The organism is Natronosalvus amylolyticus (genome assembly GCF_024298845.1).
Lineage (GTDB): Archaea > Halobacteriota > Halobacteria > Halobacteriales > Natrialbaceae > Natronosalvus > Natronosalvus amylolyticus.
This window is the reverse complement of the sequence record NZ_CP101156.1, coordinates 856901-912517: the sequence shown is the minus strand read 5'-3', so window position 1 is coordinate 912517 and position 55617 is coordinate 856901. Positions and strand designations below refer to the sequence as shown.

Sequence of the window (55617 nt, the reverse complement as noted above, 5' to 3'; positions counted from 1 at the left end):
GACGATGACGAAGCCAAAGACCTGGCAGACGCGACTGATTTCTTCATCGCTGAAGAGGCGATGATGCAAGATATCGCTCGATACCTGGGTACCATCCTGGGCCCTCGAGGGAAAATGCCGGACCCGCTCTCGCCCGACGACGACGTCGTCGAGACGGTCAATCGACTCAAAAACACCGTGCAGATTCGTTCTCGAGACCGACGTACGTTCCACACGCGCGTTGGTGCCGAGGACATGAGTGCCGAGGATATCGCGTCCAACATCGACGTCATTATCCGCCGACTGCACGCTGACCTCGAGAAAGGTCCACAGAACATCGACTCCGTCTTCGTGAAAACGACGATGGGACCATCTGTGGAGGTGGCCTGAAATGAGCGCTGAAGCCCAGAGCGAGCGTAAAACGGAGAACCTTCCCGAGTGGAAGCGAGAGGAAGTCGCCGAACTCGAGGCCCTGATTGACGACTACGAAAGTATCGGTGTCGTCGGTATTACGGGCATTCCTTCGAAGCAGCTCCAGGACATGCGTCGCGGACTCCACGGTACGGCAGTCGTCCGCGTCAGCCGAAATACGCTACAGACTCGAGCGCTCGAAGCCGCTGGCCTCGACAATCTCGTCGAACACATCGACGGGCAGGTCGGCCTGGTGGCGACGAACGACAACCCGTTCGCGCTCTACAAGGAACTCGAGGCATCGAAGACGCCCGCTCCGATCAACGCTGGGGAGGTCGCGCCGAACGATATCGTCATCCCGGAGGGTGACACGGGAGTCGACCCCGGTCCGTTCGTCGGGGAACTCCAGCAGGTCGGTGCCAACGCCCGAATCGAAGACGGTTCGATTCAGGTGATGGAGGACTCGACTGTACTCGAGACTGGTGAAGAAGTCTCGGCTGATCTGGCAAACGTCCTCAACGAACTCGGTATCGAGCCGAAGGAAGTTGGTCTCGACTTGCGCGCCGTCTACTCCGAAGGCGTCCTGTTCGACCCAGAGGACCTGGACATCGATGTCGAGGCCTACGAGAGCGACGTGCAGACGGCAGCCGCCTTCGCACGAAACCTCTCGATCAACGCTGGCTATCCGACAGCCCAGACTGTCCCCTCGATCATCGCCAAGGCAACCGGCGAGGCAAAGAGCCTCGGCCTGCACGCCGCAATCGAGAACGACGAACTCATGCCCGACCTCGTCCGTAAGGCCGACGCGCAACTGCGCGCCATAGCGGCTCAGATCGACGACGAGGAAGCCCTTCCCGAGGAGCTACAGGGCGTCGAGGCACCTGCTGCGCCTGCAGCGGACACTGAAGAATCGACCGACGACCAAGACGAGACGGACGAGGCCGAATCCGAATCCGAAGCCGAAGACGACGATGACGAAGACGATGGCGACGGTGCGGAAGGACTCGGCGCAATGTTCGGCTAATACACTACGAGGATTACAACAATGGAATACGTCTACGCAGCACTCATCCTGAACGAGACCGACGAAGAGATCAACGAAGACAACCTGACCGGCGTGCTCGAGGCCGCCGGCGTCGACGTCGAAGAATCTCGCGTGAAGGCGCTTGTCGCCGCACTCGAGGACGTCGACATCGACGAGGCTGTCGCCGAGGCAGCCGCCGTCCCCGCAGCTGGAGCCGCCGCCGGTGGCGCTGCAGCCGCAGCCGACGATGGTGACGACGACGATGTCGAAGAGACTAGCGACGTCCCGGACACGACGGACGACGACGATGACGAAGAAGAGGAGGCCAGCGGCGAAGGTCTCGGCGAACTCTTCGGCTAAGTCGCACGACGACGAGCCGTTTTACCTACATTTTTTGCACACGAGTTCCGTAGTCGCATCTGTGGGGAGAAAACAGCCTCCAATGAGCACGGCAGTCTACTTCGACCTCGACGGGACACTCTGTACATACACGAAATCGTTCGACGAGCAGTTTGCAACGACCGTCGAACCCTACGGTGAGCCGACCGACAGCGCGTACGAACTATACGTCGAGCGGCTGTTTCGGGCGCTCGAGACGTGTGAACCGAACCCGTACAGACGGGCGTTCGAAGCAGTGGTCGAACAAACGCCTCTGGAGGCCGCTCCGAAAACGCTGGCCCGAGAACACTGCCAGACCGAACTGAAGGCAACGGCGGTCTCGAGGGAGGCGAGGCAAGTTGTCGAACGGGTCGGAAACAGCCGACAGACCGGCATTCTGACGAACGGCGATGGACGACAACAGCGGGCGAAAATTGACCGCCATGGGCTCGGCGAACTGGTCGACACGGTGGTCGTCTCCAACGAACTCGGGGTGCGGAAACCCGATCGAGAAATTTTCGAGACGGCTCGAGAGCGCCTTCCGGCCGACGAGCACGTCTACGTCGGCGATACGTTCGACGAGGACATCGTTGGCGCTCACGAAGCCGGGTTTCAGACTGTCTACGTTGCGGGTACCGATACCACGACCAGTACTCGAGATACTGACACAGCGGGCGAGGTTGCCGATGCGATCGTCTCGGACGTTTCGGGACTCTTGTACCCGGAATCGCTACCTCAGTCCCTTTCTAGGGCGTTCGAAGTAGCCTAATCGCCACACAATGGGCATGGAGTGAACGACGATTGCCGGACGTGCGACGATTGCCGGACGTGCGACGATTGCCGGACGTGCGACGATTGCCGGACGTAAGTACACCTACTCGAGTGCCGAAACCGGTCCTCGAATTTAAATCACAAGCGGCATCCAGTGGGGCCCGATGGTCCTGCCCGAGTTCGAACTCGTCGTCGACCCGGCGTTTTCGATCCCGTTTCTGTGCTGGGTTGCCGGCGGAATCGTTCTCGGATCCATCAGCGGGCTGATTCCGGGCTTGCACGCGAATAATTTCGCGCTCGTGCTGGCTGGAGTGGCCGCCAGCGTCCCCGGACCGCCACTGTTCGTCGGGGCAGCCATGCTCGCTGCTGGTGTCGTCCATACATTCCTGAACGCGATTCCGGCGATGGCGCTCGGTGTGCCGGATGCTGAAATGGCCGTCACAGCATTACCGGGTCACCGGATGGTCCTCGACGGGCGCGGCTTCGAGGCGATACGACTATCCGCCGTTGGGAGCTTGCTCGCCGTCCTTGTGGCCATTCCGCTTGCCATCCCAGTGACGATCGGTGTCACGGCCGTCTATCCGTATGTGCGAGCCCATCTCTCGTTTCTCTTGCTCGCTATCGTACTCGCGCTCGTGGTGACGGAATACACCTGGCAACGACGGGCGGTTGGTGCTTGCTCGTTCTTGTTGGCGGCCGTTCTCGGTTGGGCGACGCTCGACCTTTCGCCCGAAGCTCCACTCGAGGCGGGCGGGATGCTCGCTCCACTGTTTGCTGGACTGTTCGGTGCACCGGTCTTGATCGATGCAATCAACGGTGGTGGGGTACCACCGCAGGAGGACGGTGGGCTTCGTCTCTCACGACCACTCCTCGGCTGGACTGCCGTCTCAGGGGCTATCGCTGGCGCTGTGGTTGGCTATCTACCTGGCGTTTCGGCAGCCATCGCGGCGATCGCCGTGCTGTTTCTGGTCCCTGGGGGGATCACAGACCGAGGATACATCGTCGCGACCAGCGGTGTCGATACGGCCAATACGATTTTCGCCCTGTTTGCGCTCGTCGCTATCGGGCAACCAAGGTCCGGGGTGATGGTAGCGTTCGAAAACGTTGGCGCTCCGCTCAATCTCCCCGTGCTCCTCGTGGGAGTGGTCCTCTCCGGCGTGTTTGGCTTCGTGCTCGTCGTTTCCGTCGGTGATCTCTACCTCCAGTTGATCGGCCGTCTCGAGTACTGGAAGATATCGGTCGTAATCTTGACGCTGCTTTGCTGTCTCTCGTTTTTGTTCACCGGTCTCGTGGGCATTCTCGTATTCTGTCTGGCAGCGATCATCGGGCTCGTACCGGTACGACTCGGTGCGCGTCGAGTACATCTGATGGGCGTGTTGATCGGCCCGTTAATTCTCGCTGGCTGGTCGGGATGGTAAGCGATTTTCCCCTCGTCTGGACAATCCCGGATGTCAGGCCGCCTTTCTTGGCTCATATACGGAGAATCTCTTGAACCTGATCAGCCGCGATAGCACGAGTGCTGGCTTACGGGGACGGCAACGGGCCGACACCTGCAGTCGAAAGACAACCGTTAAAAGCGACGGGCGGGAAAGAGCGGGTATGAGTTCCACGGACCGACGGGAGACTCGTTCCTGCGTCTCCTGTGGGATCAACATCGCGGGTACGAACGCTGCGGCGTTCAAATGCCCAGACTGTGGCGCACAGATCTACCGCTGTGCCAAGTGTCGCAAACAGAGCAACCTCTATGAGTGCCCCGACTGTGGGTTCACCGGACCATAATCATGGGAAAAGTAGCCGCCAAAATCAAAGTCATGCCGCAAAGCCCCGAGGTCGACCTCGACGCGCTTCAGGAGCGCCTCGAGAACGCCCTTGCGGAAGGTGCCAAGATCAACGGCGTCGAGCGCGAGGAAGTCGCGTTCGGCCTCGTTGCGCTCTACCCGACCGTGATCGTTCCTGACGGTGCCGGTGGCACTGAGGGTGTCGAGGAAGCCTTCGCCGAAGTCGAAGGCGTCGAGAGCGTTACCGTCGAGAACGTCGGCCGTATCTAACGGCTTCACCTCGCTTCTTTCGAAGGTCTCTGCTCGAGCAGCGGTCGCTTCGCCTACACCGTGTGGGGTCGTCCGACACGTACCGATTTTTGCCGCGGGATTCTTCCTGGGTTCGAGCGACACGCGTTCGGTACCGGGCTTTCAGCCAGGCAAAACAGAGAATCAAGAAAGAGATTACCACAAGGCCCAATCCGAGATTGTATCCGTCAGGAAACTGCATGAGTGTGACAGCGAGAACCGCCAGTACCAGTGCAGACAGGACGAGCCGACTCGCCTCGAGTTCGATGACTTGCTGGTCGGCAGCAGGGACATTGACCATCGTTTCGACACAGAGAGTGATTTGATATCGGTTTTGGTACCTGGGTATAAACTGAACTCAGGTTAGTCGTCCGTCCCGAGCGCCACGTCTATCGCCTGCTCCAGATCACCGATCAGATCGTCGACGTGCTCGATGCCCACCGAGACGCGAATGAGGCTGTCGGTCAATCCAGCCTCGAGTCGCTCTTCGCGAGGAATCGCGGCGTGGGTCATCGGTGCAGGCTGTTCGATCAGGCTTTCGACGCCGCCGAGGCTTTCGGCGAGCGTGAACACTTCGGTCTCCTCGACGACGGTTGACGCCTGCTCGAGCGTGCCGTCGAGTTCGAAGCTCAGCATGCCGCCGAAGTCGTCCATCTGCCGGGCGGCGATGTCGTGACCAGGATGGTCCTCGAGGCCGGGATAGTAGACCTGATCGACGTCGGGGTGGCCGTCGAGCCATTCGGCAATAGCACGAGCGTTGTCGCAGTGGCGGTCCATCCGGACAGGAAGTGTCTTCGTGCCCCGAAGGACGAGGAAACAGTCGAAGGGGCCGGGCGTTGCCCCAACCGCGTTCTGATAGAATCCAAAGCGTTCGTCCAGTTCGGGATCGTTCGTCAGGAGTGCCCCACCGACCACGTCCGAGTGGCCGCCGAGGTATTTTGTCAGCGAGTGGCTCACAACGTCGGCACCCAGTTCCAGCGGTCGCTGGAGGTACGGAGTGGCGAAGGTGTTGTCGATGACCGAAATTGCGTCGTGTTCGTCGGCGATTGCCGCCGCCCCTTCGATATCGACGACGGACATGAGGGGGTTGGTCGGTGTCTCGAGCCAGAGCAACTCGGTGTTGTCCTGGAAGGCGGCTTCGATGGCTTCGAGATCGGTCATATCGACGAACGTGAACTCGATCTCGTACTGGTCGTAGACCTGCGTAAAAATGCGGTGGGTGCCGCCGTAGACGTCGTTGCCGGTGACGACGTGGTCTCCGGATTCGAGCAGATTACAGACCGTGTTGATTGCGCCCATCCCGCTGGCGAAACAGCGACCGTAGTCGGCCCCCTCGAGGCTCGCGAGGTTTTCCTCGAGATCCGTTCGTGTGGGATTCCCCGTCCTCGAGTACTCATAGCCCCGGTGATCGCCGGGGGCGTCCTGTTCGTACGTCGAGTTGGCAAAAATCGGGGTCATGAGCGCCCCGGTTTCCTCGTCAGGTTTCTGCCCGGCGTGGATCGAACGCGTTTCGATCTGGAACTGATCGTCGTCCATACTCGAGACTCATGGGGAGGCCGATTATAGCTGCCGACTCGTGGACACAAGTTCTGGCTCGCTCGAGCACTGTTCAACGGGCGTCGATAGACGAGCGCATAACGTGCGTTTTATAACCGTCACCGATCAAGAGCGTCGTACGACTATGCCGAACTCGAATGGACCTCGTCAGGGAACCCGACGAAAGCTCGCAAACAAACCTCGAGAGCGTGGCACATCCCCACCACAGCGTGCAATTCAGGAGTACGACGTGGGGCAGAAAGTCCACCTCAAAATCGACCCAAGCGTCCCCAAAGGCCGCTTCCACCCACGGTTTAACGGCCACACCGGCGAAGTCGTCGGCAAACAGGGGAAGGCGTTCAAAGTCCAGATCACGGACGGCGGCGTCGACAAAACGCTGATCGCCTCGGCGGCCCACATGCGCGCCCAGGAATGACGATCTTCAAAGAGATCGTCGAGGAGGAGTATCTGACGGTCTCCGAGACGAAGGACCTGCTTGCCGATATCGAGGCCGAACGCGCGCTCGATGAAGATCGTGAGCTTCGGTACGAACTCGCGCGAGCCATCGACCACGTCAATCGCTTCGCCCTCCTCGAGACCGAGGACGCCAAAGCGCTGGTCGAAGAGCTCAAGGAACTCGAGAAAGTCGACGAGCCAACGGCGTACAAGATCGCGAATCTCCTGCCCCGGGATCGTCAGGAACTTCGGACGGTGTTCGCTCAGCAGCGATACTCCGTTTCCGGCGAGGAACTCGACGAGATCCTCAACGTCATCGCCAAGTACGCGTAAACGGATTCGTTCTCCGCTCATCCGTTGGGTTTCGATACCTTCGTCGTTTAACCCGGTGTTGGCCACGGCTTTCGTCGAGTTCGTTTCGTCGCCGAGCCAACTCTTTAAGTGACCTGTTGCCGTATCTTGTCCTAATGAGCGAAGCCGACAGCGATGAGATGGACGTGCGCCGAGCGGTTGTGCTTGATTACCTCGCCCATGGTCTTTCCGAAGGTCGCCGGCGTTTTCAGCAATCGCCTGCTGGATACGCCCTCAACACCGCAGATTTTACCCTTTATCAGGTCGCCTTCGACGAGGACGCTCGGATTACGATCGGGACCAACGTCGTGGTCGAACCGCCGGAAGAACGGGATGTAATCGAAGACTGTCGACCTGTCGGGTACGACGACCTCTCCTCGGGTGCGCAGTCGGAACTCGAGTACGTCGTGCACGACCTCGTCGAAGAGAACGAGGAGCGATTCGTCGACTTCTACAACGATGCCCAGCCGATTACGCTGCGACTGCACCAGCTAAATCTCCTTCCTGGTATCGGCAAGAAACTTCGAAACACGATCCTCGATGAACGAAAACGAAAGCCGTTCGAGAGCTTCGAGGAACTCGAGGATCGCGTCTCCGGACTGCACGACCCTGGTGACGTGCTGGCCAATCGAATCCTCGAGGAACTTCGCGACGAGGATCTGAAATATCGGACGTTCGTGGGTCAGGAACCATAATATCGGCATTTTGAACGGCTCCTGTTCGAACGAGTGTCACCAACCATCTCGGTCTGCCGCTGACCGGTAATCAGTTACGACAGTCCCCCGTCAGGACTTCCGGTGTGCTCGCATCGTTCTGGTGTAGGGAGATGGGAGTCATCATCGGCGCAATTGACCGGCAACCCAAGACGGTGCGTTTACAGACCCCCCTCGCGTAAACTCGTCAAATGAAAGATCCAGATGCGTTGATTGCCCGGGCAGGGATTCGCGGTGACCCGGACCAGGATCAACACTTCCTCGTCGACGATCGGGTACTCGATCGGCTCCCGACGTATCTCGAGGGGATCGACGAAATGCTGGACCTGACTCCACAACCGACGCCGATATTCGAGCACCTTCTCGAGGTCGGTGGCGGCACTGGGGCACTCACTGACCGACTACTCGATGTCGGGGAGAGAGTGACAGTTATCGAACGTGATCGGCGGCTGGCCGAGTTTTTGCGTCGAGAGTTCGCTGACGCCATCGAAATGGACCGCCTGACAGTAATCGAAGGTGATGCACTCGAGGTCGATTTGCCTGCGTTCAGTGCGTCTGTCTCAAATCTCCCCTACGGTGTCTCGAGTGAGATCACGTTCCGGCTGCTGCCGGAAAAACGGCCGCTGGTCTTGATGTTTCAAAAGGAGTTTGCAGAACGAATGGTCGCCGAACCGGGGACGTCGGAGTACGGGCGGTTGTCGGTTTCGACGCAGCACTTTGCGGAGGTCGAGATGGTCGAAACGATCCCCAGAGAGGCGTTTTCACCGCCGCCACAGGTCGAAAGCGCGGTGGTCCGGGCGGTTCCACGAGCACCTGACTACGAGGTTCCCGACGAGGAGTTCTTCCTCCGGTTCGTCAAAGCGGTGTTCACCCAGCGACGGAAGACGATGCGAAACGCGATTCGAAACACCGCACATATTTCGGGTCTCGAGACACCGGACGCCGTCGTTGAGGCGGCTGACGAGGATCTCCTCTCCCAGCGTGCGGGGACGGTGACGCCCGCGGAGTTTGCGGAGCTGACCGTTCTGGCAATGGATGTTGGGCAACCGACAGAGGAATGAACGGATGTACGAACTACTGACGGGGTTCGACTGGTTGGCAGAGGAGTTTTCGACCCAGACTCAGCGAATCGCGATTACCGCTATCGCTATCGGTCTACTCGTCCTCGTCCTGGCGACGTACCGGCACTTACAGTCCTGGCTGACCAGACGTCTTCGACCACTGTATGCCGATATTATCACGACTGTTTTGTTGCTCAGTGTGAGCGTCCTCACGTTGTCGATCACGATCGGTGTGTGGGACGTCACTGACGATATTGCCGACTTGCTGGCGCAGTTCGACATCGGGACGGCAATGATCGCCAGAATGGCCGTTTCGTTCGTCATTCTTGTTATGACGATGATCGTCTGGCGATTCGTCGCGAGATTGCTCCACGACGTCGTCGCGAACTCGAGTGCGGTGACCGACCATCAAGAGGAGGTGTCGGTCCGCATCATGCAAGTCATCATCTGGTCGGTGGCAATCGTCGTCGTGTTGAGTATCTGGATCGATGACCTGAGCGGACTTCTCGTCGGGGCTGGGTTTCTGGGTATCGTGCTCGGTATGGCGGCGAGACAGACCCTCGGTTCGATTCTGGCCGGATTCGTCCTGATGTTTGCACGGTCGTTCGAAGTCGGTCACTGGGTCGAACTCGACGGTCGTGAAGGAATCGTCACGGATATTTCGATCTTTAACACGCAGATCCGGGCCTTCGACGGGGAATACATAATCGTACCGAACGATATCGTTACCTCGAGTGTCGTCCTGAACCGATCGAAAACCTCACAGCTCCGTATCGAAGTCGAGGTTGGCGTCGACTACGAGGTAGATGTCGAGCAGGCGGCAACGCTCGCGCGTGATGCCATCGAAGACGTAGCGGAAGCGGCGACATCCCCGGAACCATCGGTTATCACGAAGGAGTTTGGGCCCTCTTCGGTCGTTCTCGGCGTGCGGTTCTGGATCGATAACCCGAACGCGCGCAAGCGGGCAACTGCTCGGACCCAGGCTGTGAACGCGATCAAGGCGCAGTTCGAGGGAGCCGACGTCAAGATTCCGTATCCACAGCGGGAGGTCAGTCAGCGTCACGGGCCCGCCGAGGAGGATACTGGTGATTCTCAGACCGGTTCACGCTCGTCGATTGCGGGTCACGAGCAGCCACCATCGGGAACTGACGGGAACGGAGGTGACCGGTAATGGACCTCGCTGACCGTCGTGGGCTCGAGACCGACGTCTACCAGCCCGCGGAGGATTCACAGCTGTTGGCAAGCATCGCGTGTGGTCGGCTCGAAACGCTCGAGACACGGCTGGACTCGCTCGAAGAATCCCGATCGACTCCATCGAATGGGCTTCGAGTGCTCGAGGTGGGAACCGGTTCCGGGTACGTGGCCGACCAGATCGCGACGGAGACGGAAGGACGGGTGGTCGCCGCGGATCTGAATCCGCACGCCGTCAAACAGGCCAGAGAACGCGGTCTCGAGGCGGTGCGTGCCGACCTCGTCTCACCCTTTTCCGACGGGAGTTTCGACGCTGTCGTGTTCAATCCACCGTATCTTCCCACCGAGCCGGACCACGAGTGGGACGACTGGATGGAACGTGCCCTCTCCGGGGGTGAAGACGGGCGGGCGGTCATCGATCCGTTCCTCGAGCGGGTCGCCCGTGTGCTCGCGCCCGGTGGTATTGTATTGTTGCTCGTGAGCAGTCTCACCGGCGTCGACGCCGTCGTCGAAACGGCGGGCGAAGCGGGGTTCAGTGTTGCAGCGGTCGCCGACGAATCGTTCCCATTCGAGACGCTGACGATCCTCGAGTTGTACCAGTGACACTGTTCGAGTATGTTGTGAACCAGCTCGAGTATTCGATCTGACACCCCCTCTCGAGCCGTTTATTGGCCAGTTTCTTCCTCGCAGGTTTGATCTTGGATTAGACCGAATTTTCCCTTGTGACTAGTGATGCCGCTTTTTGTTTGCCCCGGTCAAGTACACTCTCCATTTTAATACAATTACCATATCAATATAGTATTGTCACCCTACCAATTTGATAGTAATATCATATTATGGGCTGCAAATCAGGCGCAGGCGGTTCCAACTACCTGGTTAACAGTCTCGAGTGCAGTGGTGTTCAGTTATTCGATAGTCATCGTCTCCACTCCGAGTGAATTACTCGCAAGCATTAGACGGTATGGAAAATATTAAGCGTCGGTATAGCCTAGCGCCCCATACGCATGACTGAGTACGTATCCACCACACCGGGACTGTTCCCGCTCCCGGACTGGGCAAAGGACGACCTCTCGGATCTCAAAGGCCATCAGAAACACGACCTAATCAGTGGCGACGAGTCCGAGGATATCACTGCGGTCTACGACGAGGCTCGAGAAACCGTTCTCGACGCCCAACTCGAGGCCGGTCTCGACCTGATTTCGGAAGGCCAACTTCGCTGGGACGACATGCTGGCACACCCGCTGGCAGTCAACGACGCCGTCGACACGGAGGGAATCGTTCGCTACTACGACAACAACAACTTCTATCGTGATCCGGTCGTCACGGATGAACTCGGCTTTTCGGGCGACGTCGCCGCCGAACTCGAGAAAACCGTCGCCTACACTGACCAACCCGTTCAGGCAGTCCTCCCGGGTCCATACACGCTTGCGGACCTCGCGACGGACGAACACTATGGCGACGAGGAGGCGTTTCTCGGGGCACTCGGTGAGTATCTCGCAGCCGAGGTCGACGCTTTCCCCGCCCACGAGACGCTGTTCCTGCTCGAGCCATCGCTCGTCGAGAACGCTCCCGAGGACGGCATCGATGAACTCGCCAGCGAGGCACTCGACGTGGTGGCAACCGCGACCGAGGCCGACGTCATCGTCCAGCCGTTTTACGGTGCACTCGAGGAGAAAGTCTACGCACACTTGCTCGACGCGGATATCGATGCCGTAGGCTTCGACTTCGTGACCGAACAGGACGGCAGCCTCTACAACATCCAGGAGTACGGCGCGACGGACGATATCGCCCTCGGACTCCTCAACGGCCAGAACACCCTCCTCGAGGAACCGGAAGCGATTCGCGACCGGGCCGAGTGGGTGTTCGACAAACTGCCGGTTTCCGACTTCGACACCGCGTATCTGACGACCAACACCGAAACGTTCTATCTCCCGTATTCGACTTTCGAGGCCAAACTCGAGGCCCTCGCTGATGCCGCCTCGCTGGCGGAGGTGACTCACGCATGAGCCCAGACCGAAACGAAAACCGAGACCAGTTCAGACCGGAACAACACGAAAACGACCACTTCCTGTTGACGACCGTCGTTGGCAGCTATCCAAAACCGAAGTGGCTGAACCGCGCAAAAGAGCTGTATCAGGACCCCGACCACGGCTTCGACGAGGGGGACTATCAGGAAGCACTGGACGACGCAGCCCGGCTGATCACGAACGAGCACGAACGTGCCGGCCTAGACGTCGTCGTTGACGGCGAGATGCGGCGCAACGAGATGGTCGAGTTCTTCGCCCACCGGATCGACGGCTACGAGTTCAACGGCCCGGTCAAAGTCTGGGGGCACAACTACTTCGACAAACCGTCTGTCGTCAGCGAAGTCGAGTACACCGACAGCTGGCTCGTCGACGAGTACGAGTTCACCGCCGACGCGACGAACCGACCGGTCAAAGTTCCCATCACCGGCCCGTACACGCTCGCTAACTGGTCGTTCAACGAGGCCTACGAGGACGAAGAAGCCCTGGCCTACGACCTCGCTGACCTCGTCAACGAAGAGATCGAGAAACTGGTTGACGCCGGTGCTCGCTACATTCAGATCGACGAACCCGCACTCGCCACGACGCCGGACGACCACGCTATCGTTGGCGAGTGTCTCGAGCGCATCGTCGACGACATTCCCGAGGAGGTACGCATCGGCTTGCACGTCTGTTACGGCGATTACTCGCGTATCTACCCCGAAATCCTCGAGTTCCCCGTCGACGAGTTCGACCTCGAACTCGCCAATGGCGACTACGAACAACTGGACGTGTTCAAAGACCCCGAGTTTACCAAAGACCTCGCGCTGGGCGTTACCGACGTGCACGTCGCGGAGGTCGAATCAGTCGAACAGATCGAGCGCAACATCGAGAAAGGCCTCGAGATCGTGCCGCCCGAACAACTCGTTGTCTCGCCCGACTGTGGCGTGAAACTGTTGCCACGTGAGGTCGCTTACGGCAAGATGGCGAACATGGTCGAAGCAGCCCGAAACGTCGAAAAACGGCTCGACGATGGCGAGATTGAGGTTCGCTCCGCCCAGGCCCCAGCGGACGACTAGTAGCGATTCGTGGAAGTCCTGAGACACTCGACTGGAGACGGTACCGCTCGAGTGTCTCGATACCATCAGCATCTTCTGTTGGTTCAAGTTGTCCGACTCGAGGCATTCGTCTATCGCAGCCAGTGACCGTCAGTGCCACCCGCTCACAAGAAGGCCTCGCGCTAGTACTCCGTCACGGGTTCAGGATTGACGAACCACCAGGTTATCAATCGTTTCACGGGCTACGATAGCGGTCATTCACCCTCGATCGTCCGTGCACCCATCGTGTATTACCACGCCGCCACCGGACTGCAGTCGAAGCGTCCATTGGACCACTGGTTTGTCTTCGTCGCACGCAGCCGTTAGGTGCCGACTTCCCTCTGCTTCGGTATCGACGTGATAGCGTAACTGGTATGTCTCTCCGCTAGAGACTGCGTCGGAGATCGTTGCGCGTGGGTGGTACGAACCCCCGTCCCGATTCGCCTCGTTCGACGGAGCAACTTCCAGAGACCACCTACTGACGACGCCCCCATCTCCTGTTCCTATCTCGAGGGAGGCGGTGTGTGTCTCGTCCCGATTGTTGATCACCCCTACCTCGAGGTCCAGCCGATCATCAAATCGGTCGAGACAACCGCTGAACGTGCTGGCGGCTGTTGCACCGACGAAAAGAAGTGAACGTCGGCTCAGCATCATATTTCTAGCCACTTCCATCAGATGTTACATCATTATTGGTGCTTGTCCTTTCTTTCGTCCGTCGAAACGTGACGGAGCGCAAAACACTAACTACTGCCCGAATGAATATCGGGATATGAGCCTGTCAATTGGCGTCCTTGGCTATCGATTTATGGGAAAAGCCCACGCGAACGCACTGGCCAGACTCCCGATGTTCTTCCCCGACGCACCCGACGTCGAACGTAGCGTGCTCGTCGGCCGGGACGAGGAAGCCCTCGAGTCGGCCGCCGAGGAACTCGGCTTCGCCTCCACGGCGACCGACTGGGCCGACGTCGTCGACGACGTCGACGTCTTCTACAATCTCGGGCCGAACCACGTTCACGCCGAGCCTTCTATCGCGGCACTCGAGGCCGGCACACCAGTCTTCTGTGAGAAACCGCTGGCTCCGACGCTCGAGGGAGCCGAGGAGATGGCTGCGGCCGCCGACGCGGCGGGCAGTGACGTCCCTGCTGGCTGCGCCTTCAACTACCGGTTCGTGCCCGCGATTCGGTACGCGAAGAGCTTGCTCGAGGACGGCGAACTGGGCGAAATTCACCACGTTCGGGGTCGCTATCTCCAGGACTGGCTGGTCGATCCGGACGCGCCGTGGTCGTGGCGTAACGACGCGGAACTCGCCGGTTCGGGAGCACTCGGCGACCTCGGTTCCCACACCCTCGACCTCGCCCGATTCCTCGTCGGTGACGACGACCTGGCGGGCGACATCGAACGAATCAGCGGACATTGCCAGACGTTCGTCGAAGAACGCCCCGTAGCGGGCGAAGACGAAACCCGCCCGGTCACCGTCGACGACGCCTACACTGCCCAGGCCGAGTTCGAAAACGGGGCTGTCGGGAGCTTCGAGGCCTCGCGGTTCGCGACCGGCCACAAGAACGACCACACTATCGAGATTCACGGCTCGAAGGGTAGTCTCAAGTTCTCGCTCGAACGGTTGAACGAACTCGAACTGTTGCGGGAGGATAATCGGGGATACGAGACGATTCTGGTCACCGACGAAGACGACCCCTACGTGGATCACTGGTGGCCACCAGGGCACGTCATCGGCTGGGAACACACGTTCGTCCACGAAAACTACGAGTTCCTCTCCGCGGTAGCAAGCGGTGACGATTTCGCGCCGAGTTTCGAAGACGGTCTGGCCGTCCAGCGACTCCTCGAGGCAGTCCAACGGAGCGACGAACAGGGTGGCTGGATCGACCTATAGTAGCCAGTGAAAGTCAGTGTACACTCGTTCGCAAACGGGCGTCGCGGTAGGTGTGTCAATCGTTTCACTGGCTACTATATAAGCTGGCCGTGAGAGCACTCAGGTCGGGATCGTGTCTTAGTACTCCGCCAAGGGTGAGACGACCCCAGCAGTTCGGTCCAGACGTTCACACGTGAGGAACCCCTCAGTACCCTCCCAAACGTCGACTCATGGGTGAAATCGAACCACACCGCCCGATTTCACCCACCAGTTCAGGTTTGGGAAGCCACTCAGTGAACAGTGCGATCGTCGATTCGACAGGAACGCAAGTGCCCTCTCGGATGCGTACCGGGGTGTTTTTGTCCGGTCCAGCACGTATACTTGATAGATGCTGACGGTCGAACTGCACACGCACTCGTCGCTCTCGCACGATGGTCGTGATCCGGTTGATCTCATCCTCGAGCAAGCCGCAGCGGTGGGGCTCGACGCTATCGCCATTACGGATCACGACGAGATCGATGCGAGTCTCGAAGCCGTCGAACGTGCGCCCGAGTACGGTTTGATCGGCATTCCCGGCGTCGAAATCTCGAGTAAGGCCGGTCACATTCTCGGTCTCGGGGTTACTGAAGCGATACCACCCGGCCTGTCTTACGAGGCGACCCTCGAGGCGATTCGCGAGCAAGGTGGCGTCGCCGTAATCCCACATCCCTTCCAGGAGTCACGACACGGCGTGATGGCTCGAATCACCCGTGAACAACTGGCCCAGGCTGATGCCATCGAGGTATACAACTCTCGGCTGATTACGGGACGTGCAAACCGACAGGCCGAGCGGTTCGCCCGCTCTCGGGGGCTGCCGATGACGGCCGGCAGTGACGCTCATATCAGTGAGATGGTCGGTCAGGCGGTCACTCGAGTTGACGCCGAGAGGAACACCGTCGACGCGATTCTCGAGGCAATCGAACGGGGTGGGACGACGATTGAGGGGAAACGGACGCCCTGGCACATTAGCTTCCGACAGGCGGCCGGCGGCGTCAAACGACGAGCGATCAGCGGGCTGGGGGCCCTGTTCAGTCGATGACGAGAAACCATCGGGAAACCGAGCCGAGTATCCGCGGCACCGAAGAAACCGTCGTCCGTGCGGCCCTCCAACGAGGTGACCCACTGCCAGGCACGTCGGGATTCGCGGGGTGGGTCGACGACACGCTGGTTCGTGACGTTCTCGGTCGGGTTCCGCTGTTCGTCGAGCGCTCGGTCATCGAGGGAGCCGCCTCGCCCACGCCGGCACTGACGGCGTTTCGACCGGTCGCCCTCGAGGACCCGGTTGCGTTTCCTGCGGGGCACGCGCTATCGCGTAACGGTCCTCCTGGTGAAACCCCAGAACGTGTCTGGGAACTACCCGAGGGCGACCAACTGGACGCTCCGAACGATGGCCAGACGGTTATTGATCACGTCGATACTCGAATTCGGTGCGCAGTCGACACCGTCGAGACGGAGTCCGTCGCCGTCGCGTTTTCCGGTGGCGTCGACTCGGCACTCGTCGCTGCGTTGCTCGACGCACCGTTGTACGTGGTCGGGTTTCCCGATAGTCACGACCTCGAAGCCGCGAGGACGGCGGCAACGGCCATGGGGAAGGACCTGAACGTGGTCGAACTCGAGCCGGCGGACCTCGAACGAGCGGTCCCGAAAATCGCCCGGGAAACGGGCCGGACGAACGCGATGGACGTCCAGATTGCGCTGCCGCTGTATCTCGTCGCCGAAGCCGTCGCAGCGGATGGTTTCGACGCGCTGGCGGTCGGTCAGGGTGCTGACGAACTGTTTGGCGGCTACGAAAAAGTTGTTCGTCTCGATCACCGAGTCGACGCCGAGACGGTCCGTGGTGCCGTTCGCGAGCAAATCCTGACGCTTCCAGAGCAACTTCCTCGAGACGTGCTGACTCTCGAGGCCGCGGGGGTCGAACCGGTGGCTCCTCTGCTCCACGATGGCGTCGTCGAAGCCGCTCTCGCCCTTCCCGACCGCTGGCTGGCCGATGAGAGTGAACGCAAGCGCGCCTTGCGAACGGTGGCCGCTCGCGTGCTCCCGGACTCGGTCGCGAAACGAGATAAGAAAGCCGTCCAGTACGGCAGCCTGACGGCTCGAGAACTGGACCGCCTCGCCCGACAGGCGGGCTACAAACGGCGTATGGACGACCACGTCGGACAGTACATCGAGTCGCTACTCGAATCGTGAGTGGGGACGTTTCTCAGGTTGTGACGTGGAATTCTCGAGGCGTGGGGTGCGTTACTCTCAGGTCCACTCGCGAAGGCAGGTCGCCGAACAGAACTCGAGATCGATCGTTTGCTCGCCACCGCGTTCGACGTACGTTTTGAGTACGTATGCTCGCCCCCCGTGCTCTTGACAGTTGTCACAGCGCATACGTCCAGTGTTGGGCTCACCTACCCTCAGTATGTGCCGCTTACTCCTCGAGTGCGGACGAGTAGGCGACCCTTTCGAGGGATTACGCAACCGTTTGGATTCAGGAGACTGGTTAGCGCTGTGGGCCTTTTTCGGCCTCGAGAAGTTCGTGATACCGGTTACGGATCGTCACTTCCGAGACGTTCGCGACGTCGCTCACTGCACTCTGAGTTACCTTTTCGTTCGTCAACAGTGCGGCCGCGTACACGCCTGCAGCAGCCAGACCGACGGGTGACTTTCCGGAGTGCAGCCCCTCGGATTTGGCCGTTTGCATCAGCTTTCGGGCCTGACGTTCGGTTTCGTCGGATATCCCGAGGTCACTCGCAAACCGGGGGACGTAGCTTTCGGGGTCGGCGGGCTGGACCTCGAGGCCGAGTTCGCGGACGACGTATCGGTAGGTGCGCGCGATTTCGTCGCGTTCGACGCGGCTGACGGCGCTGATTTCGTCGAGGCTGCGTGGCGTTCCGGCCTGGCGAGCGGCGGCGTAGAGTGACGCGGTCGCGACCCCTTCGATCGAGCGGCCGGGGAGCAGATCTTCGTCGAGTGCTCGACGATAGATGACGCTCGCGGTCTCGCGGACGGTTTTCGGGAGGCCGAGTGCGGAGGCCATTCGATCGATTTCACCGAGGGCTTGCTTCAGGTTGCGTTCTTTGGCATCTCGCGTGCGAAAGCGCTCGTTCCACGTCCGGAGCCGTTGCATCTTCTGGCGCTGGCGACTCGACAGCGATCGGCCGTAGGCGTCTTTATTCTGCCAGCCGATATTCGTCGAGAGGCCGTCGTCGTGCATCATTTTCGTGGTTGGTGCGCCGACACGACTCTTTTCGTCTCGCTCTCCACTGTCGAACGCACGCCACTCCGGTCCACGATCGATCTCGTCGGTTTCGACGACGAGACCGCACGATTCACAGGCGGTTTCGCCGTGCTCGAGGTCGGTTTCGAGTCGTCCACCGCACTCGGGACACGCTGTGCGTTCTTCGCGCGTGTCGACGTCGGTTTTCGTGTCGGTCCGCGATTGCCACTGTCGCGTCCGCATAGTTGTATCAGTCATTGTAGTGGGTGTTTTGGGGACCGTTTCCGTACGAGAGCCTAGGGATGAAGCCCACTTAGCCAACAGGGCTCACATTGTTAGGGTCGTTTCTCGGTGAACCGACTGGTCGAACAACGGCGTTTGACCCGTCCGTCTACCGTTGGCTCTCGAGGGGCGTATCGAAACCCTTACTCCCCGTTGCCCAGAGTGCTCACATATGAGCGACGACGTTGTCACGCCCGAAGACGTTCGCCACGTGGCCGGGCTGGCCAGAGTGGACCTCGAGGACGATGAGGTCGAACGATTTACCGAGCAGTTCGCTAACATCCTCGCGTATTTCGAGACGCTCGATGCGGTACCCGAGGTCGACAGCGAGACCGAGTTGACGAACGTGATGCGACCGGACGAGGTGCGAGCGAGCCTCGAGACGGCCGAAGCGTTACAGAACGCTCCGGATCACGAAGACGATTACTTCAAGGGGCCGAACGTCTCCTGAGCGGTGTTTTTTATGAGTGACGATATTTTCATTACCGAGGCGACGATCGACGGTGAATCGGATGGCCCGCTGGCCGGGAAGCAGGTCGCGGTCAAAGACAACATCTCGACCGACGGGGTGAAAACCACGTGCGGGTCGAAGATGCTCGCCGATTACGTGCCGCCGTACGATGCGACCGTGGTCGAGCGGATCACCGATGCCGGCGGAACCATCGTCGGAAAGACGAACATGGACGAGTTCGGGATGGGGACCACGACCGAAACGTCGTATTTTGGCCCGACCGACAATCCGGCTGCACCGGGTCACGTCCCCGGTGGATCCTCAGGCGGCTCTGCCGCAGCCGTCGCCGCCGGCGCTGCTGACCTGGCGCTGGGCAGTGACACGGGCGGCTCGATTCGCTGTCCGGCTGCCTTCTGTGGCGTCGTCGGAATCAAACCGACCTACGGGCTGGTTTCACGGTACGGCCTGGTCGCCTACGCCAACAGCCTCGAGCAGATCGGTCCGATTGCGGGCACCGTCGAGGACGCGGCGACGTTGCTCGAGGTCATCGCCGGCGTGGACGAGCGGGACGGGACGACTCGGGACCCACCACAGGGAGACGTCGCCTACTCCGATGCGGCCGACGGGAACGTCGACGGACTTTCGATCGGGATTCCGACCGAACTGCTGGAGGGGGCCGAAGACGGCGTCGTCGACGCTTTCTGGGATGGTATCGAGCAACTCGAATCGCAGGGTGCGACGACCCACGACGTCAGTCTCCCCTCGGTCGAACACGCTGTCGAGGCCTACTACGTGATCGCCATGTCCGAGGCCTCCTCTAATCTAGCCCGATTCGACGGCGTCCGCTACGGCCACTCGGGTGGCTTCGACGGCAACTGGAACGAGACGTTTGCGGCCGGCCGTGCCGAAGGCTTCGGTGACGAAGTTAAACGCCGTATCCTGTTGGGCACCTACGCCCTCTCTGCGGGGTATCACGACAAGTACTACAAAAAGGCACAGAACGCTCGAGCGTGGGTCAAACAGGACTTCGACAGTGCCCTCGAAGAGGCCGACGTGCTGGCCTCGCCCACGATGCCCGTGACACCCTTCGAACTCGGTGAGAGTCTCGACGACCCCTTGCAGATGTATCTCGCCGATGCGAACACCGTCCCGGTCAACCTCGCTGACCTGCCTGCCATTTCCGTCCCGATTGGCGACGCCGACGGTCTCCCGGTGGGAATGCAACTGGTCGGCCCGGCGTTCGGCGAACGACAGCTCATCCGAGCAGGAAGCGCCCTCGAGTAAAGCGATTTATCGCTCATCGCTGCTGAGAAACTCCCATAGATTTATATGAAGGATTTGAGAATATCTCCATAGGTAATTCGTTTCCCTCCACTCATGAAGATTACCCAGGATCACGACGTCGAATTTGACGAGTTCTCGAGAGCGTGTGATCTCGTCGAGGAGTACTTCGGTGACAGTATCGACGACGTCGCGCTGCACGCACCAGTCTCACGACAGCAACTGGTGGCGGTGCTCGCTCGCGCTCAGCTCTCTGGACGGCAACTGGCAATCGAGGGACTGACCGAGAAGGGCGATGTCGTCTATCAGTCCAACGACGAGACGTTGCTCTGGCTCGATGGCGGCTTCTGGATCGATATGCGGGGTCTCCATCATCTTAACCCGGACGAAGGCCGGGCTGCACGCGAAGTACACCGCCGACTCATCGAATCCATCGATGGTGACGTGCCCTACTACAATCGCGAACGGGATCCGTTCGTTCTCATCGAACGGATTCCCGGTCGGTAAGGAAAATACTGCTTTCGACGGTTTCGACTATTCCTGGTAGGCGAGGTTCATGATCCACTGTGAGAACGCGTCACTGTTCGGATCGACCTCCTCTTCGCCGATGAACGGCGAAAGCATGTCGCCGGCCATCAACAGCGTGAAATCGAGGTCTCGAGCGGTCGGCGTGATGAAGTAGGTGTTGTGACCGTCGTATACCGTCTCTTCTCGTTCTACCAACTCTTTTTCGACGAGCGATTCGACGATCCGGCTCCCTTTCCGTGAGGAGACATCGAGTTCCTTCCAGAAATCGCTCTGGTGAATGCCGCCCGATATTCGCACCAGTTCGAGTCCCGCACGTTCGTCCTCCGAAAGGTTGGCTTCGGCCGCCGACACACTCATCGATCGACCACCTCGAGCGACTCCGTACCGAGCGCTACAGGCTCCGTTGCGTCCATACGACGTACACCGGTCGCAACCCGCTTAAATGTGGCCTTCGTCGGCCAGCACTCGAGCGACGCGGTCGCGAAATTCATCGCCGAGGTCGACGTCTCTGTACTGGTTTCGACAGGGCGGTCCGTCGGTCACCGCATACTGTGTCTGGGCCACTCCACCCAGGGCAAGCCGTGAGGACGACCGCGTCCCAAATCCGTCGCCGTGAACGCAGACGCCGTACTCGTGGTCGCCGAGGACGGTACCGGCGGTCTTTAGCCAGTCCGAAACCGCACTCGAGTCTACTTGTGCGTCCGAGTCCGGTGTATCGCTCGAGGATGCCGGTGCGTCCGAGTCCGGTGTATCGCTCGAGCACGCCGGGGCGCTCACGTCGCCCGATGATGGTTGCTGGTCTTCGAGCGCCTCCTCGAGTCGCCGTTTTACCCGCCGTGCGTTCGTTGCCTGGTCGCTCGCGACCGCACCTCGGCGGGTTGGTATCTCGGCGACGTCGTCGAATCCCGTGTTGTACACGATGTGCACGCCGGGGTCGAACGCGGTCCAGGAACTAGCACCGTCCCACTCGAGACACCAGGCGTCGCTGCCATCGGCGATAACGAGGTTGAACCCGTCGTACGCGTGGCTCTCGAGCGCCCGTTTGACGTGGGTTCGGGCTTCGGCTGCCGACGAACAGGATAACACGTCGGCGACGAGTTTCCCTCGGGAGCGGTCGCTAGGGAGGTCGTCGTCCAGCCAGCGGTTCGTAATCCCGGTGAACAGCCCCGCCTCGTTCACGCCGATCCAGGTCCCGCCGGCCTGAACGTCTCGAGGCGCGATGACGACCGGGTCCGTCGCGTAGACCGCCGGTGGACTCGCGGGGCGATCGAGTTGCTCGTCACGGTTGGCAGCGACCGCTACCGGTGCGCTATCGAAGACCTGCCAGGCGAAGACAAGCGTACACACGAGTAAGCGGAGTAACGGTGACGACTTTAGCTTTCGGTGAGATCGATACCGTGTTCCTCGAGTTTCGCCCGCGCTTCCTCACGGTCGACGGTGCCTGAGGCGGTTCGCGGAAGCGCTGGGGCCTGCCCGATCGTTTTCGGCACTTTGAACCCGGCGAGTCGTTCTCGGCAGTAGGTCTGTACCGCCGAAACCTCGAGTGTACCGTCGTCGTCCTCAGGAACGACGAGGGCCGCCACACGTTCGCCCCACTCGGGGTCGTCGAGGCCGACGACTGCCGCCTTCCTCACGCCTGAATGGGACTCGAGGACCTGCCTAACCTTCGCCGGGTCGACGTTTTCGCCGCCGGTGACGATTCGATCCGCCCGGCGGTCCAGAATCCACAGGCGTCCGTCCTCGTCGCGAAAGCCCACGTCACCGGTGCGGAGCCCTCGAGTGCTGAAAGCAGCGGCTGTCTGCTCCGGATCGAGATAGCCAGGGGTGACAGTCGGTCCGGAGACGACGAGTTCGCCAGGGCTGCCGGGTTCAGCCGGCGTCCCGTCCTCGTCGAGTACCGAAACCGACGTGCAAACGAGTGCTTGCCCGACGGTCCCGTCGTGGGCGAACGCTTCCTCGGGGGTCGCCGTCGCGATCTGTGATGCCGTTTCGGTCATGCCGTAGGTTGGGTAGACGGGTACGTCGGTTCGTTCACAGCGCTCGAGCAGACGTGAATCCGCGGGCGCTCCCCCGAGTAACACGAACCGAAGTGAGCTTGCAGGTTCCCACCCGGCTTCCAGGAGTCGATTGAGCATCGTCGGGACGAGTGAAACGCCGGTGACGTCGTAGTCCTCGAGAACTCGGGCCGTTTCCGGTGGTTCGAACGCTCGCTGGAGCACCACCGTCGTCCCGTACAGGGCACATCTGAACACTGGCGCGAGCCCACCCATATGATACATCGGGAGACAACAGAGCCACCGGTCAGTGCGGTCGACGCCGAGTCTGAACGCAGAGGCGACCGCACTCGAGACCAGATTAGTTGCGGTCAGTGTGACGCCTTTCGGCGTTCCCGTCGTCCCGGACGTGAAGGCGATGAGGAGGATGTTTTCGTTCGAATCGCTATTTACGCCCTCGCTCGTTTCGGTTCTGTCGCCCTCGTTCGTCTCGGCACTGTCGCCCTCGCTCGTTTCGGTTCTGTTGCCCTCACGCGTTTCGGCGTCGGTTACCGCTTTTTGCCCCGGTTCGGACAACAACATCACACCCGTCGTTTCCGACTCGTCGATCGAATACACCGGCACCTGCCTCGAGTCCGTATTCGTTTCGTTCTCCTCGCCCTCACTCGAGACACCGTCGCCCATTGCCTCCCGAATATCTCGAGCTAGCGATTCGGTTTCCCGCCCACAGAGGAGCGATTCGACGCCAGCGCGGGTCGCCTTTTCGGCGAGTTCGACGGGCGATTCCCGACAGTTAAGGAGGACGAGCGTTCGTTCCGTCCGCATCGCGGCGAACGGGAGCATGGCGAACGTCGGCCGCGTTTCCAGTAGGACGCCGATTCGTTCGCCCCTCGAGCCTGGCAACCGCCGGCTCAGTCCGTCGACGGCCACATCGAGGTCGCGATAGGTCCACTCGCGCTCGGTCGCGACGTCGATCAGCGCCGTTCGCTCCGGGGTGGTCCGCGCCCGTCTGGCAAGTAAGTCGCCCGTAGCCCACTCGAGTCCCGGCGGCGGTGTGTATTCTTCTTGTTTCCTCTCGGCAGGCATCACGGCTCACCCCAGATATCGTCGATACCGAGCCCTTTGGCCTGTGGGACGACGGCTGCGCCTTTTTCGAACACTACTGGATCGCGGCCGAGGTCGTTCGCGAGCAGGTCGCCCGTCGCCAGCCCGCAGGCGCGGACGTCTGGGATGGCAGCGGCGAGATGGACCGCTGCGGTTCGGGCGACCACGCCGTCGATGGTGGTCGTCACCAGCGGGTCGATGTCGAGTTCGCTGAGCCAGGTGACGAGTTCACGAGCGACGTCTATCCCGCCGAGTGCCATCGGCTTCAATACGACCACGTCGGCCGCTTCCGCGTCACAGATGGCGTCCACACCGTGTTCGAGTAACCCTTCGTCGAGCGCGATATCGACGTCGTATCCGGTCTCTCGAAGCGCTGTGTGTCCCCCGAGTGCGCCCGCAGGGAGTGGTTGCTCGAGTATCGCGACCCCCACCGTTTCGAGGGTTTCGAGGGCGGTTTCGGCCTCGTCGTAGGTCCAGCCACCGTTGGCGTCGACCCGAAGTTCGACGTTCTCGTCCACTGCCGCTCTGACGCGTCTAACCCGCTCGAGATCGTCCTCTAGCGGCCCGCTCCCGACTTTGAGTTTGAGACACCCAAAGCCACGGTCCGAGGCGGTGGTCGCCGCGGACACCGTCTCCTCGAGCGACCGAGCGCCGACCGTCGCGTTGACCGGCACTCTCGCAACCCGCGACCCGTCGCCGAGATACTGATACAGCGGCCGTGCTGCTTTCGTCGCGTACCGGTCGGCGATAGCCAAGGACAGCCCGTGACGGGCCGCTGGGGTTTGTTCGACAGCCTCGAGTGCCGCAGCCGTTCCCGAGTCGATGACGTCGATTGCGTTCTCGAGTGCCTCTCGACAGTCGTCGTAGGGCTCCGTCCAGCCGGGAAGCGGCGCGGCTTCGCCGATACCGATCACATCGCCTGCATCGACCCGAACGAGAAACCCTCGGCGGGTCCTCATCGTCCCCTGGGCTGTCTCGAACGGCTCAGCGAGTTCGAGTTCGTACGGGCGAATCTGTAGGCCCACGTCGGGTGCTTCCGAGGTCACGTCAGATCACCAGCCCGGCCGAAAACAGGGCCGCATACATCGCCAGCAGTTTGCCGGTTTGCTCGAGTGCCGGGTTCAACGCCTCGCCGTCCGTTCGCGTCCAGACGGTTCGCGTGATCAGCGCCGCATACGGCACGGTCACGAGGGGGATCAAGACGGTCGCGTCGAAGCCCTGGCCGAGCCAGAACCACAGCGGAACCACGTAGGCGAGAGCCACCAGTAACGTGAACTCGAGTCGGCTGGCTCGGTAGCCCAGTCGGACAGCCAGCGTGCGCTTTCCCGTATCGGCGTCCGTCTCCTTATCACGGATGTTGTTCACAACCAAAATTGCCGTCGACAGGCCAGCGATGGGTAGACTCGCCACGATTGCGCTCGTGGTAATCGTACCCGGAGGGATAGTCCTCGTCAGGGGTTCCAGATGGGCGACAGCCTGGACGTAGTAGGTGCCGACGACAGCGACGAGGCCGAAGAAGACGAAGACGAAGAGGTCCCCCAATCCGTGATAGCCCAGTGGGTACGGGCCGCCGGTGTACGCCCAGCCACAAAAGACGCTCACGAGTCCGATTACCAGAATCGGCAGACCCCCCACGTAGACGAGATAGGTGCCGGAGAGAATCGCGAGGGTAAACGTGAGTATCGTCGCCGCTTTCACCTGTGACGGGGCGATCAGTCCCGACTGCGTAACTCGAGTGAACCCTTCCCGGTCGTCGGTATCGGCACCCTTGATCGCGTCGTAGTAGTCGTTCGCAAAGTTCGTCCCGATCTGGATGAGTGCCGCGCCGATGAACGCCATCAGCGCCGGCAACGGGGCGAAGACGCCGTTGTGAACCGCCAGCCCAGTCCCCACCAGGACTGGCGCAGCGGCCGCGGGTAGCGTCTGTGGCCGGGCGGCCATCACCCAGGCTTTCGTCCGTGATACGTCGCGCTCGACCGAACTCATTAGTTCGAAGTGCCACTCGAGAGAGTGTTAACGTTGGCATTGGCGATGGGCTTTCCGCGGGCGGGGAGTCTCGATCTCATGCTCCCACTTTTGATCATGGAGATGGTTGCTCCTCCCCGTCGACCCTCTCGACGAGCGTCTCGGTTGCGCCCGTTGGATCGTCGGCCCCCGAAATTTCGCTGATGACCGCCACGCCAGTCCCGCCGGCGTCGACGACTGCTCGAGCGTTCTCGGCAGTTATGCCGCCAATGCCGATGACGGGAATATCGACCGCGTCGACGATCGCTTCGATTCGTTCGGTGCCGATGCCATCTTTTTTCGCGGCGACAGATTTCGAGGGCGTTCCGTAGATGGCTCCTACACCGAGATACGAGGCCCCTGCCCGCTCGGCTTCGAGGGCCTCCTCGACCGTCGAAGCCGAACAGCCGACGATAGCACTCTCCCCGAGGAGGTCTCGAGCGACGGCTACGGGAAGATCAGATTGTCCGACGTGGACGCCATCGGCACCGAGTGCCCGCGCGAGATCGATCCGGTCGTTGACGATCAGGGGAACGTCCGCCTCGGCCGTTAGCGTGCGTACCACACTGCCCACTTCGTATCGATCTCGAGCGTCGAGGCCCTTCTCCCGAAGTTGGACGACGTCGATACCGCCCTCGAGCGCCCGTCCGACGATTTCGGGCGTCCTCCGGCCGTTGCTTGCAGATTCCTGAGTGACGAGATACGTTTGCCAGTTCGTAGGGTCGCGGGGCATATAACTGGGTAGTACTATCGAGTTAATAACCTCGATGATCGGTGACTGTGGAAAACGGCGTTGGCACCGACGTACTCATCCCTGTCGTGACACCAGAACGACAAAGCCGCTCGCGCACGAAGCCACCCGCATGTACGAGACGATTCTGGTCGCCAGCGATGGGAGCGAAAACGCAACCGAGGCCCTCGGGCACGCCGTCGACCTGGCGGCGGCCGTCGGTGCCACCGTTCACGTGATGACGGTGGTCGAAACGGGGTCGAACCCGTTGAAATTCGGGGTAAGCGAGGTCGACGAACTGAACCAAGCGGCGCGGGATATCGTCGATGACATACTCGAGGAACAGGCTCACATGGACATCAAAGCGGAGATACGCCGCGGGAAACCCACCGAATCCCTCCTTGCATACGCAGACGAGATCGAGGCAGATCTCATTGTGGTTGGACAAAGCGGTGCCGACGCCATCGAGGCTGCCGTGTTCGGTAGTACCACCGATCGACTGGCGAGAGAGACCGAAATCCCGTTGACGATCGTGCCGCTCTCGAGTGCGTGAACGGCGGAATCGTGTTCGAAAGAAAGCCGTACAACTCGAGAGAGCCGATATTTTTCGAGAGCGCTATCAGTAGTGCCAGGGGTAGTCCGAAAAGTCCGGCTCTCGCCCTTCGTTGAACGCGTCTCGGCCTTCTTTGGCCTCGTCGGTCATGTAGCCAAGTCTGGTCGCTTCGCCTGCGAACACTTGCTGACCGACGAATCCGTCGTCGGCCATGTTGAACGCGTACTTGAGCATCCGCATCGCGTTCGGACTCTTCGCATTGATCCGCTCGGCCCACTCGAGGGCAACTTCCTCGAGTTCGTCGTGGGGGACGGCTTCGTTGACCATTCCCATCTCGGCGGCCTCCTCGGCGGAGTAGGTTTTCCCGAGGAAGAATACCTCTCGAGCCTTTTTCTGGCCGATCTGGCGGGCGAGATACGCCGAGCCGAATCCGGCATCGTAGCTGCCGACGTCGGGGTCGGTCTGGAGGAACTTGGCGTGCTCTTCGCTGGCGAGCGTCAGATCACAGACGACGTGCAGCGAGTGGCCGCCGCCGACTGCCCAACCGGGGACGACACAGACGACGATTTTCGGGATGTGTCGAATCAGGCGCTGCACCTCGAGAATGTGGAGGCGACCCTGTTCGGAAGCCCGCGATTCATCGCCCTCGTACTCGTAGCCAGCGTCGCCCCTGATCGACTGGTCGCCGCCAGAACAGAACGCCCAGCCGCCGTCTTTCGGTGAGGGGCCGTTCCCCGTCAGGAGCACACACCCGACGTCAGTCTGGCGTTTGGCGTGATCGAGCGCGTCGTACAGTTCGTCGACCGTTCCGGGCCGAAACGCGTTTCGCACCTCCGGGCGGTCGAAGGCGATTCGAACCGTCCCCGATTCGGTCGAACGGTGATAGGTGATATCGCGAAAGTCGAATCCTTCGACCGGTTCCCAGCGATTCGGGTCGAACGTTTCCGAAACCATGTCTCGAAGTTGGGCTCGAAGCCCTGAAATAGGGGTAGGTTCTCGTCCGATCGACGCCCTTCTCGTCTGCGCTCGCCCGGTTTTACCCACCATCGGATTACGGCTCGCGTCTACAGCCACCCGTCTTCGACGCGCGCCACGAGTTCCGAACCCGCAGCCTCCCAGTCGGTGGCCGCTCGATCGAAGAGCGCCGTCGCTCGGTCGTCCGCTTCCTCGAGCACCGACACCTCGTCCACCGTCGTTACAGACCCGTCCTCGAGAACAACCTCCCCGTCGACGATCACGGTGTCGGCGAGACCACCACTCGCCCCATACACGAGGTTGGGGACGGCCGTGTGTAACGGCCTCGAGACCGTCGGCGCGACGGCCGGGTGATCGAGGTCGTAACAGACGACGTCGGCGCGCTTGCCAACCTCGAGCGACCCGACCAGGTCGTCGATTCCGAGTGCCCGCGCCCCTTCTATCGTCCCAACGCGCAGGGCCGTCCAGGCGGGGAACGCCGTCGGATCGCCACGGTCGGTTTTCGAGAGCAGGCTCGCCGTACGGAGTTCGCGAAGGAGGTCGTGCCCGCCTGTTCCCGGCGCCTGATCCGTGCCGATTCCAGCGACACCGCCGTACTCTCGGTACTCACATAGTGGCGGGGTGACACCGTCGATTGCGGCTATCGAACTCGGATTTGCGGCCATCCGAACGCCCGCAGCGGCCAGGTGCTCCCGTTCGTCGGATGTTGCGCCATGGAGGTGAACTGCGAGTAGTCGATCAGAGACGAGCCCCAACTCCTCGAGGACACCGACGGTCGTGGCCCCCGAACCGTACCTGGCCTCGATCTGGCGGCGCTCGCGGTCGCCCTGGGCGACGTGCATGTGGACCCCTCGGTCGTGTGCGTCTGCACGCTCGCGGATCGTCTCGAGAATCGACCGCGGTACCATATCGAGCGCTTGTGGTCCGTACAGACAGGAGACGCGTTCGTGATCGGCGTAGGTCTCGAACAGCGTCTCGTTGCGCTCGAGGGCCGCCGCACCCACCTCCTCGTCCAGTGGGTAGGCGTCGTCGGGGCCGAGATCTGCCGACGACTCCGCGACCGCGTTGATCGTCTCCGTCGCGACCACTCGCAGCCCCAGCGGCTCGAGACTTCGATCGACCAGTTGCTCGACGTTGGCGGCGTACTCGCCGACCGTCGTCACTCCAGACCGGAGCGCCTCGAGGCCACCGAGGCGAGCCCCGACGACGTGATCCTCGGCGTTCGCGTGTTCGATCAGCGGCCCGAGTGCACGGTTCATCCACTCGATTTCGGGAACGTCCTGGGCGCCGCCGCGACAGAGGGTGAGTCCCAGATGGGTGTGGGCGTTCACCAGGCCCGGCATCGTCAGGCGACCGTTCCCGTCGATCGTTCGCTCCGGTTCTCCCTCGAAGCCGCTCGAGGGGCCGACGTAGACGAGTTCGCCGTCGTCGATACCGATCGTGGCGTTTTCGAGGACGCCAAGTCGGTCGTCGGCCATCGTCAGCGCCAGCGTGTCGACGATCGCGAGATCCATGCTGACCCCGACGACAGCATGCGCCAAAAGTGACGACGAATCGGCAATCGACTCGGGATGATTTTTATACTCCTCTCGAGAACCTGTCATCAATGGCCGAGTCGTACTACGACGTACTCGGTGTCGATTCCGACGCCACGCAGGACGAAATCACCGAAGCGTACCGGTCACGGGTGCTCGAGGTGCATCCCGACCGGAGTACGGACCCGGATGCGGCAACGCGCTTCGATCTGGTGACTGACGCGAGAGCGGTGCTATCCGACGACCTCGAGCGGGCACGGTACGACCGACTGGGCCACGATGCGTACTGTCGGTTGGAATCGCTGTGTGCCTCGACATCGTCATCCGATTCGGACGCCAATAAGACTGGTTCGAACCAGGGTGAAGACGCCGATTCGCAAACGACACCGGGGTCGACAAGGGGTGCAAGCACTGCGCGAACCTCGACCACCGAGCAGACGGCGGGCAGTGACCGGACCGCCAGCCGAAAGACGACTCGGGCGACCCGTTCAGGATCCACAGGTTCTACCGCGTCAACTTCGAACACCGACAGACAGCACGCGGGGGCCCAAACCACGGGTGACCGCGACCGAAGCGAGACTCATCACGCCCGTCAGCGCCGACGTCGGGGCCGAATGGCGTGGCTTGGGGGTAACGCCACGAGGACCTCGAGCGCTTCGGAGGACACACAAAACACCAGGCAACGGTCTGGAAACCGACGGGCAACCGGCGAACCGACAGGGAACGCGGAGGGTGCCTTTCGGTACGCCGTTCACGACTGGGACGGCGAGATAACGCTGTCACGACCGCACCGGAAACTCGACCGACCGACCGAAATCGCGGTCGCCTGTATCGCACTCTTGTACCCGTTGCTCGTCTACTCGAGTCTCTCGCCAGCGTTCTGGCTCCCTGTCAACCTCGTCGTGGGTGCCTGTAGCCTGGCCCTGGTTGGCTACCTCCTGACGATGCCTCGCGTCGCGTTCGCGACCTTCGGCGGGTGGGCACTCGTCGCCTCGGTGGCCATCTGGTATCTGTGGCCGATCGATCCGGTACTCGGTGGGCTGGCACTGGCGGCGTTCTGGGTTCCGTTCGGATACGCAGGTACCGTCTGGTGGGCACTCCGACCGCGGTAATCGTTTATCGCCACTTCGACGTGTTACTCGAGGCGTTCGAGAACCGCTTGCTCGAGCGCTTCCCGCTGGCGGTGACTGTATTCGGCGTCGAACGATACCGAGAGTAACTGCGTTCCCGCCGTCTCGAGGCTGGCCTCGTAAGCGGTCGGAAACTCCTCGGGGGTGACCTGGCTCACCTCGAAGCTGTAAAGGTCGCCCAGCGCATCGAACTCGAGGTCGTGTGGGGTTTTGAACTGGTCGGTAAACGGCGGGTCGAACGATTCGATTGGAAGCAGATGGAAGATACCGCCGCCGTCGTTATCGAGGACGACGATCGTCGCGTCGACGTCACAACGCTCCAGCGCGAGTAAACCGTTCGAATCGTGATACAGGGCGAGGTCGCCCGTTACGAGGACGAGCGGATCGTCGGTTGCACTTCCAGCACCCAGTGCCGTACTCGTAATGCCGTCGATACCGCTCGCACCACGGTTCGCGAGCACGGTCAGCTCGGCCGACCGTGGCCGCCCGAATCGGTCGGCGTCCCTGATGGGCATACTATTCGAGACGAAAACCGTCGCCGGGTCAGGAGCACGCTCGAGTACGGTCGCGAGGAGTGACCCCTCGAGTCCGTCGGCAGTTGCACGGTCGCTGTCGTGGTCACAGTAGTCTACACACACCTGCCAGTGATGGGTTTCCGCGGTTTCGAGCGCCTCGAGCCAGTCGTTCACTCCCGGATCTGTGTCGTTCGAATCGACCGTTGCGGAGACACGCTGGTCTGCCGTGTTCGAACTGACCGACTCGGTGACACCCTCGAGCACAGCTTTCGGGTCGGCCGTTACCAGATCAGTCGCGGTGAAGGTCGCTTCACGCCACTCGCCAGCGGGATCGAGCAGGAACTGACGACAGTCACCGTCGCGCAACCAGTTGCGGAGCGATTTCGAGGTGGGTGAGGCGCCCCAGCGGACGACGACGTCCGGGGCAGGGAGCGATTCTGCGTAGGTGTCGTACCCACCGAAGACACCGGTTCGTTCGCTCTCGCGCGCTCGTTCGAGGTGTGACCCAAAACGGAGCCCGGACAACGGGTCGGCCAGAACTGGCGCGCCCACGGCTTCGGCGAGGTCGAGAACGGAATCGGTACCGACCGCCGTCACCGGTGGGTCGGCAGGTCCGGCGACGAGGAGTGGCCGCGTAGCCGACTCGAGTGCCGCTGCAATCTCTCGAACCGTCTTCGACCCCGGTTCGAGGCGAGCGTCGTCGGGAGTGCGCTTCACGAACGGACCGTCACGACCGCGCCCGGCCAGTGTCGTCTCGAACGTTTCTGGAACCGAATCAGGGACCGTCGTCGGCTCGAGTGGTTTTCGAAACGGACAGTTCAGGTGAACCGGGCCGGGTGGTCGCGCTGTCGTCTGTTCGAGGGCTCGTGCAGCGGTCGTCCGCAGCATGCGAACTGCTCGCTCGTCGGGTTCGGGAACGGGAAGTTCGGCGTGCCAACGGACTGCGTCGCCGTACAGCGAGACCTGGTCGACCGTCTGATTTGCGCCACTGTCGCGCAGTTCCGGGGGCCGGTCCGCACTCAACACGAGCAGCGGAACGCGGGCTTGATGGGCTTCGATGACCGCTGGATGAAAGTTCGCGGCTGCGGTTCCCGAGGTACAGACGAGAGCCGTCGGTTCGCCCGTGCGCCTGGCTCGACCGAGTGCAAAAAACGCGCCGGAACGTTCATCGAGGTGTGAGAAGACCCTGATATCGGGATGCTTCGCGAACGCGACCGTTAGCGGCGTCGAGCGACTGCCCGGCGAGATGCAGACGGCCTCCAGGCCGCCGGCAGCCAACTCTTCGACCAGTGTTTCACCCCAGAGCGTCGACCGGTTTGGTGCCGTCATGGTTCGCGAAGTTCGTCGAGGATTGGACGATATTTGAGCAACACTTCGTCCCACTCGTCGACGGGATCGCTGTCGCCGACAATCCCGTTACCCGCAAACAGCGTCACCGTCCCGTTCGTCGCGACACCGGAGCGGATGCCCACGGCAAACTCCCCATCACCAGCCCCGTCGAACCAGCCGACGGGCGAGGCGTACCAACCGCGGTCGAACGATTCGATCGAACGGATCGTTTCCCAGGCAATAGCCGGCGGAATACCACCGACTGCTGGCGTCGGATGTAACGCTTCGACGAGATCGAGGACGTGTGCTCCGTTCTCGAGCGTTGCTTCGATGGGTGTCCAGAGGTGTTGGATCGTTGCGAGTCGGCGCACACGCTGGTCATCGATCGTCACCCGTTTCGAAAGCGGTTCGAGTTGGCTGCGAATCGCGTCGACGACGACGCCGTGTTCGTGCTGGACTTTCTCGCTCTCGATCATGCTATCTGCCAACTCACCGTCGGTTTCTGGGGATCCACCACGTGGGACCGAACCGGCGAGAGCTTCGGTTCGAACGTGGTCACCCTGCTTAAATACGAGGCGTTCGGGAGGAGCACCAAAGAATGTGCCACTTGCTTCGTGACCCACGAGAAACCGGTAGCAGTTCGGGTACCGGCGTCTGAGGCGTTCGACGATAGACGGCACGTCCGCCGATCCCTCCAGGTCGACTTCGAGAGCCTGGGCGAGGACGACCTTCTCGAGAGCGCGTGACTCGATCCGGTCGATCGCGGTTTTCACTCCGTCGATCCACTCTTCCCGCGTGGTCGTTCGTCGTGTCTCGCGAATGCCCGGGCCCTGCCCACTCGGGCGCATTGCAGGACCGCTCGAGAGGTGCTCCGCCCAGGACTCGAGGCTTTGTTCGGTCGATTGGCGGCCGTCCCCGACGGCTGTCAGCCACGTCCCGTCGTCGGTTCGGGTGAGTATCACGGCGGGGATGACGAACGTCGCTGCGCCGAACCCGTTCCAGGGGCCAGCGGGTTCGTGCGCGTCGTGGAATGAAAAGCCGCCAAAGGCTCGCGGTCGGGCCACGTCGGGGCCGTCGTACTCGAGATCTTCGAACGTTGCCGTGGCCTGGGATCGAATCGTGTCGAACCGGTCGGGGCCGACCGCACTGCACTCCACAGCAGTTCCCCAGCCGACAATCTCGAGGCCGTCGGGCGTTGCCCACTGTATGCGGGCGTCCGTGACATTTCGGAGGGACTCACCGAAGGAGACGTCGCCCAGTTCGCAACTGCGACTGACGAGGTCGTTCGCGCGAGGTCGTTCGCCCGGTGGTGTCCGTGCGTCCAGTCGTCCCTGTCCCGACGGTCGCTCCATCGCTCGCAATTCAGGGTGGCGTTGCCTTCAGCGTTTCGAGGTTCTGTACGGGATGATTGCGAGCATCTGTTCGCTCGAGGGGCAGACCCGGAAAACTCGGGCTTGACGAAACACTAGCTGTACGTTTGGACTTGACGAAACCCTAGCTGTACCGCTCTTCGCGCCACGGATTCGCCGTTTCTGAGTACCCTCGCCGTTCCCAGTACCCCAACTCGGGTTCGGTCAGGAACTCGACGCCGTTGACCCACTTTGCGCCTTTGTATGCGTATCGATGTGGCGTGACGACCCGAAGGGGGCCGCCGTGTTCGCGCTCGAGCGGGTCACCGTCGAAGTCCCAGGCGAACAGCACCTCCTCTCGCATGCAGTCCTCGAGCGGGAGGTCGGTCGTGTAATCGTCCAGGGCCGAAAAGAGGACGTGACAGGCGTCATCGTCGACCCCAGCCAACTCGGCAATCGTGGGAAAGGTGACACCGGTAAACGGACAGTCGAACTTACTCCAGCCGGTGACACAGTGAAAGTCCTGCACCTGCGTCTCGGACGGCAATTCGCGAAACTCTTCCCAGGAGAGTGTAACGGGATTTTCCACGGCACCTGTGACCGAAAACTCCCAGCCATCGGGGTCCCATTGGGGTGTTGCTCCTTTCGAGAGCACGGGGAATTTCGATGTCTCTCGTTGCCCTGGCGGGAGTCGGTCCGAACCAAACTCCGTGTAGAGGTCCGTGACGTCTTTCATACGCCAGCGTTGTTGCGGGAGAACCGTAACCGTACCGTCTCGAGCCCACCCGTGAGAGAGGTGGTACCTCAATGTACCGGCGAGCGCTCGCGTTCCGCCAGAACCGAGAGGTAACCGCAGATTCACCCACCGTGAACGTTCCGGGAACTGGGCGGAACGGTCGCTCATCCGAACCAACTCTTTACTACCGGCAGATACGTGGTTTATAACCAATACGGGCAGTCCCGAGGACCATGATACATGGCGAGTAAACAGCGATTCGCAGAGACGACGACACGTCCGGAGATGACAGACAGTACCGATGCACTCGGTCCTGCAGCTATTGCGTCTATCGCCTCAGTTGGCCTTTCGTGGTACTACTTCTTCGTCCGCGGGGACCGACAGCGTGGATTGTTCGTCGGCCTCTGGCCACCAACGATTCTGGCCTTTGCAAGCTATTTCAACCAGCGCGGGATGCAACGCCAACTCGAGACGTTGACCGAGCCGGCAGCATCGATCAAAGAAACCATCGAATCTGTCGTCGGCAACCGGTAACGAATTGCCCGACACCACGCGAAAGCCGTATCGATAGCAGAATTCTCGTGAATTTCCCCACCGTGTGATGATAATTCGCAATCAGCGAGAAGCGTCTACAAAAACGCAACTGACTGGGGATTACGGTTGCTACTCGGTCACTACCAATTGTGGGATATGGCCACGAGAAACGTGACCTACACTGGTCCCCGTCAATCTTAAATACCCCCTCACCGAAAGCCGAATCAGATGCCGAAAGTAGAGATCACGATACCGGAACATCTCGAGATGCAGATCGCCCAGATGGTTGAGCGAGGCGAGTTCGTCAACCGTGAGGAAGCGATCGAAGACCTGCTCTCGACCGGGATCAAGGCGTACAAAACGAGCGGACCGATGGACGATGAGGAACCGGGACTCGAGAACGACGGGATGATGGGCCACGACGACGAGTACGTGTTCTAATACCACCGGACAAAGAGAACTCGTCGGACGGTAGCGGCAAGTTCTCCGAATGTCTGACAGTATTCTCCAGTGACGTTGGACGACGGTAACTCGAGCATCGGTTTTTCACTCGAGTGGCTCGACAGCCGTCGAACTCTCCTGCAACGGTATCCCTTCGAGAGGGGACTACAAATCAGAAAAAGGCGAGCGGGATTCCAAACACCAGCGCGACCCCGATGACCATCACGACGAAGCCGAAGGCCGCATCGCGAACTGCAAACTCACTCATCGGCGCGGTCGTTCGTCCCTGTGGTTCCTCGCTATCGTGTCCGTGCGTCGTATCGTCAGCCATACCTCGTGGTTGCAGATTCGAGACCTTAAACACTCCCATACGGACGACTCGCGAGTGGTTCCGATAGCGCTGTCACGGTCGAAACGGTCAAACCCCGTTCGGCCCAACGCTCGAGTAGATGCTCACCAAGCGCATAATCCCGTGTATCGACGTCGATCTGGACGACAACGGGAATCCGGCCGTCTACACCGGCGTTCATTTTCAGGACCTCAAGTACACCGGCGATCCCGTCGAGATGGCACGCGCCTACAACGAGGCGGGTGCCGACGAGTTCGTCTTCCTCGACATCACGGCTTCTGCTGACGGGCGAGAAACCATGCTCTCGGTCGTCGAGAGGGTTGCCGACGAAGTGTTTATCCCCCTCACCGTCGGCGGTGGGATTCGTACGGTCGAGGACATCAAAGAGACGCTTCGTGCGGGGGCTGACAAAGTCTCGATCACCACGGGTGCGCTCGAGCGACCCGAACTCATCGACGAAGGCGCTCGCGCGTTTGGCAGCCAGTGTATCGTGATCAGCGTCGACGCTCGACGTCGGTTCGACGACGAGGGCGAACACTTCGTCGAGATAGACGGTGAGTCCTGCTGGTTCGAGTGTACGAAAAAAGGCGGCCGCGAAGGGACCGGCATCGACGTGGTTGAGTGGGCTAAAGAGGCGGAGTCTCGCGGTGCTGGCGAACTGTTCGTCAACTCCATCGACGCCGACGGGACGAAAGACGGCTACGACATTCCACTTACAAAAGCCGTCTGTGATGCCGTAAGTACGCCCGTAATCGCCTCCTCGGGCTGTGGTGGTCCCGAAGATATGTACGAGGTATTCACCGACGCAGGAGCAGATGCGGGCCTCGCTGCCTCTATCTTCCACTTCGGGGATTACTCTATCGAGGAGACCAAGGCCTATCTCGACGAGCGAGATATTCCGGTTCGACGCTGACGGCCTCCCGCTGCACGTACTATCGTCTTTTAAGCGAATAGCAAGATCATAGTATTGCCAGCCCGGTAGTCGATACACTTAATCGTCCACAGTCGACCTCTTTCACCAGTGAGTTGGCGGTGTACGTGGTGTGGACGGGTGTACTCGAGCGACGAGGAGCCACACGCTTGCACCACCTGTGACAGCGAGTCGTTCGAACAGGTCGACCCCGAACGGGACGAGACCGTCGAGACCGGTACGCAGTACGTCTGGGTGTGCCCAAACTGTGGCCGCGAACACGTCAAGAACAACCCGCCGTGTTCGCGTTGTCTCAACCCGACGCTCGAGCAAGTCGAACCGTCCTACGAGGACGTCGAGCGCGACCTTGCTGTCCCAGGGTGGCTCGAGGTGGCGAAACCGTATTTGCCCATCGTCGCAATCGTCGTCGTGATTCTGGCGCTCTTTGCGACGGGAATCGTCCCAGCGTCGGTCCTCCCTGGTATCGGCCCCGACGTACCCGGGGAGAGCGACTCGAGCAATGGTATCGAACACGCGACGGTCGAACAGGCCATCCACGAGGCGCTCGAGGCCCACCGTGACGCGAACGGATTCGAGTCACGGGCGTACGACGAGGACCTTGCCGCGTTTGCCACCGAACACAACCAGCGATACGTCATCGCCCAGTACACCGACAGCGACCCTGGATCGCCCCCGGCGCCTGAGAATTACGCTGGTGCCTGTCAGGCGGACCCTGCCTGGGCACCGTTGCAATCGTTCGACGATACTATCGATTCGTACGACGACCCTGAAGCACTCGGTGCTGACATTGCAGCGGCCTTGCTCGAGTCACCGTTTGGCACCAACGTCGAAACCGGCTATACGAACGAAGGCATCGACCTCCACGTGGGTCCTGATGGAGTGATTCACGTCGCCTACGCGGTCTGTTGAACAGGGTTCGACTACTCAGCGCTGTTGAAATGAAATCTATATCTTAGATTTTCCGCTGTAGTGGTGCTCGTCGACGGGTACGTCGTGGTCGCTGGATGGTTCATCGCCTACAATCCAGGATGTAACTGAGCAAATCAGTTCAACCCTGAAGGATACTCACCCGTCTTCCGATAGTGGGAGACGATTTTGGCGAACGCGGCGCCCTGGAACACGACGACGAGAACGAGTGTGATCAGGTACAGCCAGTGGAGTGGATCTTCGGACGGGAACCCAGGCCGGAGATAGGCTCTGTCGTAAATGTGGACGGCGAGGAGCCAGAAGATCGCGTACGCACCGACGGTCTGGTGCCACTTCCACGCTTTCCCACCCATGTAGTCGTACGCACGGTTGTTCGAGGTGGCCGCGAGCCCGACCGCCATGATCACAGCGACGAACGATCCGAACGCCCACGGGCTCATGTCTGCCAAGTAGCCGACGACGTCCCAGTCTCTCGCGTGAAACACGAAAAGCAGGTGAACGACACTCCAGATCGCGAACCAGATCCCCAGTTCAGCCCGCCAGTTCACCGGGAAATTACCCGAGAACCGGCGTCTGATTCCGGGCCAGAGTCTCACTGTCGGTCCGATGATCAGTACCAGAACCAAGAGGAACCACGGAACTGCTCCGACGACCCGCTGCTCGTGATACCCAGCCACCCACAGCAACGCGGCGAAGACGACGCTACCGACTCCCACTGCCAGATGGTGAGTGAGTTCGTTTCTCGTGTCAACTGACATTTATTCTCGTCTATAGTATTCACTGCACCTGGCTATAATTCTACGTGTGATCTCGATCCATAGCATAGACAGTTTCCGTGCATTTACTATGTAATAAACCGGACGAGTCTGTCTTATATTCGTGTCTGAAAGAAGATAACGTTCGATCCGGACTTCGTCCGTTCCTAAAAGCGGGTTGCCGCGACAACCCTGACAGTAGCGAATAGATGGCTCTCTTGGGACTGGAAGAGCGGGTGGGTTTGATATTGCACAGAGACTATAGTTCCGCGTATGTATGGCGAGATCCTCGTGCCGACGGATGGGAGCAAAGTGGCGGAGCGAGCCGGAGCCGTCGCCGTTCGAATGGCCGACCTATTCGGCGCCGATCTGACCGTCGTCTCCGTTCTCGAGCAGGGTGACCGAAAGCAAGCGGAACAGGCCGTAAGGGATATCCAAGAGGGGGCAAACGAGGCGGGACTAACCCCGAAGACCGAGATCATCGACGACGAGGAAACGGCGATCTACCGGGTGATACTGGACTACGCGGAGGAGCACGGCGTTGATGTCGTCGTAATGGGGACGCACGGTCGGACGGGAATCGGTCGGTTCCTGCTGGGCAGCGTGGCCGAACAGACCCTCCAGGAGTCGCCGATCCCCGTCGTGACCGTTCACGAAGACACCGTCGGCGACTTCGAGATCGATACCGTCCTCGTCCCAACCGACGGGAGTCAAGGGGCCGAGGCCGCCACGGAACACGCGATCGACCTCGTGTCCGAAGTCGGCGGGACGCTCCACGCACTTCACGTCGCTTCTGGCGGGCGCGAGACGGAGTCGCTGCCGACCGATGACGTACGCGAGCGGGGCGAAGCTGCCGGCGTGGAGGTCGTCACGGCCACGCGTAGCGGTCGGCCACACGAGGTGATCGCCGGATACGTGGCGGAGGCGGAGATAGATGTCGTCGTGATGGGGACACACGGGCGCACCGGCCTCAGGCGATACCTGCTCGGGAGCGTCACCGAACGCACGGTCCGGTTCTCGCCGGTTCCGGTCGTCTCTGTGAAACCGGAGTCGATTGGCGCCACCGTCGAGTTCCTCGACTACGAAGTCATCGAGGATCAAAGCTGGTCGCTGGAGGACGACGATCTCTTCGAGAAGGCGGCCGAGGCCGACCTGACGGCGGAGGCCTACGGGACGCTGGCCGTCGATAAGGGTGAGTACATCCTCGAAGCGGCCGAGTCAGAAGGGTACGACTGGCCGTTCTACTGTCGGGGTGGTGGCTGTATCAACTGTGCGGCGGTACTGGTCGATGGTGAGGTTGAGATGGAGGCCAACCGGAGCCTCTCCGATGAGGAGGTCGACGAGATGAACCTGCGGTTGACCTGCGTCGCCACGCCGACGACCGATGCGGTAAAATTAGTCTACAACGCCAAGCAGCTCGAGCAGCTCCGTGAACGGGTTATCTAGACGTTTTGTCCCCATGAGGTCGGGTATTCCCGACGAGTCGATGGCACGGCCTGTAGGGTGCCAGCAGGGTAGTCCAAACGGACTGGCGTCACCACACGCCCACCACTCGACGCACCACCTACAAACCGAGACCGACCAACCGAGGTCGGGAAATTGCCTCCGTTGGCGTCGGAACGCCCGACCCCAAGCGCGAGGAATCCACGACTTCAGTCGTGCGGAGGATGTCAACGTCCGGTGTTGTGATAACCGTGTATTGACTGCTGATACACGCACAAAATTCAGCAGGTGTCTCTTGACAGAACGTGAGTGGAACGTTCCGTTTTTGCTGCTTACAGAGCACGAGTGGGACGAAGTCCACTCCAAATGTAGTTTTCACAACTATTATGCTTCTACGATATGAATTGTGTAGAAGCTATGACCAAAAATACCTCTTTGCTCGAGTCCCGTCCCAGTATCCTCACGTATGGCGCTTATATTGGGTTCTGGTGGTTTTGCTTGGCTTTTTTCGGTTTCGTACTGACGTTTGACTCACAAACTATGCCGTTAGGAATAATTCTCATTTCCTTTGGCAGTTCGTTCGTTCTCCTGTATTTTGTCCGCTCATATATCATAGAATGGTTTGTAGCTGCTGGTGTTTTAGAGCCCGATGAAGTGGACATTACGGTATATTCACTTGATGAGTAATCGCTGCCGATACGGGGTGGGGCTATATCGTTCAGTTCGTTGGATACACGTCCGTAATGCCGACATACATACTCTTGACCTCTTTCACCCAGCAAGGCGTCGAAAACGTCCGAGCTAGCCCCGAACGGACGGTGCATGCGAAAGAGATGGTCGAATCACTGGGCGGCACGTGGAAGGATTTTTTCGTCACGATGGGGCAGTACGACGGCGTCGTCGTTGCCGACTTCCCAGATGACGAGACGGCAGCGCAGGCTGCGCTTTCGCTCGCGGAAAGCGGAAACGTGACGACCGAAACGCTCCGAGCGTTCACCCTCGACGAGTTCCGCGATATCGTTGAAACGATGTCATGAGGTGCTCGTCCTGTCCGCAGAAAGACCGAAGATACACTCAGTGAAAGTACCGTATTCATCCTCGATTTGCAGCACGCCGCTCCTGTCCGCCACTGAGGACTGCAACAGAGACCGGTATTTGGGTTTCGTGCCTCTCCGTCGAACCGGTCGCTGCAGGGGTCCGATGACTCGAGTAGTCAAAAAAACGGAGTCGGCTCGAGCAGTATCAGGCCGCTTTCGCCGCTTCGAACGCGTCGCGGAACGCGCCTGCCTTTTCGCGAACGTCGCCTGCTGCGTCCTCGAGCGCGTCGAGGGGATCGACTCCGTCAGTTTTGATCGTCAGAATAGGATCGGTCTGGCCGCCGGACTGCTCGGGGTTCATGTCGTAGGTCGCCGCCGTGACGTCCTCGTGTTCGAGCAGGGCCCCTTTGAGCACGTTCATGAACGTGTGATCCTCACCAACAATTTCGATCGAGAGCTCGTTCTCGCTACTCTCGGTGACCCGTAGTTCCATACACATGTCTGTGTTCGTTATTCGCTTGTACCTTTCGAAGCCGTCTCTCGAGTGTTCTGCGGACGCGTTCGGTTCGGAAAAAGGGGAAACCCCTATACAGCTTCCCCCTCAGGGTTGACTATGGACTGGCTCGGGGACGTGCTCGCCATCCTCGTCGTCGCGACGATCCTCGCCTCTCTCGTCGCCGTTCGGCGACTGTCTCACCCGAGCCATCGCTGGGGTGACGTTCTGCGCTCTCGGCTATTGTTCGGCGTGCCGTGGGGCACGCTCGTCTCAATCGGATTCGTTCTGCTCATCTATCTGTTCGTCCAGGACGGGATCACGAACTTCAACAGGCCCGTCGTCAAACCCTTCCGCGCCTACTCGTTCTTTTATCCACTGGGGATGCTGACAGCTCCTTTTGCCCACGCGAGCGCAAGTCATCTGACCGGGAATCTCATCGGGACGCTCGTCATCGCCCCGATAGCCGAGTACGCCTGGGGGCACTACCCGAACGAGCGCGGCAGCGAATCGTTCTCAGGGTGGTGGACCAATCCGGTTGTTCGAGCGTTCGTGATCTTTCCGGTAGCCGTTATCGGAATCGGCATACTGACCAGCGTGTTCGCGCTCGGTCCCGTCATCGGTTTTTCCGGCGTCGTCTTCGCATTCGCCGGGTTCGCTATCGTCCGTTATCCGATCGTGACGGTCATCGCCGCCATCGGCGTGCAGGGGACCGTTTCACGAATTCAGTCCGCCCTCGAGTTACCGATCGGTGTCTACGTGGCCCAGCCACGGCCACCATCGCCGCCGTCGTGGGCGACCATCGCGATTCAGGGACACGCACTCGGCTTTTTCCTCGGATTTCTGCTGGCGCTTTTCGTCTTTCGCCACCGGAACTACCGTCCCAATCCGCTGTATCTGTGGCTTGCAGTTCTCGTCTACGGCTTTTCGAAATCTCTGTGGGCGATTTACTGGTTCGGTGGCGCCAACGAGTACATCCTGTTTCAGGGGCCGGGTGTTATCGCCGTCACCGCTCTCGCCCTCGTTGCCACCGTCGCCGTCGTCGGGTCAGAACGGTCGATCGTTCCCCCGTGGCTCGAGCATCGCCTCTCCCGACCAACTATTCACACGACAGGTCGCCCGCTCCGTCGAACGCTCGAGACGATGCAAAGTCGAACGACTGCACTCGATGTCGCTCGTATTCGAACCCTCGTTCAGCGGCCGAAGGCGAAATTGCCGACGGCCATCACGGAAACGTCCCACCAGTGGTCGGCGTTCGTCGTCGTTCTCGTCGTCGTTGCGCTCATCACGGGGCCGGCAATTCCAGTCAACCTGTTCGTGATCGGCGACGGCATGGCGGACAACGAGGCGTCGGTGACCGTCGAGGGATACACGGTCGAGTACGCCGAGGGTGTGCAGAACCCGATGGCGTCAGTGGTCGACCTCGAGGCGTTCGATCCGGAAGGCGTCCAGTCCAGTGGCGTGATCGTCTCGAATCCAGATAGGCAGCTCTGGACGGAGGCCGTCTCCGCCCAGCGGTTGGCCTTTTCGGGCTCGCAAACGATTATCGTCGGTGGTCCAGGCTGGCGCGAAACCGTGCGAGCTGAACGTCAGGGCTGGACCCCGGTCGGAAACGACACCGTCTATCAGGTGTGGCTCGACACAGGCAGCGAGCGAAGGCACGCCTTCGCGAGCGATCAGTCGACCGCGAATGCACAGATTAGCGGCCAGAACGTGACAATCGCGCCAAGCGACGGCGAATTCTTCCTCGAGGTACACGGGAATGACACGGAGACGGCAACAGTCTCCATACCTGAACACAACGAATCAGTGACGGCAAACGGCCTCGAGTTCGTTCGTGTCGACGACGAACTGTACGTCCACGTGGACGACACCATCGTTCAAATCGCGAGTAAGGAATCGTACAATTAGCGCAGTTCTACGCTGTTTTGGGCCTGATCCCACTCGATTCGATACACTTCCGTCTCGAGGTCGACTTGGGCATCGTCGTGAAACTCGAATCGGTGGCCGACCTCGAGGGTTGCTCGAAACGCGTGGGTGACCGTACCCCCGTGGTCTCTCGCGAACGATTCGACAAACTCCTGGCTCCCCGCGTTGTGAATCGTATAGGAGACGTCCGCCAGGATACTGGCTTCCTCGAGAAACGGTCTATCGGCGTGTCGATTCCCGCGCTGGGCGCCGAACGGCGGGTTCGAAACGACAACGACCGGCTCTCGGTGCGCGTCGGTCGCGGCAGTACGTGAGACAGAACGGTCCCGCGTCGATGTCGCCTGGCTCCGGCGACTGCTGTCGAGATAGAGCGGGACGCTCCGGACGTCGGCCTGTACCCACTCGTAGGCTGGGCCGTTTGAGTCAGCGTTGGCGTGTGGACCGCTCTGGCCGCTGTCCTCGACCGCTGCCCGAACCCGCTGTTCGTTTGCTCGAGCCGTCTGCAAGGCTTCCCGGTCGATATCGAGGCCGATCACGCGTTCTGGGCCGTACTGGCCGACAGCGAGCGCGAGCATCCCGGTCCCAGTTCCGAGGTCGATGACCGTCGTTCCCGTTATCTCGTCGTGCATGGCAGCCAGGTGGGCAATGTGGGCCGCAATCGCCGGAGTCGTGAGATACTGCTCGAGGTCTGCTCGGGGATCGGAAAAATCAGCGACTGACTCGAGTCGTCGTTCGAGCGTTCGGCGAGCAGGGCCGCGGGTCATGTCCTGCGGTTACCGCTCGAGGCTAATGGGTGCGTCGAGTTCGAACGATAACCCTTCACGCTCGGCGCGCTCCGCACAGGCCTCGAGTGCTGGTGAGACCTTCTCAGGGTTGGTCACGTTCGCACAGTCGACGGTGACAGTTCCGACGCCGAGGAACGCGCCAGCGCGGACGTATCCACGGATTCGGTCGACTTCCTGTTGGGTATGCAACGAGCAATCCTCGTCAAAACAGGCATCGACGGAAAGGCGGGCCGGGAACAGCCCGTTACGGGTGCATTCGCGTTTCAGATCGCGGAGGTAGTCGGGCGCAGTGGACTCGAGGTCGGCCGCCTCGAGTTCGACGGGGGTGACATCTGCTGGTCGACAGCGTTCGATCGTCTGGTCAAACTGCGACGGCGAGGTAGCGCTCATACCACCACATACATGTGCCGCATACAAATACTTTTGTAAATGCACAATGGTAATATATGGTGCCGTAGTGTCGACGTGGTTCTCGAGGGTATACACTTAAGCACACGGCGTTACAACCTGTAAACATGGACGAGTGTCCACGGTGCCAGACACCTCTCGAGCGTCTCTCACTGGGTGAGGTGACGACGCTCGCATGCAACAATTGTGGGTTTGCGGACGTCCCTGTCGACCACGAAAGTCGACCTCGAGAGTACGAGTCCTGGCGGGATGCCTTCAATCGATTTTACGAAGAGTAACTGATACGGGACGTTGTTATCACGCACCCCAATCGTGTTAGGGTCGCCGTTCGGCGGTACATAGGACTATTTTCTTCTGCCTACCAATTTGTTGCTGTGGGCCGGCGTATAGCGCTTTTTGACTCGAGTCAACGTGGTATCGTGCCCACCTTCGAACGACCGTTGCCGTTGGAAACCACGGGGTGTTCGGTCACGGTGGCAGCGTTTCGCCCTGGGAGGGCTGGACCCGCCAGACACACGTATTCCGGAAACGAACTGCTCTCGATCCCTCGATAAACGAGAAAAGGTGAACGCGCTTACTCGCTTGCTGCCGGTGCCTCGGCTTCTGCTTCTTGCGTATCCACGTCTTCGTCGGAGCGAGCAGCAACGAGGCCACCTCGAGCGACGCTGTACAGCGGTTCGTCGGCGTGAGTGACGCCGCTGATGGAGAACGGAATGGCAGCATCTTTGAGGTGGTCACGGAACAGTGCCTCGAAGCCGTCGGGACTCGAGGTCCCGCCGGTGACGACCACTGGGACGTCGAGTCCTTCTTCGACGTCGCTTTCGTCGACCTCCTTGACGATGTGTTCGATGACGTAATCGAGGAGATTCTCGTAGTAAATCGAAAGCGCTCCTTCGACGCCACCGACGTCCGTGGTGAAGTCGAGTTCGAAGTCGGACTCTTTGATCGAAGTGACCTTGTCGACTGGCGTGCCGGTTGCGCGGGCGGCCTGCTCGTCGATCCAGTCGCCACCGCGGGCAACGGAGAACTTCATCACGGGAACTGCGTAGTACGCCAGACAGACGTTCGTCATCCCGGCACCGAAACTGATACCGAGTCCGGTGAAGTTGTTGTCCGCGAGTTCGGAGTAGATGACGGACATCCCTTCGTTGATCGGTTCAGCGTCGTAACCGATATCGTTGAGGAAGGATTCGATCGTCTTCTGGTGATAGAGCGTCGAGAGATCGTCGTCGATGGGATCGGCTGGTGTGGAGAAGTACAGTTTCTCGTCAGGGTAAGACGGCTCACCGACGACCTGTTCGATGATGAGTTTCATCATCGGAATTGCGCTCTTCTCGGACGACGAAAGGATCCCGTGTTTCATCGGTCGACGGGTCTCCTTGTTGAAGATGTTCGCGAAATTAAGCGCATCGTCACCGACGACGTACACTTTGTCGTCTTTTCGGATGTGGAGCACTTCACTTCGTGAGAGCATCTGTTCTGCCATATCAGAGTACTCGATTTCCACGAAGGAGTTGCGCTGCTGCACGAATACGGTGTCGGTACCATCCTGCTGTGCAGACAGGATGTTCATGGTTCCAACGTCTAGGCCTTTGGCCATGTTTGTCCAACTCCCGTGACGGATTATAAATCTATGTGATTAGATTGCATCAGAATTTACCCGGGAATAATTATATATTAACTCTGCAGACGTGTCGTTAATTCCGTTTTATCAACGCCCGTATTCGCTCGAGTAAGCCGGCAACGGGGTTCGCTCGAGTCCCGTCTGCAGCGGCTTCCCGCTCTTTGGCAGCTTCTTCTTCCTGTTTCTGTTTACGAAGCTCCTTCAGTTTCTGGGTCTGGTCGTCGACTCCGCCCTGTGAGACTGCGGTCTTTTTCTCGCCCCCTTTCAGGCCCTTGAGCCCTGCGACCTGGGCGTCTACACCGCTCGAGCGTGTTTTCTTCGTCGCCAGATTCGAATCGAGGTGTTGGCCGTCGAGTTCGTCGTTTTTGAAACTGAGGCGTTTGTTCTCCGATTTCCGAACGCCACCCCAGGAGAGTTCGACGCCTTCCATCGCGTCGTCGATATCTGACTGGATTTCTTCGTCGGTGTACGATGGCCCCTCGTCTTCGTCGTCTGATTCGTCGATTTCGGCAGATTGGACGGCCTGGGCCATGTCCAGGTAATGTGCGATCAATGCTGCTCCGGTCGAGGCGGTCACTCCTGCGAGGCCGATGGCGTAGGTGGCGACGACGGCGACGCTGTAATCGTTCCCATAGAGCCAGTTGTCTGGGTAAGCAAGGACGAAGCCGATGGCGGCGACGACCGAGAGCGCCACGCCAGCAAGCGAGATGTAGACCATCCGCTGTTCGGAGGGCAACAACACCGTAATGCCGAGCATGAGTGCCGGCAGTGAGATCATCCCGATAGCGTACGCGGGTTGCACCCAGGCCCAGTATGCATCGGAGCGTGGTTCGAGAGTCGTACTCCACAGAAATAACACGAGTGCGACGACTGCCAGCCCGATTCCACCGAGGAACAACCCGAACCCGACGTAGACGTCGGTCCGGTCGTCCGGCTCCCCGATGTACTCTCGGTAGAGATCGAACAGGTACCCGTCTGCAGGGTTTTCCGCTGCCATTGAGCCTCCCTTTCGACTCCAGTATTATGACTGTTGGGTCGAAAAATAGTCTCGAATCCGTCAGTTTATTCGATACCTCTCAGGTTGAGAGAAACCACGCTAATCGTTACAACATCCGCCCGCTTCGCCACCAAAATCAACAGCAAGTGGTTCAGAGATCGCCTCGTTAACGGCTTCGAGTCGGGCCGCCAGTTCACTTTTGGCCTGCAAGAACTCGGCCATTGGTTCCATGGCGTGCAGTTCCTCCTGCGTCCCCTGTAGTTCTTCGAGGTCTTCCTGAGTGGCACTGCCGGCCTGTCGGGCCAGCATGAACTGCTGGCGAACCCGCTCGAACTCCGATATCTGTTCTTGCACTGCGGGGTCGTCCTCGACGGCCTGCTGTGCTTGCTCGAAAGCCTCGTACTCGGGAAGGTGAGTGATGGCCTCACCCAGTTCGCGACCGAGTTCCTCGACTGACGTCGTCTCGACGCTCATATCTTTGCTTAGGAGTCAGGGTGTTTCAACTTGGCGGGTCGCCACGGCCGTGACGCGGGCGGTCAGGTCAGTGTGGCCGTATCGAAAACCCGCGGCGTTTTACGTCAGCGGCCGCAAACGGTGGTAATGAGTCAAGAGTCGGATTCGTCCTACAGCGAGGGTGATCTCCGGAACACCGGGATGGCCCTCAAACACGACCGCGAGTGGGACTACGAACTCGAACGAATCGTCGACGAGGTCGAGGAGAAAAACGCCAAAAAGATCGGTCTGCAGTTCCCCGAGGGCCTGAAACGTCGCGGACCGAACGTGGCGGACGACCTGCGCGAACTGGTTCCCGACGACGTCACTATCATGCTCTCGGGCCAGCCGTGCTATGGTGCCTGTGACCTCGACACCTACCTGATGAAACGGACCGACGTGTTCGTTCACTTCGGCCACTCCCCGATGAAAAACACGGATAAGGTCATTTATGTCCCCCTGTTCTCGAACGTCGAGGTCATCCCGATTCTCGAGGAGTCACTGGAGACGCTGCAATCACCCGAGGAAACGCCCGAAGTCGGTCTCGTCACGACTGCCCAGCACATGAACCGTTTTTCCGAGATGGCCGACTACCTCGAGGACCAGGGTTACGAGGTCCAGACCCGTCGTGGGGACGAACGACTGACCCACGAAGGACAGGTGTTAGGCTGTAACTACGCCAGTGCGGACGTTCCTGCAGACCAGGTCCTCTACGTCGGTGGCGGCAAGTTCCACCCGCTCGGCCTGGCGATGGAACACCCCGACAAGCACGTGGTGATTGCAGACCCCGTGAACAACGTCGTCACCGTCGCAGACACGGAGAAATTTATGAAACAGCGCTACGGTGCAGTCCACCGAGCGATGGACGCCAGAAAGTGGGGCGTCATCTTCTGCACCAAAATCGGCCAGGGCCGCTGGGAAATCGCTCAGGACATCCTCGCGGACAACGACGACGCCTATCTCATCACGATGGACGAAGTTACGCCCGACCGACTCCAGAACTTCGATATGGACGCTTTCGTTAACACCGGCTGTCCACGAATCACGACCGACGACGGGCCACGGTTCCACAAACCGATGCTCACCCCCGGCGAGTACGAAATCGCCGTCGGAAACGAACCGCTCGACAGTCTCGAGTTCGATACCTTCCACGGCACCTGGTAATCGCGCCCCATCGAGCCTCTTGAGTACGATAGTTGTACCATGACACTATTGTTTCAATATTGAAGGCGGGTCGGATTCGTGCCGAGGGGTCGAACGGCAGAAACGATAACACTTACCCAGTCGCCTCTCTCACCCTCGAGTATGGCTACGAGTGACTGGGGAGACTGGCTCCCTCGAGCGATCGAATCGGCAGCACCCGACGGCGTCGCCGTCTGGTATCTCGGCTGCAACGGCTTCGCGCTGAAAGCGAGCGATGGTACGACGGTTTACATCGATCCGTACATCGGACTGGGCGACCCGCCTCGGACGGTTCGCATGATACCGGTCCCGTTCGACCCCGTCGATATCGACCACGCGGATGCGGTACTCGCAACCCACGAGCACACCGACCACGTCCACGGCCCCTCTCAGGCACCGATTCTCGCCGAATCCGACGCAACTCTGTACGCGCCCGATGACAGTCTCGCGGTCGCTCGCGAAGACGAACAGTGGACCGACACGTGGAACGTCTCCGAGGAGCAACTCGAGGAAGTAACCGAAGGGGACACCCTCGAGATCGGTGCGTTCACGATCACCGTCGAACCGGCACACGACCCCGATGCGACGCACCCGGTTAGTTACGTCATCGAACACGAATCAGGGACGGTGTTCCACGGTGGCGACACCAAGCCATCACCCGAGTTCGAGGATATCGGGGCGCGCTACGATATCGACCTCGGCATTTTCGCCTTCGGCACCGTTGGCAACGTGCCCGACAAAGAGACTCGAGAGCCGGTCCGCACGCGCTGGTACAACGACGAAAACCAGATCGTCGAGTGTGCGAGTGCCCTACAGATCGACCGACTACTGCCGAGTCACTGGGACATGTGGCGCGGACTCACCTCGGACCCGAAGGTCTTGCACCACCACGCGAAGAGTTTCGAATATCCACGGCGTCTCGAGATCGTCGAGATCGGTGACCGGGTCGATCTGTAACTCGGAGGTAACGAAGGGGAAAATTGCCCGTTCGTTTTAAGGTAATGCTCAGTTAACGTTGCGAGCATGAGTAGTACTACGGACGCAGATGACGTGGTCGAGGTGCACGACGATGGGGTGACCGTCCAGAAATCTTTTACTGCCGATGAGTTCCCCGTTCCGGCAATTCGGTTCGAGATCGACTCGGATCACGACGAGCCGGTAACGATCCGTCTCACGGAAGATATTCCCGAATCGTTCCCGATGGATAGCGTTGGCTTCCATCCGGAGTACCACAGCGAGAGCTGGACGGCGTTCCAGGACAATCACGTCGAGTTTTCCGGAACGGTCGAACCCGACGAGTCGCTCGTCACGGTGTACGGCATTCGTCTCGATGAAGAGACGGATCCATCAGCGTTCCTCACAGAGCCGACACTGACGAACCTATCGGAGTCGCAGTCGTCTGCCACCGAAGACGACGATAGTGAGGGTGCCGAGCACGTCCAGGAGACGATGATCGACGACATCATCGACGACGACAGCAACCAGGTCGTCAAAGATATGCTGTCGGGTGAAGCGGATTCCGTCCCGGGACTCGAGGAAACCGACGACGGAGAAACCGACGAGGAAGAGGCCGGCGACGCCCAGAGCGAGGACGCGATGGACGCTGGGTCGGAGGACACCCTCGAGTACGACGAAGACGATGATCTCGAGGATGTAGATGAGGGGGCTGGCTTCCTCGGTGAAGACGAAGACCTCGATCTCGACCTCGGCGACGTCGACACCGAGCCGACGGCGGTGGACGACGAAGCGGAAGACGACACCCCAGATATAGACCTTGATTTCGGCGAAGAAGAGATACCACCCGCCGACGACGTCGAGGAGGACGAGGGTCTCGAAGCCGACGAAGCCAGTGCAGAGGAAGGGGACGACGACGAGGACGTTCCCAAAATCGAACTCGACCTCGAGGCGGCGACTGAAGCCGCCGGAGAGGCTGCTACTGAGGAGGGAACTGCAGACGATGCAGCCGACGACGAGGCTAAAGAAGGCGTGGCCGGTGAGGGTGTGGAAGAAGTTGCAGGCGACGAGAAGGCTGCAGATGCTGTGGCTGATGAGGAAGTGGAAGAAACCGTGGACGACGAGGAGGAAACCGAACCCGTTGCGGACGAAACTCCGGACGAAGCAGCCCTCGAGGAAGAAGAACCAACCGTCGACATCGATCTCGAGGCCACAGCGGACGAAACCGAAGCCAAACACGCCACAGAATCGGCTGCGGCCTCGACGGCCGGTGAGGAATCGATAGCCGCCCAACTCGCCGCCGAGCTCGAGGCTGGCGAGGTCAGTAGAGCGGATCGACGAGCGATCGAGTCGGCACTTGGGACTGACACGACGCCAGCTGGCACCGACCTCGCGAAAGTCGAGCATCTCCAGGCTCGAATCGAGGAAGTTGCGGCCTACACGGGCGCACTCGAGGAGTTCCTCGATGAGGAGGGGACGGGTACACAGGTCATCGAATCCTTCCGCGAACAGGTGGAGGAATTCGAGGCCGACCTGGACGCCTTCGAAAGCCGTCTCGAAGGAACCGAATCGACGCTCGAGGCCACAACGAACGACGTTAGCGCAATCGAGTCTCAGATGGTGGATCTGGAATCCGAACTCGAGTCCGTCAGCGACGATGTCGGTGACGTTTCAGCCTCTGTCGAGGAGATCTCGGCGGACGTCGACCGCGTCGACAGTCGGACGGCGGACCTCGAAGGCGACGTCGAGACGCTTGACGACGGATTGGAAACGGTCGAAGCAAGCGTCGAGACGATCGAAGACGACGTCGGAGGGCTGGAATCTGGCCTCGAGGCCGTTGAATCAGACGTCGAAACGCTGGAATCCGACCTCGAGGACGTCGACGAGGCAGTGACGGATCTCACCGAGTGGCGCGACCAGCTCGGGTCGATGTTCTCAGAGTAGCGTCTCGACGGTTTTTGCGCCAGGGTACGATTCGTGGTCTTCTATAGTAGCCAGTGAAAGTCAGTCACACCCTATCGTAAGACGGCGTCGTGATATGTGTGTACACCGTTTCACTGGCGACTATAGGTGCCTGTATATGGAGCGTATCGTCTCCCGAGTCCTGCGGGAAACGCAATCGGTTTGTGGTCGCAACCGCCTTCACTAGCCAATGGGCGAGCGAATACCGATTGCAGTGCCGCGAAAGGGACGGCCACTCGAGTCAGTACTCGACTGTCTGGCCCGTCGTCTCGGCGTGACAGATCTCGCAGACGATGTCAGTTCGACGCTTCGACACGAGAAAGCCATTACCAAAGGAACGGTCGAACCCGAAACGTCTGACCTGTACCATCGACTCGCCACCTACTCCAACACGGACGAACCCGCCGCACCTGAGTACACACTCGTCCGCGACGACCGGGCAGGCAAACCGCGCCGGATCGTCTTCGATAGCGTCAGTATCCCGCTCGATGAGGTCGAACCCGATGACGGACAGTTACTCGAAACCTTCCCTTCGGGTTCCGACCTCGTACTGGTCGGTCGAGAGGAGCCGTTTCGGGCACTCAGAACCCACGAATTCGCCCTGGGGTTCGACAGTGCCGACCTCGTGCTCGAGGAGGTCGTCGAACTTCGCCCCGATCCAATTGGCAAAATAGCCGACATCAACGCCCGAATCAACCCAACCGATACGGACGTTCAGGTCGTCACCGGCCTCGGCGATACGGTGTATCACACGCTGATGGCAACGCCTGAGCGTGCGCCGACAAACGACCCGATTGACAGGTCGTTTATCGAAGCCTACGAGGGCTCGCTGTGTATCACACCACGGTACGAACGACTCGTTCAGGCCGTTCTGGGAACTGGCGCACTCGAGGGCATCGACTTCGAGTACCCGCCTGCGGATATCGATGAAGAACAGGCTATCGCCGACGCTGGCGTTGGCGTCTACCTCACCGTAACGGGTTCGACCGCAAGAGACCACGGACTGGTACTCGGTGAACAGCTCTTTCCGAGTGAAACCGTGTTGATGGAAAACGCAGCCGAGGTCACGCCGGAGAGCGACGCGATCAAGACCCTTCTTGGTGCCCTCGAGACCGAAACTGCGTTGACTGTTTCCTGATCGACTCACTCGCTTTGTACTCCGTCAAGCGTCGAGGTGTGAGCCGATCCCATTTTTTCGTTCCACGTTCAGGCGTGATGAACAACTCAGGCACCTGTCTTCCGCTACGATTCCAGCCCCTCGAGATACGTCCGGACGTGATTTTGCCGTTCTTCGCCCACCCCGGCGACGATTTCGTCCATCGGACGTGGCGTCTCCCCCCAGAGTCCGGGGTGGGTCAACAGCTGTAGCCTGTCGGGTCGACCGTCCGGAAACGGTGGCTGCCTTCGCCACTTGTGACTCGAGTCAGAGCGGTACGTAATCGCCGAAAAATACGCTGGCTGATAGGCGTTCTCGAAGCCATCGAAATCCACGCCGAGGACCCACTCGGGGGGTCGATGGAACGAAACGATATCGACGTGTCTGTTGAGAACGGTGCCGAGAACGTCACACTCGGCGCGGACTTGCGTGCACAGTTCGTCGTCACTCGGTTGTGTCGACCAGTAGTGGTGCGTGTTAAAATGGAGCGCGACGTCGTGGCCAAGTGCCTGAATCTCGTGTAAAATCGACGCGTTCGTCACCTCGAGTAAATTGTACACCGGCGTCGTAACGAGCACGCAGTACGTCGCCTGGATATCCATCGCCGCTTCGATTTTCGCCATCTCGAGTGCTCGTGCAGGTGAGAGGTCCACGTCGTGGCGAAGGACGATTTCGTCGTCGTCGACCGATCCCTTGAACGGGATAAACGAGAAGCCATCGGCCAGCAATGACTGGAGGAGTTGCTCGTACTCTCCAAACGTGTAGGACAACCGACCGAGTGCAGCGAGTTCAGGCATCGTCGGTGGTGCTCGAGAGATTCGTGTGATGGTCTTGGCTGTCGATACGATCCGTTGGGGGAGCGCTTGGCGTGTCGAACTGACTGCCCTCTGTCGGTGTCCAGTCGTCTGCGTCCCAGTTACGGACGAGCACCGTCCCATCTCCCGTTGCGACGACGAACTCGTCGGTCCAGAAGACGGCGACGATGGTTCCTGCGGGCGCGTCCACTGCAATATCACTCGAGAACGGGATCGCCTCCCAGATCATCACCTGCTGGTCATCCGCAAACGTGAACGCCCCTGGATACGGGTCGGCCACCGCCCGGACGAGATTGTAAATCGACCTGGTGCCGTTGCGCCAATCGATCTCTCCGTCTTCTGGATTGCGCTTCGGATAGTAGGTTGGCGTTCCACGCTGAGGCGCTCGTTCGAGCGTCCCAGCCAGTATCTGTGGCACCACCTCGAGGAGCATTTCCTCGAGTAAGAGCGTGACCTTGTAATACAGGGTTTCGATGGTATCGAAACCGGTGATGTCGAACTTGCGTGTGAGAAGGACGTCGCCCGAATCTGCACCGGGGTCCAGGTGGATAACCGAAAGCAAAAATCGGTCCCGGTCTTCGATCAGTGACCAGTTGAGCGGTGAGCGCCCCCTGCCTTTTGGCAACCCGAACGCGCTCCCGTGGTTGCCGAGTGCGCCGTAGGTTGCGGTCTCGAGTATTGACTCAGGAATGAGTCGTTGCCACCCGTTGACGACGAGGAGGTCCGGGTCGACCGTCTGGAAGAAATCGAGGTCGGCCGAATCTTCCATCGAGTATCCCTGGGGCTGGTACACCCGGATGTCGTGCTCGCTTGCTACACCCTCGAGTGAGGCGTAGCCGGAAACGCTGTTTGCTCGAGCCATCTCCGGACCGATGGTGACCACGGCCTCGATGGGATACTCGTGGTCGATGAGCGTTTCGAGAACGGCTTTGGCTGGGGCGGTACACCCGACGTAGACGAGTGACGCGTCCCGCGGCGGAGTCATGTCCTGTGTGTGGATAGACACCCTCATTGTTAGGTTCTGATTTCCGGTCTTTTTGGCCAGATAGCATGCCTATTTAGTATAGCGAGATATGGTTTACAAGGTAGATTTCAACCGGCTAATAGCTACCACTAACAACGAATTTACTATGTGCTTTCGGGCTACTACCGCTCTCCGCGGAGGGGGTGAATCGCTATAGTGCGTCACGGTGTAGTAGCTCGTTGTCCTTTTGAGCGCGTCCAGCTGATTCGATATCACTGGATGTCTCGAGGGTGTGGTAACCACTGTTTCCGGGATGCCTCGAGCGAGGTGAATTCTCCAAAAGTCAGATCCATCTCGTGATTCACCAATACCCACTCTTTACAATTGAGACGATGGCCACCGACGTTGGGTACGGGAACACGACGGTCATGGGTGTGTTTCAGTGCTTCAGTGCTTTGCCAAGCCTGAACGGATACGTAAAACCGATTGCGGTTCTTCCGTTTCACACATCGGTCGGCGGTTGAGAGGGTACTCAGTGGCTCCTCAGGCCTACGCGTGTGGACCAAACCGATAGCGGTTGGCGGCGTACACGCCGACGTTTGGGAGGGTACTCGGGAGCGATGAATCACTGCTGACTAGTCGATTATGGGGTTTCTACGGCCCTCTTCCTCGAGCCCACAGCCGAACTCGTCTGGGAATTTCGACGTCGAGTGAAACAACGGTATAGCCACTCCGTCGTCTCAATGTCTACGGGTCACCGCCACATGGTCGGCCCACGAGTGGGATGAACCGACC

60 protein-coding genes (1 of these 60 running past the window's edge) are annotated in these 55617 nt (G+C 60.2%); 36 read left to right on the top strand and 24 right to left on the bottom strand.

Features of this window, described 5'->3' with window-relative positions; genetic code table 11:
• The 7 genes from NLK60_RS04315 to NLK60_RS04285 all read left to right on the top strand — a co-directional run.
• Positions 1 to 369: the 3' portion of a 50S ribosomal protein L1 gene (locus NLK60_RS04315; RefSeq protein ID WP_254809663.1), read on the top strand. It extends 264 nt beyond the left edge of the window; 369 of the gene's 633 nt are visible here — the last part of the coding sequence; its start codon lies beyond the left edge, outside the window; it ends in the stop codon at positions 367 to 369.
• 1 nt (position 370) lies between these two features.
• A complete protein-coding gene (locus NLK60_RS04310; protein ID WP_254809662.1) occupies positions 371 to 1414 on the top strand; it encodes a 50S ribosomal protein L10 in 1044 nt (347 codons plus the stop codon).
• A gap of 21 nt (positions 1415 to 1435) precedes the next feature.
• Positions 1436 to 1774, top strand: coding sequence for a 50S ribosomal protein P1 (rpl12p, locus tag NLK60_RS04305; protein ID WP_254809661.1), 339 nt, complete (start codon positions 1436 to 1438; stop codon positions 1772 to 1774).
• Between the two features lie 82 nt (positions 1775 to 1856).
• A complete protein-coding gene (locus NLK60_RS04300; protein ID WP_254809660.1) occupies positions 1857 to 2561 on the top strand; it encodes an HAD family hydrolase in 705 nt (234 codons plus the stop codon).
• A 166-nt stretch (positions 2562 to 2727) separates the two neighbouring features.
• Positions 2728 to 3981: a tripartite tricarboxylate transporter permease gene (locus NLK60_RS04295; RefSeq protein ID WP_254809659.1), complete on the top strand. Its 1254-nt coding sequence runs from the start codon at positions 2728 to 2730 to the stop codon at positions 3979 to 3981.
• Between the two features lie 181 nt (positions 3982 to 4162).
• Complete coding sequence (locus NLK60_RS04290) at positions 4163 to 4342, top strand: HVO_2753 family zinc finger protein (protein WP_254809658.1); 180 nt, start codon at positions 4163 to 4165, stop codon at positions 4340 to 4342.
• A gap of 2 nt (positions 4343 to 4344) precedes the next feature.
• Entirely contained in the window at positions 4345 to 4611 is a 267-nt protein-coding gene (locus tag NLK60_RS04285) for an elongation factor 1-beta (RefSeq protein WP_254809657.1), read from the top strand.
• A gap of 381 nt (positions 4612 to 4992) precedes the next feature.
• On the opposite strand, the gene NLK60_RS04280 is transcribed toward NLK60_RS04285, so the two are convergent.
• Positions 4993 to 6165, bottom strand: coding sequence for a cystathionine gamma-synthase (locus NLK60_RS04280; protein WP_254809656.1), 1173 nt, complete (start codon positions 6163 to 6165; stop codon positions 4993 to 4995).
• A 145-nt stretch (positions 6166 to 6310) separates the two neighbouring features.
• Here NLK60_RS04280 and NLK60_RS04275 point away from each other — a divergent pair, with 145 nt between their 5' ends.
• The 12 genes from NLK60_RS04275 to NLK60_RS04220 all read left to right on the top strand — a co-directional run bounded on the left by NLK60_RS04275 (position 6311) and on the right by NLK60_RS04220 (position 17133).
• Entirely contained in the window at positions 6311 to 6601 is a 291-nt protein-coding gene (locus NLK60_RS04275) for a 50S ribosomal protein L21e (protein ID WP_254809655.1), read from the top strand.
• Positions 6598 to 6954 carry an RNA polymerase Rpb4 family protein gene (locus NLK60_RS04270; RefSeq protein WP_254809654.1) on the top strand — a complete coding sequence of 119 codons (357 nt, stop codon included), beginning with the start codon at positions 6598 to 6600 and terminating at the stop codon, positions 6952 to 6954. The genes NLK60_RS04275 and NLK60_RS04270 overlap by 4 nt, the downstream gene beginning before the upstream one ends.
• 134 nt (positions 6955 to 7088) lie before the next feature.
• Positions 7089 to 7667, top strand: a complete 579-nt coding sequence (locus NLK60_RS04265; RefSeq protein ID WP_254809653.1) for a DUF655 domain-containing protein — start codon at positions 7089 to 7091, stop codon at positions 7665 to 7667.
• Positions 7668 to 7876: 209 nt separating this feature from the next.
• Entirely contained in the window at positions 7877 to 8746 is an 870-nt protein-coding gene (locus tag NLK60_RS04260) for a 16S ribosomal RNA methyltransferase A (protein WP_254809652.1), read from the top strand.
• A 4-nt stretch (positions 8747 to 8750) separates the two neighbouring features.
• Positions 8751 to 9917, top strand: a complete 1167-nt coding sequence (locus tag NLK60_RS04255; RefSeq protein WP_254809651.1) for a mechanosensitive ion channel family protein — start codon at positions 8751 to 8753, stop codon at positions 9915 to 9917.
• Complete coding sequence (locus NLK60_RS04250; protein WP_254809650.1) at positions 9917 to 10540, top strand: HemK2/MTQ2 family protein methyltransferase; 624 nt, start codon at positions 9917 to 9919, stop codon at positions 10538 to 10540. The genes NLK60_RS04255 and NLK60_RS04250 overlap by 1 nt, the downstream gene beginning before the upstream one ends.
• A 401-nt stretch (positions 10541 to 10941) precedes the next feature.
• Entirely contained in the window at positions 10942 to 11943 is a 1002-nt protein-coding gene (locus tag NLK60_RS04245; protein WP_254809649.1) for a 5-methyltetrahydropteroyltriglutamate--homocysteine methyltransferase, read from the top strand.
• Positions 11940 to 13019: a methionine synthase gene (locus NLK60_RS04240; RefSeq protein ID WP_254809648.1), complete on the top strand. Its 1080-nt coding sequence runs from the start codon at positions 11940 to 11942 to the stop codon at positions 13017 to 13019. The genes NLK60_RS04245 and NLK60_RS04240 overlap by 4 nt, the downstream gene beginning before the upstream one ends.
• 435 nt (positions 13020 to 13454) lie before the next feature.
• Positions 13455 to 13673 carry a hypothetical protein gene (locus tag NLK60_RS04235; RefSeq protein WP_254809647.1) on the top strand — a complete coding sequence of 73 codons (219 nt, stop codon included), beginning with the start codon at positions 13455 to 13457 and terminating at the stop codon, positions 13671 to 13673.
• Positions 13674 to 13806: 133 nt separating this feature from the next.
• On the top strand, positions 13807 to 14928 hold the full coding sequence (locus NLK60_RS04230) for a Gfo/Idh/MocA family protein (protein WP_254809646.1): 1122 nt from the start codon (positions 13807 to 13809) through the stop codon (positions 14926 to 14928).
• A 367-nt stretch (positions 14929 to 15295) separates the two neighbouring features.
• Positions 15296 to 15985, top strand: coding sequence for a PHP domain-containing protein (locus NLK60_RS04225; RefSeq protein ID WP_254809645.1), 690 nt, complete (start codon positions 15296 to 15298; stop codon positions 15983 to 15985).
• A complete protein-coding gene (locus NLK60_RS04220; RefSeq protein ID WP_254809644.1) occupies positions 15982 to 17133 on the top strand; it encodes an asparagine synthase C-terminal domain-containing protein in 1152 nt (383 codons plus the stop codon). Before NLK60_RS04225 ends, NLK60_RS04220 begins: the two co-directional genes overlap by 4 nt.
• 57 nt (positions 17134 to 17190) lie before the next feature.
• Here the strand turns inward: NLK60_RS04220 and NLK60_RS19485 are convergent, their stop codons facing one another.
• On the bottom strand, positions 17191 to 17319 hold the full coding sequence (locus NLK60_RS19485) for a hypothetical protein (RefSeq protein WP_256530391.1): 129 nt from the start codon (positions 17317 to 17319) through the stop codon (positions 17191 to 17193).
• A gap of 112 nt (positions 17320 to 17431) precedes the next feature.
• Positions 17432 to 18406, bottom strand: a complete 975-nt coding sequence (locus tag NLK60_RS04215; protein ID WP_254809643.1) for a transcription initiation factor IIB — start codon at positions 18404 to 18406, stop codon at positions 17432 to 17434.
• Positions 18407 to 18602: 196 nt separating this feature from the next.
• On the opposite strand from NLK60_RS04215, the gene gatC reads away from it, so the two are divergent.
• From gatC to NLK60_RS04200, 3 genes are all read left to right on the top strand, one after another.
• Complete coding sequence (gene gatC, locus NLK60_RS04210) at positions 18603 to 18881, top strand: Asp-tRNA(Asn)/Glu-tRNA(Gln) amidotransferase subunit GatC (protein ID WP_254809642.1); 279 nt, start codon at positions 18603 to 18605, stop codon at positions 18879 to 18881.
• 12 nt (positions 18882 to 18893) lie between these two features.
• A complete protein-coding gene (gatA, locus tag NLK60_RS04205; RefSeq protein ID WP_254809641.1) occupies positions 18894 to 20165 on the top strand; it encodes an Asp-tRNA(Asn)/Glu-tRNA(Gln) amidotransferase subunit GatA in 1272 nt (423 codons plus the stop codon).
• A gap of 93 nt (positions 20166 to 20258) precedes the next feature.
• Positions 20259 to 20669, top strand: a complete 411-nt coding sequence (locus tag NLK60_RS04200; protein ID WP_254809640.1) for a DUF8048 family protein — start codon at positions 20259 to 20261, stop codon at positions 20667 to 20669.
• Between the two features lie 27 nt (positions 20670 to 20696).
• Here NLK60_RS04200 and NLK60_RS04195 read toward each other — a convergent pair whose 3' ends face one another.
• The 6 genes from NLK60_RS04195 to thiE all read right to left on the bottom strand — a co-directional run bounded on the left by NLK60_RS04195 (position 20697) and on the right by thiE (position 26525).
• Positions 20697 to 21047 carry a helix-turn-helix transcriptional regulator gene (locus NLK60_RS04195; RefSeq protein WP_254809639.1) on the bottom strand — a complete coding sequence of 117 codons (351 nt, stop codon included), beginning with the start codon at positions 21045 to 21047 and terminating at the stop codon, positions 20697 to 20699.
• 81 nt (positions 21048 to 21128) lie between these two features.
• Positions 21129 to 22037 carry an NRDE family protein gene (locus NLK60_RS04190; RefSeq protein WP_254809638.1) on the bottom strand — a complete coding sequence of 303 codons (909 nt, stop codon included), beginning with the start codon at positions 22035 to 22037 and terminating at the stop codon, positions 21129 to 21131.
• Between the two features lie 26 nt (positions 22038 to 22063).
• Positions 22064 to 23770, bottom strand: coding sequence for a class I adenylate-forming enzyme family protein (locus NLK60_RS04185; protein ID WP_254809637.1), 1707 nt, complete (start codon positions 23768 to 23770; stop codon positions 22064 to 22066).
• Positions 23770 to 24834 (bottom strand): mandelate racemase/muconate lactonizing enzyme family protein, encoded by a 1065-nt coding sequence (locus NLK60_RS04180; RefSeq protein ID WP_254809636.1) that lies wholly within the window; start codon positions 24832 to 24834, stop codon positions 23770 to 23772. The genes NLK60_RS04185 and NLK60_RS04180 overlap by 1 nt, the downstream gene beginning before the upstream one ends.
• Position 24835: 1 nt before the next feature.
• On the bottom strand, positions 24836 to 25774 hold the full coding sequence (locus NLK60_RS04175) for a 1,4-dihydroxy-2-naphthoate polyprenyltransferase (RefSeq protein ID WP_254809635.1): 939 nt from the start codon (positions 25772 to 25774) through the stop codon (positions 24836 to 24838).
• Between the two features lie 94 nt (positions 25775 to 25868).
• Positions 25869 to 26525 carry a thiamine phosphate synthase gene (gene thiE / locus NLK60_RS04170; RefSeq protein WP_254809634.1) on the bottom strand — a complete coding sequence of 219 codons (657 nt, stop codon included), beginning with the start codon at positions 26523 to 26525 and terminating at the stop codon, positions 25869 to 25871.
• A 130-nt stretch (positions 26526 to 26655) separates the two neighbouring features.
• On the opposite strand from thiE, the gene NLK60_RS04165 reads away from it, so the two are divergent.
• Positions 26656 to 27075 carry a universal stress protein gene (locus NLK60_RS04165; protein ID WP_254809633.1) on the top strand — a complete coding sequence of 140 codons (420 nt, stop codon included), beginning with the start codon at positions 26656 to 26658 and terminating at the stop codon, positions 27073 to 27075.
• A gap of 66 nt (positions 27076 to 27141) precedes the next feature.
• On the opposite strand, the gene NLK60_RS04160 is transcribed toward NLK60_RS04165, so the two are convergent.
• On the bottom strand, positions 27142 to 28029 hold the full coding sequence (locus NLK60_RS04160; protein ID WP_254809632.1) for a 1,4-dihydroxy-2-naphthoyl-CoA synthase: 888 nt from the start codon (positions 28027 to 28029) through the stop codon (positions 27142 to 27144).
• Positions 28030 to 28139: 110 nt separating this feature from the next.
• The gene (locus NLK60_RS04155; protein ID WP_254809631.1) at positions 28140 to 29564 is read right to left on the bottom strand and encodes an amidohydrolase family protein; all 1425 of its coding nucleotides are present in this window, start codon (positions 29562 to 29564) and stop codon (positions 28140 to 28142) included.
• A 92-nt stretch (positions 29565 to 29656) separates the two neighbouring features.
• Between NLK60_RS04155 and NLK60_RS04150 the strand changes: the two genes are divergently transcribed.
• Entirely contained in the window at positions 29657 to 30697 is a 1041-nt protein-coding gene (locus NLK60_RS04150) for a DnaJ domain-containing protein (protein ID WP_254809630.1), read from the top strand.
• 23 nt (positions 30698 to 30720) lie between these two features.
• Here NLK60_RS04150 and menD read toward each other — a convergent pair whose 3' ends face one another.
• From menD to NLK60_RS04135, 3 genes are all read right to left on the bottom strand, one after another.
• A complete protein-coding gene (gene menD / locus NLK60_RS04145) occupies positions 30721 to 32559 on the bottom strand; it encodes a 2-succinyl-5-enolpyruvyl-6-hydroxy-3-cyclohexene-1-carboxylic-acid synthase (RefSeq protein WP_254809629.1) in 1839 nt (612 codons plus the stop codon).
• Positions 32556 to 33911: an isochorismate synthase gene (locus NLK60_RS04140; protein ID WP_254809628.1), complete on the bottom strand. Its 1356-nt coding sequence runs from the start codon at positions 33909 to 33911 to the stop codon at positions 32556 to 32558. Before NLK60_RS04140 ends, menD begins: the two co-directional genes overlap by 4 nt.
• A 142-nt stretch (positions 33912 to 34053) precedes the next feature.
• Positions 34054 to 34644 carry a sulfite oxidase-like oxidoreductase gene (locus NLK60_RS04135; protein WP_254809627.1) on the bottom strand — a complete coding sequence of 197 codons (591 nt, stop codon included), beginning with the start codon at positions 34642 to 34644 and terminating at the stop codon, positions 34054 to 34056.
• Between the two features lie 240 nt (positions 34645 to 34884).
• Between NLK60_RS04135 and NLK60_RS04130 the strand changes: the two genes are divergently transcribed.
• Both NLK60_RS04130 and NLK60_RS04125 read left to right on the top strand, forming a co-directional pair.
• Positions 34885 to 35178 carry a hypothetical protein gene (locus NLK60_RS04130; protein ID WP_254809626.1) on the top strand — a complete coding sequence of 98 codons (294 nt, stop codon included), beginning with the start codon at positions 34885 to 34887 and terminating at the stop codon, positions 35176 to 35178.
• Positions 35179 to 35406: 228 nt separating this feature from the next.
• On the top strand, positions 35407 to 35619 hold the full coding sequence (locus NLK60_RS04125; protein ID WP_254809625.1) for a ribbon-helix-helix domain-containing protein: 213 nt from the start codon (positions 35407 to 35409) through the stop codon (positions 35617 to 35619).
• Positions 35620 to 35791: 172 nt separating this feature from the next.
• Here the strand turns inward: NLK60_RS04125 and NLK60_RS04120 are convergent, their stop codons facing one another.
• Positions 35792 to 35950 (bottom strand): DUF7550 family protein, encoded by a 159-nt coding sequence (locus NLK60_RS04120; protein WP_254809624.1) that lies wholly within the window; start codon positions 35948 to 35950, stop codon positions 35792 to 35794.
• Between the two features lie 118 nt (positions 35951 to 36068).
• On the opposite strand from NLK60_RS04120, the gene hisF reads away from it, so the two are divergent.
• Together hisF and NLK60_RS04110 are read left to right on the top strand one after the other, a co-directional pair.
• Positions 36069 to 36881 (top strand): imidazole glycerol phosphate synthase subunit HisF, encoded by an 813-nt coding sequence (hisF, locus tag NLK60_RS04115; protein ID WP_254809623.1) that lies wholly within the window; start codon positions 36069 to 36071, stop codon positions 36879 to 36881.
• Positions 36882 to 36989: 108 nt separating this feature from the next.
• Entirely contained in the window at positions 36990 to 37808 is an 819-nt protein-coding gene (locus NLK60_RS04110) for a hypothetical protein (RefSeq protein ID WP_254809622.1), read from the top strand.
• Positions 37809 to 37942: 134 nt separating this feature from the next.
• Here NLK60_RS04110 and NLK60_RS04105 read toward each other — a convergent pair whose 3' ends face one another.
• Positions 37943 to 38584 carry a hypothetical protein gene (locus NLK60_RS04105; protein ID WP_254809621.1) on the bottom strand — a complete coding sequence of 214 codons (642 nt, stop codon included), beginning with the start codon at positions 38582 to 38584 and terminating at the stop codon, positions 37943 to 37945.
• Between the two features lie 270 nt (positions 38585 to 38854).
• Here NLK60_RS04105 and fer point away from each other — a divergent pair, with 270 nt between their 5' ends.
• Positions 38855 to 40027: a ferredoxin Fer gene (gene fer / locus NLK60_RS19660; RefSeq protein ID WP_305880183.1), complete on the top strand. Its 1173-nt coding sequence runs from the start codon at positions 38855 to 38857 to the stop codon at positions 40025 to 40027.
• A 740-nt stretch (positions 40028 to 40767) separates the two neighbouring features.
• Positions 40768 to 41061, top strand: coding sequence for a GYD domain-containing protein (locus NLK60_RS04090; RefSeq protein ID WP_254809620.1), 294 nt, complete (start codon positions 40768 to 40770; stop codon positions 41059 to 41061).
• 205 nt (positions 41062 to 41266) lie between these two features.
• On the opposite strand, the gene NLK60_RS04085 is transcribed toward NLK60_RS04090, so the two are convergent.
• Positions 41267 to 41554 carry a DNA-directed RNA polymerase subunit L gene (locus tag NLK60_RS04085; RefSeq protein WP_254809619.1) on the bottom strand — a complete coding sequence of 96 codons (288 nt, stop codon included), beginning with the start codon at positions 41552 to 41554 and terminating at the stop codon, positions 41267 to 41269.
• Positions 41555 to 41674: 120 nt separating this feature from the next.
• On the opposite strand from NLK60_RS04085, the gene NLK60_RS04080 reads away from it, so the two are divergent.
• The gene (locus NLK60_RS04080; protein WP_254809618.1) at positions 41675 to 43465 is read left to right on the top strand and encodes a rhomboid family intramembrane serine protease; all 1791 of its coding nucleotides are present in this window, start codon (positions 41675 to 41677) and stop codon (positions 43463 to 43465) included.
• Here the strand turns inward: NLK60_RS04080 and NLK60_RS04075 are convergent.
• A complete protein-coding gene (locus NLK60_RS04075) occupies positions 43462 to 44247 on the bottom strand; it encodes an METTL5 family protein (protein ID WP_254809617.1) in 786 nt (261 codons plus the stop codon). The genes NLK60_RS04080 and NLK60_RS04075 overlap by 4 nt on opposite strands.
• Before the next feature lie 9 nt (positions 44248 to 44256).
• Entirely contained in the window at positions 44257 to 44658 is a 402-nt protein-coding gene (locus tag NLK60_RS04070; RefSeq protein ID WP_254809616.1) for a DUF7961 family protein, read from the bottom strand.
• A gap of 125 nt (positions 44659 to 44783) precedes the next feature.
• On the opposite strand from NLK60_RS04070, the gene NLK60_RS04065 reads away from it, so the two are divergent.
• Positions 44784 to 44954: a hypothetical protein gene (locus NLK60_RS04065; RefSeq protein WP_254809615.1), complete on the top strand. Its 171-nt coding sequence runs from the start codon at positions 44784 to 44786 to the stop codon at positions 44952 to 44954.
• Between the two features lie 296 nt (positions 44955 to 45250).
• Here the strand turns inward: NLK60_RS04065 and NLK60_RS04060 are convergent, their stop codons facing one another.
• From NLK60_RS04060 to NLK60_RS04050, 3 genes are all read right to left on the bottom strand, one after another.
• On the bottom strand, positions 45251 to 46276 hold the full coding sequence (locus NLK60_RS04060) for a cell division protein FtsA (protein WP_254809614.1): 1026 nt from the start codon (positions 46274 to 46276) through the stop codon (positions 45251 to 45253).
• 97 nt (positions 46277 to 46373) lie between these two features.
• Positions 46374 to 47297, bottom strand: coding sequence for a cell division protein CdpA domain-containing protein (locus tag NLK60_RS04055; RefSeq protein WP_254809613.1), 924 nt, complete (start codon positions 47295 to 47297; stop codon positions 46374 to 46376).
• Positions 47298 to 47396: 99 nt separating this feature from the next.
• Positions 47397 to 47771, bottom strand: coding sequence for a YlbF/YmcA family competence regulator (locus NLK60_RS04050; protein ID WP_254809612.1), 375 nt, complete (start codon positions 47769 to 47771; stop codon positions 47397 to 47399).
• A gap of 126 nt (positions 47772 to 47897) precedes the next feature.
• On the opposite strand from NLK60_RS04050, the gene dph2 reads away from it, so the two are divergent.
• The 4 genes from dph2 (at position 47898) to NLK60_RS04030 (ending at position 53025) form a co-directional block, all read left to right on the top strand.
• On the top strand, positions 47898 to 48953 hold the full coding sequence (gene dph2, locus NLK60_RS04045) for a diphthamide biosynthesis enzyme Dph2 (protein ID WP_254809611.1): 1056 nt from the start codon (positions 47898 to 47900) through the stop codon (positions 48951 to 48953).
• Between the two features lie 141 nt (positions 48954 to 49094).
• Positions 49095 to 49928, top strand: coding sequence for an MBL fold metallo-hydrolase (locus NLK60_RS04040; RefSeq protein WP_254809610.1), 834 nt, complete (start codon positions 49095 to 49097; stop codon positions 49926 to 49928).
• A 66-nt stretch (positions 49929 to 49994) separates the two neighbouring features.
• Positions 49995 to 51869 (top strand): AAA family ATPase, encoded by a 1875-nt coding sequence (locus tag NLK60_RS04035; protein WP_254809609.1) that lies wholly within the window; start codon positions 49995 to 49997, stop codon positions 51867 to 51869.
• 208 nt (positions 51870 to 52077) lie between these two features.
• Positions 52078 to 53025, top strand: coding sequence for a phosphoribosyltransferase HisG-related protein (locus tag NLK60_RS04030; RefSeq protein ID WP_254809608.1), 948 nt, complete (start codon positions 52078 to 52080; stop codon positions 53023 to 53025).
• A 104-nt stretch (positions 53026 to 53129) separates the two neighbouring features.
• Here the strand turns inward: NLK60_RS04030 and NLK60_RS04025 are convergent, their stop codons facing one another.
• Positions 53130 to 53840: a polysaccharide deacetylase family protein gene (locus tag NLK60_RS04025; RefSeq protein ID WP_254809607.1), complete on the bottom strand. Its 711-nt coding sequence runs from the start codon at positions 53838 to 53840 to the stop codon at positions 53130 to 53132.
• Positions 53833 to 54843 carry a methionyl-tRNA formyltransferase gene (locus tag NLK60_RS04020; RefSeq protein WP_254809606.1) on the bottom strand — a complete coding sequence of 337 codons (1011 nt, stop codon included), beginning with the start codon at positions 54841 to 54843 and terminating at the stop codon, positions 53833 to 53835. Before NLK60_RS04020 ends, NLK60_RS04025 begins: the two co-directional genes overlap by 8 nt.
• Positions 54844 to 55617: the final 774 nt, after the last annotated feature.

Bases quoted from the DNA above. Each gene is read 5' to 3' on its own strand.
- NLK60_RS04310 (WP_254809662.1), top strand. From the start codon at position 371: ATGAGCGCTGAAGCCCAGAGCGAGCGTAAAACGGAGAACCTTCCCGAG.
- rpl12p (WP_254809661.1), top strand. From the start codon at position 1,436: ATGGAATACGTCTACGCAGCACTCATCCTGAACGAGACCGACGAAGAG.
- NLK60_RS04300 (WP_254809660.1), top strand. From the start codon at position 1,857: ATGAGCACGGCAGTCTACTTCGACCTCGACGGGACACTCTGTACATAC.
- NLK60_RS04295 (WP_254809659.1), top strand. From the start codon at position 2,728: ATGGTCCTGCCCGAGTTCGAACTCGTCGTCGACCCGGCGTTTTCGATC.
- NLK60_RS04290 (WP_254809658.1), top strand. From the start codon at position 4,163: ATGAGTTCCACGGACCGACGGGAGACTCGTTCCTGCGTCTCCTGTGGG.
- NLK60_RS04285 (WP_254809657.1), top strand. From the start codon at position 4,345: ATGGGAAAAGTAGCCGCCAAAATCAAAGTCATGCCGCAAAGCCCCGAG.
- NLK60_RS04280 (WP_254809656.1), bottom strand. From the start codon at position 6,165: ATGGACGACGATCAGTTCCAGATCGAAACGCGTTCGATCCACGCCGGG.
- NLK60_RS04275 (WP_254809655.1), top strand. From the start codon at position 6,311: ATGCCGAACTCGAATGGACCTCGTCAGGGAACCCGACGAAAGCTCGCA.
- NLK60_RS04270 (WP_254809654.1), top strand. From the start codon at position 6,598: ATGACGATCTTCAAAGAGATCGTCGAGGAGGAGTATCTGACGGTCTCC.
- NLK60_RS04265 (WP_254809653.1), top strand. From the start codon at position 7,089: ATGAGCGAAGCCGACAGCGATGAGATGGACGTGCGCCGAGCGGTTGTG.
- NLK60_RS04260 (WP_254809652.1), top strand. From the start codon at position 7,877: ATGAAAGATCCAGATGCGTTGATTGCCCGGGCAGGGATTCGCGGTGAC.
- NLK60_RS04255 (WP_254809651.1), top strand. From the start codon at position 8,751: ATGTACGAACTACTGACGGGGTTCGACTGGTTGGCAGAGGAGTTTTCG.
- NLK60_RS04250 (WP_254809650.1), top strand. From the start codon at position 9,917: ATGGACCTCGCTGACCGTCGTGGGCTCGAGACCGACGTCTACCAGCCC.
- NLK60_RS04245 (WP_254809649.1), top strand. From the start codon at position 10,942: ATGACTGAGTACGTATCCACCACACCGGGACTGTTCCCGCTCCCGGAC.
- NLK60_RS04240 (WP_254809648.1), top strand. From the start codon at position 11,940: ATGAGCCCAGACCGAAACGAAAACCGAGACCAGTTCAGACCGGAACAA.
- NLK60_RS04230 (WP_254809646.1), top strand. From the start codon at position 13,807: ATGAGCCTGTCAATTGGCGTCCTTGGCTATCGATTTATGGGAAAAGCC.
- NLK60_RS04225 (WP_254809645.1), top strand. From the start codon at position 15,296: ATGCTGACGGTCGAACTGCACACGCACTCGTCGCTCTCGCACGATGGT.
- NLK60_RS04220 (WP_254809644.1), top strand. From the start codon at position 15,982: ATGACGAGAAACCATCGGGAAACCGAGCCGAGTATCCGCGGCACCGAA.
- NLK60_RS19485 (WP_256530391.1), bottom strand. From the start codon at position 17,319: ATGCGCTGTGACAACTGTCAAGAGCACGGGGGGCGAGCATACGTACTC.
- NLK60_RS04215 (WP_254809643.1), bottom strand. From the start codon at position 18,406: ATGACTGATACAACTATGCGGACGCGACAGTGGCAATCGCGGACCGAC.
- gatC (WP_254809642.1), top strand. From the start codon at position 18,603: ATGAGCGACGACGTTGTCACGCCCGAAGACGTTCGCCACGTGGCCGGG.
- gatA (WP_254809641.1), top strand. From the start codon at position 18,894: ATGAGTGACGATATTTTCATTACCGAGGCGACGATCGACGGTGAATCG.
- NLK60_RS04200 (WP_254809640.1), top strand. From the start codon at position 20,259: ATGAAGATTACCCAGGATCACGACGTCGAATTTGACGAGTTCTCGAGA.
- NLK60_RS04195 (WP_254809639.1), bottom strand. From the start codon at position 21,047: ATGAGTGTGTCGGCGGCCGAAGCCAACCTTTCGGAGGACGAACGTGCG.
- NLK60_RS04185 (WP_254809637.1), bottom strand. From the start codon at position 23,770: ATGCCTGCCGAGAGGAAACAAGAAGAATACACACCGCCGCCGGGACTC.
- NLK60_RS04175 (WP_254809635.1), bottom strand. From the start codon at position 25,774: ATGAGTTCGGTCGAGCGCGACGTATCACGGACGAAAGCCTGGGTGATG.
- thiE (WP_254809634.1), bottom strand. From the start codon at position 26,525: ATGCCCCGCGACCCTACGAACTGGCAAACGTATCTCGTCACTCAGGAA.
- NLK60_RS04165 (WP_254809633.1), top strand. From the start codon at position 26,656: ATGTACGAGACGATTCTGGTCGCCAGCGATGGGAGCGAAAACGCAACC.
- NLK60_RS04160 (WP_254809632.1), bottom strand. From the start codon at position 28,029: ATGGTTTCGGAAACGTTCGACCCGAATCGCTGGGAACCGGTCGAAGGA.
- NLK60_RS04155 (WP_254809631.1), bottom strand. From the start codon at position 29,564: ATGGATCTCGCGATCGTCGACACGCTGGCGCTGACGATGGCCGACGAC.
- NLK60_RS04150 (WP_254809630.1), top strand. From the start codon at position 29,657: ATGGCCGAGTCGTACTACGACGTACTCGGTGTCGATTCCGACGCCACG.
- menD (WP_254809629.1), bottom strand. From the start codon at position 32,559: ATGACGGCACCAAACCGGTCGACGCTCTGGGGTGAAACACTGGTCGAA.
- NLK60_RS04140 (WP_254809628.1), bottom strand. From the start codon at position 33,911: ATGGAGCGACCGTCGGGACAGGGACGACTGGACGCACGGACACCACCG.
- NLK60_RS04135 (WP_254809627.1), bottom strand. From the start codon at position 34,644: ATGAAAGACGTCACGGACCTCTACACGGAGTTTGGTTCGGACCGACTC.
- NLK60_RS04130 (WP_254809626.1), top strand. From the start codon at position 34,885: ATGGCGAGTAAACAGCGATTCGCAGAGACGACGACACGTCCGGAGATG.
- NLK60_RS04125 (WP_254809625.1), top strand. From the start codon at position 35,407: ATGCCGAAAGTAGAGATCACGATACCGGAACATCTCGAGATGCAGATC.
- NLK60_RS04120 (WP_254809624.1), bottom strand. From the start codon at position 35,950: ATGGCTGACGATACGACGCACGGACACGATAGCGAGGAACCACAGGGA.
- hisF (WP_254809623.1), top strand. From the start codon at position 36,069: ATGCTCACCAAGCGCATAATCCCGTGTATCGACGTCGATCTGGACGAC.
- NLK60_RS04105 (WP_254809621.1), bottom strand. From the start codon at position 38,584: ATGTCAGTTGACACGAGAAACGAACTCACTCACCATCTGGCAGTGGGA.
- fer (WP_305880183.1), top strand. From the start codon at position 38,855: ATGTATGGCGAGATCCTCGTGCCGACGGATGGGAGCAAAGTGGCGGAG.
- NLK60_RS04090 (WP_254809620.1), top strand. From the start codon at position 40,768: ATGCCGACATACATACTCTTGACCTCTTTCACCCAGCAAGGCGTCGAA.
- NLK60_RS04085 (WP_254809619.1), bottom strand. From the start codon at position 41,554: ATGGAACTACGGGTCACCGAGAGTAGCGAGAACGAGCTCTCGATCGAA.
- NLK60_RS04080 (WP_254809618.1), top strand. From the start codon at position 41,675: ATGGACTGGCTCGGGGACGTGCTCGCCATCCTCGTCGTCGCGACGATC.
- NLK60_RS04075 (WP_254809617.1), bottom strand. From the start codon at position 44,247: ATGACCCGCGGCCCTGCTCGCCGAACGCTCGAACGACGACTCGAGTCA.
- NLK60_RS04070 (WP_254809616.1), bottom strand. From the start codon at position 44,658: ATGAGCGCTACCTCGCCGTCGCAGTTTGACCAGACGATCGAACGCTGT.
- NLK60_RS04065 (WP_254809615.1), top strand. From the start codon at position 44,784: ATGGACGAGTGTCCACGGTGCCAGACACCTCTCGAGCGTCTCTCACTG.
- NLK60_RS04060 (WP_254809614.1), bottom strand. From the start codon at position 46,276: ATGGCCAAAGGCCTAGACGTTGGAACCATGAACATCCTGTCTGCACAG.
- NLK60_RS04055 (WP_254809613.1), bottom strand. From the start codon at position 47,297: ATGGCAGCGGAAAACCCTGCAGACGGGTACCTGTTCGATCTCTACCGA.
- NLK60_RS04050 (WP_254809612.1), bottom strand. From the start codon at position 47,771: ATGAGCGTCGAGACGACGTCAGTCGAGGAACTCGGTCGCGAACTGGGT.
- dph2 (WP_254809611.1), top strand. From the start codon at position 47,898: ATGAGTCAAGAGTCGGATTCGTCCTACAGCGAGGGTGATCTCCGGAAC.
- NLK60_RS04040 (WP_254809610.1), top strand. From the start codon at position 49,095: ATGGCTACGAGTGACTGGGGAGACTGGCTCCCTCGAGCGATCGAATCG.
- NLK60_RS04035 (WP_254809609.1), top strand. From the start codon at position 49,995: ATGAGTAGTACTACGGACGCAGATGACGTGGTCGAGGTGCACGACGAT.
- NLK60_RS04030 (WP_254809608.1), top strand. From the start codon at position 52,078: ATGGGCGAGCGAATACCGATTGCAGTGCCGCGAAAGGGACGGCCACTC.
- NLK60_RS04025 (WP_254809607.1), bottom strand. From the start codon at position 53,840: ATGCCTGAACTCGCTGCACTCGGTCGGTTGTCCTACACGTTTGGAGAG.
- NLK60_RS04020 (WP_254809606.1), bottom strand. From the start codon at position 54,843: ATGACTCCGCCGCGGGACGCGTCACTCGTCTACGTCGGGTGTACCGCC.